Source organism: Pseudomonas sp. MWU13-3659, from assembly GCF_023757525.1.
Lineage (GTDB): Bacteria > Pseudomonadota > Gammaproteobacteria > Pseudomonadales > Pseudomonadaceae > Aquipseudomonas > Aquipseudomonas entomophila_E.
In genome coordinates, this window is record NZ_JAMSHW010000017.1 from 1 (window position 1) to 57054 (window position 57054).

A 57054-nucleotide genomic window follows, 5' to 3' on the forward strand; every position below is an offset into this window, starting at 1 on the left:
CGCTGACCGTGCGGCTAACCTCTTGATCGCCAAAGCCAAAGCCAAAGCCAAAGCCAAAGCCAAAGCCAAAGCCAAAGCCAAAGCCAAAGCCAAAGCCAAAGCCAAAGCCAAAGCCATTTTGCGCGTTCGTCGGCGCTTCGACGCAGTCGAGCGCTTTTTCACTGTCACGCAACTGTATTGTTGACTATTCTCCGATCTGTCCCAGTACACTTCTCAACTGTTACGGTATTCTGGCTCCGCAGTGAGTCGCACAAGAACAACGATCCCGTCCGCGCTTCGAGAACACGCCATGACCAATCTGCTGCTGTACCAGCGCATTGCCCAGCAACTGGCCGATGATATCCGGCGTGGTGTCTACCAGCCCGGCGAGCGCGTGCCTTCGGTGCGCAAGATGAGCGCGCAGCTCAATGTCAGCCATGCCACCGTGCTGCAGGCCTATGCCAACCTCGAGGATCAGGGCCTGATTCGGGCGCGGCCGCAGTCGGGCTACTACGTGCACCAGACCCCGGCATTGACCGCCCAGACTCCGGACATCGCCCGGGTCGAACGCCCAGGGCTGGTCACGCGCGCCAGCATCATCCAGCAGGTCCTGGTCGAGGCGCGTCGTGATGGCGTGTTCCCCTTCGGTGCGGCGGTTCCCCATGTGGACTACCTGCCGGTGCGCGCCCTGCACCAGCAACTGGCCAAGGTCACCCGGTTCCATAGTCCGCGGGCCTTCAGCTACATGTTCAGCCCAGGTTTCGAACCCTTGCGTCGGCAGATTGCGATACGCATGCGCGACGCAGGCGTGCTGGTCGACCCGCGTGAGGTGGTGGTCACTCACGGCTGTGTCGATGCCTTGCAGATGTCGTTGCGAGTGCTGACCCGGCCAGGTGACCTGATCGCTGCGGAATCACCCACCTACTATGGGCTGTTGCAGCTTGCCGACCTGCTGGGATTGAAGGTCATCGAGATCCCAAGCGACCCTTCCACGGGTATCAGCCTCGAAGCTTTGCAACTGGCGGCCAACCAATGGTCGATCAAGGCATTGGTCCTGACCGCTCGCCTCAGTAATCCTCTGGGCGGCACCATTCCGGAAGAGCGTCAGAAGCAACTGCTGCGCCTGGCGTCAGACTTCGATATCCAGATCGTCGAAGACGATATCTATGGCGAGTTGATGTTCGAGCAAGGCCGGACCAAGGCACTCAAGGCGTTCGATCGCCTGGACCGGGTGATCTACTGTTCGAGTTTTTCCAAGACCCTTTCACCGGGTGTGCGGGTTGGCTGGATGATTGCTGGGCGATACCAGGATGAAATTCAGCGCTTGCAGACCTTCACCACGCATTCGGCCTGCAGCGTGACCCAGATGGGTGTGGCGGCGTATCTGGAGAACGGTGGCTATGATCGCCATCTGCGCTTCATCCGCCAGGAATACCGTAAGAACCTGAGTGCCTATCAGTTGGCCGTGCAGCAGCACTTCCCGGAAGGTACGCAGATGACTCGACCAACGGGGGGGTTCATTCTCTGGGTCAGTCTGCCTGGGCGGGTCAACACGCAAGAACTGCATGTCCGAGCGCTGGAGCAGGGAATCAGCATTGCGCCGGGTCTGATCTTCAGCAACACCGAGCAGTTCAACCACTGTATTCGCCTCAATTGCGGCTTCCCTTGGAATAAAGAGGCCGAGCGTGCGGTGGTTGCATTGGGGTTGCTGGCCAGTCAATTGTGCAGGGAATCGACGGCCTCACTTTTGTAGGCTTGTCAGGCGCGCGTGGAACAGGGAGCATACGCGCTTTTCCAGCCTGTTCCCGATACCTATGAAAGCGCTTCGACCGTTTGCCCTCATCCTGTGCTGTGTAGTGCCCTGGTTGTCAGTGGGTATGGCCCAGGCTGCGGAGCCTGCGGCCAAGGCGCAGGCTGCAACAGGCAAGGCCGCCAAGCCGGCAAAACCTGCTGCGAAGCCCAAGTCCAAGCCCAAAATGAAGGCGAAGCCAGTCAGCAAGGCCGTCGCCAAGCCTCTAGCTGCACCCAAGCTGGACCTGAGCCTGCCGGCCGACATGGTTCGGCATCTCAAGCCGGATGTCGGCGATGTGCCACCGCCGCGCAAGGCGTTGCTGCCGTCCATGTTTCCGGCCAAGCCCAAGGCCGAGTCTGACGACAGCCCGTTCCAGCTCAATGGCCGGTTGATCAGCAACGAAATGCAATTGCAGCTTCGCAACGATGCGCGCCATGACGTGGAGGGTGCCGCAATCGATTTCGAATTTCGCAACTGACTGCCGGGTCACGGGTGAATTCATCCGTTCGGCAATTTCAAACGTATGTTTGAGCGGTTAGTATCCAGGGACGTTCGTCCCGCTTTGCTCCTGGGAGTCCTGTTGTCATGAAATGCCGCGAGGGCTGCGGTGCCTGCTGCATCGCCCCGTCCATCAGTTCGCCGATCCCCGGTATGCCAGAAGGCAAGCCGGCGGGCGAGCGCTGCCTGCACTTGAATGTCGAAAACCTCTGCGAGCTGTTCGGCAGGCCCGAGCGGCCCAAGGTGTGTGGCGGTTTCAAGGCGGAAGTGGATGTCTGTGGCAATGATCGTGACGATGCCATCCGCATCATCGGGTGGCTGGAGCAGATGACGGCGGCGTGACAGGTTGGATCTTCGACAACAAGGAACAAGATGATGAGATCGATCAAGCGTATTGCTCTGCTGTGTGGCATGGGTGTCCTGCTGGCGCCGACGGCCTGGGCCGAGAACTGGCAGGTGGCCAAGGACGAGGAGGGCATCAAGGTGTCGCTGAGCGAAGTGCCGGGCTCCAATTACAAGGCTTACCGTGGCGTGACCGTGATCAAGGCGCCGTTGGCCAAGGTCAGGGCGTTGCAGGAGGATGTGGCGGGGGCCTGTGCCTGGATTCACGAGTGCAAGTCGCAGAAGCTGCTCAAGCAGGAAGGCGACCAGAGCTGGACCTACACCCAGTTCAACACGCCATGGCCGGTGACGCCGCGTGACTCGATCCTGCACGTGACCACGGTCCAGGAAGCTGACGGCAGCCTCACGCGCAAGCTCGAGGAACAGCCTAAATACCTGCCCGAGACCGATGGTTTCGTGCGGGTGGCCCAGGTGCAGGGCTTCTGGAAGCTGGTGCCCAAGGGTGACAGTACCGAGGTGACCTACCAGGTGCACACCGAACCGGGCGGGAGCGTGCCGGCGATGGTGGCCAACAAGTTCGTGGTGGATGCGCCGTTCAATACCCTCAAAGCGTTGCGCGCTAAAGCCGAGAGGCCGTGATGGCTCCGCAGCTCGTGCCAGGCCTGTAGGAGCCGGCCTTGCCGGCGAACAGCGGCATGGCCGGTGCCATTCACCGCGTCGCCTGGTTCGCCGGCCGGGCCGGCTCCTACGGCGGTCGTATTACCTACTTGAATCTGCGTTCCACGCCTTTCTCCACGAGGATCTTCGCCGAAATCTCCTCCACCGAAAAATGCGTGGAGTTGATGTTGGGAATGTTCTCCTTGCGGAACAGGCTTTCCACCTCGCGCACCTCGAACTCGCACTGGGCAAAGCTCGAATAGCGGCTGTTGGGCTTGCGCTCGTGGCGGATGGCGGTCAGGCGGTCGGGGTCGATGGTCAGGCCAAACAGCTTGCTGTGGTGCTTCTTCAGCACCGCCGGCAGTTGCAGGCGCTCCATGTCGTCCTCGGTCAGCGGGTAGTTGGCGGCGCGGATGCCGAACTGCATGGCCATGTACAGGCAGGTCGGGGTCTTGCCGCAGCGCGACACGCCCACCAGGATCAGGTCGGCCTTGTCGTAGTAGTGGGTGCGCGCGCCGTCGTCGTTGTCGAGGGCGAAGTTGACCGCCTCGATGCGCTCCATGTAGTTCGAGTTGCCGCCGATCGAGTGGGATTTACCCACGGAATAAGACGAATGGGCGGTCAATTCCTGCTCGAGCGGGGATAAAAACGTCGAGAAGATGTCGATCATGAAGCCATTGGACGTGGCCATGACCTCACGGATGTCCTGGTTGACGATGGTGTCGAAGATGATTGGGCGCACCCCGTCGCGCTCGGCCGCGGCGTTGATCTGCTGGACCATGGCGCGAGCCTTGTCCAGCGTATCGATGTAGGGGCGCGTGAATTTGTTGAACGGAATGCTCTCGAATTGTGCGAGCAGGCTCTGGCCCAGCGTTTCTGCGGTGATGCCGGTACCGTCGGAGATGAAGAACGCAGTTCGTTTCATTTGCACCTGGGGCCTTAAGCTGCCGAATATTTCTGGATATGATAGGTTCGGTTTGCCGAACAGGGTCGTTTGGCATTCTCACTTATTTTCCAGGTCCAGGCCACAAGCGTCCCGGCCCAGTCGCACAACCGGCAGGCGGGCGCCCTTGAGCTTTTCCAATACAGTTAGTGGAGAGATCACCTTGGTAGAGTACGTAGTTTCCCTCGATAAGCTCGGCGTCCATGATGTGGAGCATGTGGGGGGCAAGAACGCATCCCTCGGCGAGATGATCAGCAACCTCGCCGGTGCCGGCGTGTCGGTGCCGGGCGGCTTTGCCACTACGGCCCAGGCGTACCGCGACTTTCTCGAGCAGAGTGGCCTGAACGACCGCATCCATGCGGCGCTCGACGCCCTGGATGTGGACGACATCAACGCCCTGGCCAAGACCGGCGCACAGATCCGCCAGTGGGTGATGGAAGCCGAATTCCCGGCGCGCCTGGATTCGGAAATCCGTACGGCCTTCGCTGAAATGGCCGCTGGCAATGACAACATGGCCGTGGCCGTGCGTTCCTCGGCCACCGCCGAAGACCTGCCGGACGCCTCCTTCGCCGGCCAGCAGGAGACCTTCCTCAACATCCGCGGCGTCGACAACGTCATCCGCGCCGCCAAGGAAGTCTTCGCCTCGCTGTTCAACGACCGCGCCATCGCCTACCGCGTGCACCAGGGCTTCGACCACAAGCTGGTCGCCCTGTCCGCTGGCGTGCAGCGCATGGTCCGCTCCGAAACCGGCACCGCCGGCGTGATGTTCACCCTCGATACCGAATCGGGCTTCCGCGACGTGGTCTTCATCACCGGTGCCTACGGCCTGGGTGAAACCGTCGTGCAGGGCGCGGTCAACCCTGACGAATTCTATGTCCACAAGCAGACGCTGCAGGCCGGTCGCCCGGCGATTCTGCGCCGCAACCTGGGCAGCAAGGCGATCAAGATGGTCTACGGCGACGAAGCCAAGGCCGGCCGTTCGGTCAAGACCGTCGAAGTCGACCGTGCTGATCGCGCGCGCTTCTGCCTGAGCGACGCCGAAGTCAACGAACTGGCCAAGCAGGCCATGATCATCGAGCAGCACTATCAGCGCCCGATGGACATCGAGTGGGCCAAGGACGGTGACGACGGCAAACTGTACATCGTCCAGGCCCGCCCCGAGACCGTGAAGAGCCGCTCCAGCGCCAATGTCATGGAGCGCTACCTGCTTAAGGAAAAGGGCACCGTGCTGGTCGAAGGCCGGGCCATCGGCCAACGCATCGGCGCCGGCAAGGTCCGCGTGATCCACGACGTCTCGGAAATGGACAAGGTCCAGCCGGGCGACGTGCTGGTCTCGGACATGACCGACCCGGACTGGGAGCCGGTGATGAAACGCGCCAGCGCCATCGTCACCAACCGCGGCGGCCGTACCTGCCACGCGGCGATCATCGCGCGTGAACTGGGCATCCCGGCAGTCGTCGGTTGCGGCAACGCCACCCAGGTGCTGAAGGACGGCCAGGGCGTCACCGTCTCCTGCGCCGAAGGCGACACCGGCTTCATCTTCGAAGGCGAGCTGGGCTTCGACATCAAGCAGAACTCCGTGGACGCCATGCCCGAACTGTCGTTCAAGATCATGATGAACGTCGGCAACCCGGACCGCGCCTTTGACTTCGCCCAGCTGCCCAACGCCGGTGTCGGCCTGGCACGCCTGGAGTTCATCATCAACCGCATGATCGGCGTGCACCCCAAGGCGCTGCTCAACTACGCCGGCCTGCCGCCTGAGCTGAAAGACAGCGTCGACAAGCGCATCGCTGGCTACGACGATCCGGTTGGCTTCTATGTCGAGAAACTGGTCGAGGGCATCAGCACCCTGGCCGCGGCCTTCTACCCGAAAAAGGTCATCGTGCGCCTGTCGGACTTCAAGTCCAACGAGTACGCCAACCTGATCGGCGGCAAGCTGTACGAACCGGAAGAAGAAAACCCGATGCTGGGCTTCCGTGGTGCTTCGCGCTACATCAGCGAGTCGTTCCGTGACTGCTTCGAGCTCGAGTGCCGCGCCCTGAAACGCGTGCGCAACGACATGGGCCTGACCAACGTCGAGATCATGGTGCCGTTCGTGCGCACCCTGGGCGAGGCCAGCCAGGTCGTCGACCTGCTCGCCGAGAACGGCCTGGCCCGCGGCGACAACGGCCTGCGCGTGATCATGATGTGCGAACTGCCGTCCAACGCCATTCTGGCCGAGGAGTTCCTCGAGTACTTCGACGGCTTCTCCATCGGTTCCAACGACCTGACCCAGCTGACCCTGGGCCTGGACCGCGACTCGGGGATCATCGCGCACCTGTTCGACGAACGTAACCCGGCCGTGAAGAAGCTGCTGGCCAACGCCATCCAGGCGTGCAACAAGGCCGGCAAGTACATCGGCATCTGCGGCCAGGGCCCGTCGGATCACCCGGACCTCGCCAAGTGGCTGATGGAGCAGGGTATCGAGAGCGTGTCGTTGAACCCGGACTCGGTGCTCGAAACCTGGTTCTTCCTGGCCGAAGGCCAGGGCGCGGCCTGATGTGATCGGCGGGAGCGCTGCTGCGTTCCCGCTTCGGACCTTGTAGGAGCGGGCTTGCCCCGCGATAGCGCCAGTGCGGACGCCTCGGTCGTCTGGTCTGGCCCGATCGCGGGTCAAGCCCGCTCCTGCATTTCGTTTCCCTTGTATGTTTGTGAGCCCATGCAAAGCAGCAGCACCCTTTTCCCCGTCGCGTTGCTCAGTGCCGAGCGCCGTGGCGACCTCAGCGAAGACGTCTATCGGATCAAGGCCGGCAACAGCCCGGATCCGAGCGTCGAGCTGGCAGTCACCCGTCTGGGGCTGGCTGATCAACGGCGCGCCCAGGGCGTGCCGGTCATTCTGCTACACGGCAGTTTTTCCAACCGACGGTTCTGGTTCTCGCCCAAGGGCATCGGCCTGGGCGCCTTCCTCGCGCGCGCCGGATTCGACGTGTGGGTCCCGGAAATGCGCGGTCACGGCCTGTCGCCACGCAACCGTGACTGGCGGCACAACCGGGTAGCGGACTACGCCCGCTACGACTTGCCGGTGATCGGTGCGTTCGTTCGCGAGCAGACCGGGCAGGCGCCGCACTGGGTCGGGCACTCGTTGGGCGGCATCACGCTGGCTGCGGCTCTGGGCAGCGGATACCTGGAGGCCGGGTTGGTGGCCAGCGCGGCGCTCTTCGGCACCCAGGTCAGCCGAGTCTACTGGCCGCTGAAGGTGCCACCGGTGGAGTGGGGGGCGCGCCTGTTGCTCAAGCGTTTTGCGCAGATTTCCGGCTCGCGCCTCAAGCGTGGCCCGGAAGACGAGCCTATCGGCCTGGCCTTGGAAAGCCTGCGCTGGAATGGCCTGTTCGGTCGCTTCGGTGACAAGGAGCAGGACTGGTGGGCGGGGCTGACGGACGTCGAGGTGCCGCTGCTGGCGGTGGCCGGCGCGGCGGACTTCCAGGACCCGGTGTGGGCCTGCCGCAAGCTGTTCGAGCAGTTCGGCGGCGACAGCAAGCAGTTCCTGCGCCTGGGGCGCGAGGAGGGCTTCGAGGCCTTCGGGCATGTCGACATGCTGGTCAGCAAGGCGGCGCAGGCGCAGGTGTGGCCGCTGGTGGAACGCTGGTTGAGGGATCCGCAGGTCGCGGTGCATGCCTCGACGGTGGCGGCGGAGCCGGTACCGGTCAGCTAACCGTTTGCGCCTGTGCTGAACGTTGCGCCGTGCCTGTAGGAGCCGGCCTTGCCGGCGAATGGGCCAGAGCAGTCAGCACAAGACAGTTGCTCCCATGCCTGGCCCGGCTTTGCCGGGCATCGCCAGCAAGGCTGGCTCCTACAGGTTGCGGTGCTGCTGTGGGTGCGGGGTCACCCGCGAAGAGGTCGGAACAGGCACTGACAAACTGACTGAGCGGTCTCGGATGACTGCCATGCCGTCCAAGGTGTAGCCTTGATGCCACTTTCGCTTTCGTTGTGACTGACAGGAGTTTCCCATGCAGCATTACGTAACGCCCGATCTGTGCGACGCCTACCCGGACCTGGTCCAGGTGCTCGAACCCATGTTCAGCAACTTCGGTGGCCGCGACTCCTTCGGCGGCCAGATCGTCACCATCAAGTGCTTCGAGGACAACTCGCTGGTCAAGGAGCAAGTCGATCTCGATGGCAAGGGCAAGGTCCTGGTGGTCGATGGCGGCGGTTCGCTGCGCCGCGCGCTGCTGGGCGACATGCTTGCAGAGAAAGCCGCGAAGAACGGCTGGGAAGGCCTGGTGATCTACGGCTGCGTGCGTGACGTCGATGTGCTGGTGCAGACCGATGTCGGCGTGCAGGCCCTGGCCAGCCACCCGATGAAGACCGACAAGCGCGGCATCGGCGACCTCAACGTCGTGGTCACGTTTGCCGGCGTGACGTTCCGCCCAGGCGAGTACGTGTACGCCGACAACAATGGTGTGATCGTCTCGCCAAGCCCGCTGAAAATGCCGGAGTGACGCGCCGCGGGCGCTGATGGAGCTTTGATGTTCGAGGAAGACAACGCGCAGTGGGGCCTGGTGCATGCCCTGGTGCTCGATGGCAAGGGTGGTGCGCGCTCGATCGCCCGGACCGAGCTGGACGATCTGCAGTTGGATGCTCATGAGAGCCTGTGGCTGCATTGGGATCGCAGCCACCCCCAGACCCGCACCTGGCTGCTGCAGGACAGTGGCCTGAGCGAGTTCGCCTGCGACCTGCTGCTGGAAGAAAACACCCGTCCGCGCTTGCTGCAGTTGGCCAACGAGCAGATGTTGTTGTTCCTGCGCGGGGTCAACCTCAACCCGGGCGCGGAGCCTGAAGACATGGTGTCGGTGCGCATCTTCGCCGAGGCGCGCCGGGTCATCTCGCTGCGCCTGCGCCCTTTGCGCGCCAGTGACGAAATACTGCAACAGCTGGACGAGGGCAGGGGGCCGAAATCGGCCTCCGAGCTGCTCCTGCTGATGGGTGAGCTGCTCACGGAAAAGGTCCAGGCACTGGTCAGCGAGCTGTCGGAAGCCGTCGATCTCGAGGAAGAGAAGGTGGAATCCGACGAACGGTATACGCCGGAACAGGGCAGCCTTCAGCAGATACGTCGTCGCGCCGCCGGCCTGCGCCGTTTCCTCGCCCCGCAACGGGATATCTACGCCCAGTTGTCGCGCAACAAGTGCAGCTGGTTCGCCGACCCCGACGCGGACTACTGGAACGAGCTGAACAACAGCCTGATCCGCTACCTGGAAGAGCTGGAACTGGCCCGCGAGCGCGCCGCCCTGGTGCTGGAGAGTGAGGATCGGCGGCGCAGCGAGCGGATGAACCGGACCATGTACCGCTTCGGCATCATCACCTGCATCTTCCTGCCGATGAGCTTCGTCACCGGGCTGCTGGGCATCAATGTTGGCGGTATTCCGGGCTCCAGCAGCCCCTACGGCTTCCTGTTCGCCAGCCTGATCGTGCTGGGGTTGGCGGTGGGGCAGTGGCTGTTGTTCCGAAGGCTGAGGTGGGTGTGATGCGTTTCATCACAGGGCAAGCCGGGTGTAAATCTCATTTTGAAACATTCGTCCCACATTCATGTGTGACCCATCGCGCGGCGCCCTCGTCTTTGACTCACATTGCGCGAGGTGCCCATGCACGATCCGTTTGAAGAATCCCTGCGCGACCTGCTCAAGGGGTCGCCGTCCGGCCAGGACCGTGACGACGCCGCCTGCCTGGGTCGCGTGCTCAAGACCGCCAACCGCCAGGTCGGCGCGGGTGATCTGTTCAGCCTGCTTGGCCGTTGGAGCCAGGCGCTGCTGATCGCCGTGAACAATGGCTCGGCGCATGTCGCGCCGGTCCGTCGCAACTCTACCCGCAACGCTGCCGCTGGCAGGCACGCAGATAAGGCCGATTGAATATGGAACTCGATCTCTGGACCCAGAGCCTGGTCACCGCCATGACCGCCCTTTGGACCAAGGTGGCGAACTTCATCCCCAACCTGTTCGGCGCGCTGGTCGTGGTGCTGCTCGGCTTCGTAGTGGCCAAGCTGCTCGACACCCTGCTGTCCAAGGTACTCGCCAAATTCGGCCTCGACCGCCTGATGAGCGGTACCGGGCTGACCAAGATGCTGGCCCGGGTCGGCATCCAGGTGCCGATCTCGACGCTGATCGGCAAGATCGTCTATTGGTTCGTGCTGCTGATCTTCCTGGTTTCGGCCGCTGAATCGCTGGGCCTCGAGCGGGTCTCGGCGACGCTGGACATGCTTGCCCTGTACCTGCCGAAGGTGTTCGGCGCGGCGCTGGTGCTGCTGGCCGGCGTGCTGCTGGCTCAGTTGGCCAATGGCCTGGTGCGCGGTGCGGCCGAGGGTATCGGCCTGGAGTACGCCGCGGGTGTCGGGCGTATCGTCCAGGGCCTGGTGATCATCATCAGCATTTCGGTGGCTATCAGTCAGCTTGAGGTCAAGACCGACCTGCTGAACCATGTAATCGTCATCGGCCTCATTACCGTTGGTCTGGCCGTTGCGTTGGCGATGGGCCTGGGCAGCCGGGAAATTGCCGGGCAGATCCTGGCCGGAATCTATGTGCGTGAACTGTATCAAGTAGGCCAGCAGGTGCGTATTGGCGAGGTCGAAGGGCACATCGAGGAAATCGGCACGGTCAAGACGACCCTGCTCACCGATGATGGCGAATTAGTGTCGTTTTCCAATCGCGTGCTGCTTGAACAGCGCGTGAATAGCCGCTAACCGCACAAAAGCTGTTAATGTATGCCGCCGCGAAATCGGCCCAAGGGGGCCGAGCGGCGACATTGACCTGACTGTCGGCCAGATCCGTTTTGAATAAAGTTCATTCGCCGCCCATGCGTTACGACCCCCGGGAGCTCACCGACGAGGAGTTGGTGGCGCGTTCGCATGAGGAGCTGTTTCACGTTACCCGCGCCTATGAGGAACTCATGCGGCGCTACCAGCGGACGCTGTTCAATGTCTGCGCGCGCTACCTGGGGAACGATCGGGATGCCGACGATGTCTGTCAGGAGGTGATGTTGAAGGTGCTGTACGGGCTGAAGAACTTCGAGGGCAAATCGAAGTTCAAGACCTGGCTCTACAGCATCACCTACAACGAATGCATCACCCAGTACCGCAAGGAGCGTCGCAAGCGAAGGTTGATGGATGCCCTGAGCCTGGACCCTGTCGAAGAGGCGTCCGAGGACACGGCACCGAAGCCTGAAGAAAAGGGCGGGCTGGATAAATGGCTGGTGCATGTGAACCCGATCGACCGGGAAATCCTGGTGCTGCGATTTGTCGCAGAGCTGGAATTCCAGGAGATCGCAGACATCATGCACATGGGCCTGAGCGCCACGAAAATGCGCTACAAGCGCGCGCTCGACAAGCTTAGAGAGAAATTTGCAGGCCTGGCTGAAACTTAGTCGGCTGCAAATACCTCTAACCAACCGGCAAGTTCTGCTAGACTAGCCGTCGAGTTGTCCCCCGGATGTTGGTGGGACTGCTTAACTATCACCAGATGGGGATTTAACGGATGAAATTGAAAAACACCTTGGGCTTGGCCATTGGTACTCTCGTAGCCGCTACTTCGCTCGGTGCTCTGGCACAGGGCCAAGGCGCGGTCGAAATCGAAGGCAACGTCACCAAGCAGTTCTACGATAGCGAGCGCAACTTCAAGAACGACGGCACCAACCCTGGTGTTCGCCTCGGTTACTTCCTGACCGACGACGTCTCCCTTGACCTGGGCTACAACGAGACTCACAACGCTCGTGGCGAAGTCTTCAACAAAGACATCAAAGGCTCGAAAACCAAGCTGGACGCCACCTACCACTTCGGTACCGTCGGCGATGCACTGCGTCCGTACGTTTCCGCTGGTTTCGCTCACGAGAGCCTGGGCCAGGCCACTCGTAGCGGCCGTGACCACTCCACCTTCGCCAACGTTGGCGCTGGCGCCAAGTGGTACATCACCGACATGTTCTTCGCCCGTGCCGGCGTCGAAGCCATGTACAACATCGACAACGGCAACACCGAGTGGGGTCCGACCGTTGGTCTGGGTCTGAACTTCGGTGGCAGCGGTGGCCAGAAAGCCGCTCCTGCGCCGGCTCCAGTTGCCGAAGTCTGCTCCGACAGCGACAACGACGGCGTCTGCGACAACGTCGACAAGTGCCCTGACACCCCAGCCAACGTTACCGTTGACGCTGATGGCTGCCCGGCTGTCGCCGAAGTCGTTCGCGTTGAGCTGGACGTCAAGTTCGACTTCGACAAGTCGGTCGTCAAGCCAAACAGCTACGGCGACATCAAGAACCTGGCTGACTTCATGAAGCAGTACCCACAGACCACCACCACCGTGGAAGGTCACACTGACTCCGTCGGCCCAGACGCTTACAACCAGAAGCTGTCCGAGCGTCGTGCCAACGCTGTCAAGCAGGTCCTGACCCAGCAGTACGGCGTAGAATCGAGCCGTGTTAGCTCGGTTGGCTACGGTGAGACCCGTCCGGTCGCCGACAACGCCACCGAAGCTGGCCGCGCCGTCAACCGTCGCGTAGAAGCTCAGGTAGAAGCCCAGGCCAAGTAATTGGTTTGACGCTTCACGAAAAACCCGGCCTCGGCCGGGTTTTTCTTTGCCTGGCGTTCAAGGGCGCCTCCTTCTGCGCTGTCGCACGGGAAACAGGGTTGTCTGTAGGAGCGGCTTAAGCCGCGAAGCAGGCAGCGCGGTGCCTGGTACCCGCTTCGCGGGTGATCGCGGCTAAAGCCGCTCCTACAGGTTTTGCGCCAAATCAATTTCATCCCTTGAGCAGGGCGAGCAGCAGCACCAGGTTGAATAGCAGGGACAGTAGCGCCACCGTTCGCCACACCTTCAGCGGCTCGCGCTCCAGCAGCGGGCGCGGTCGGTCGGGCAGTTCCTGTCGATCCCCGCGCTCAAGCAGCAACAACCACTGTTCAGCCGTCTCGAAGCGGTGCGCTGGATTGGCGGCCACCGCCTGCTCCAGATTGCGCTGCAACCACTCAGGCAAGTCGGGGCGATAGCGGGCGGCATTGACTGGAGCGCCGAAACGCGGCCGCTGGAAGGCTTCGATTTCACCGTAGGGGTAATGCCCTGTCAGCAGGTGGTAGAGCGTCACGCCCACCGCGTAGAGATCCTGGCGCGGGCCAGGTGGCTGGCCATCGAAGGCTTCCGGGGCGATGTACGACGGCGTACCGGGCAGGGTGTGGGGCAAGTCCTCGGACAAGCCTGGGCAATAGGCCAGGCCGAAGTCCAGCACACGCAACTGACCGTCGCTGCCCAGATGCAGATTTTCCGGCTTGATGTCGCGATGCAGCAGATTGCGCCGATGCAGTATGCCGACCGCCTGCAACAGCTGGCGAGCAACCTCCAGCCACTGTGGCAGGGGCAAAGGGCCGTGGTTGGCGAGCAGGGTGGCGAGGGTAGAACCTGGATACTCGCGCATCAGGTAGTACAGGTGTTGGCGCTGGCTGGCCGGGTGCGTCTCGGGGAAGTGCCGGCCGGCGACCCGGCGCAGGAACCACTCTTCCAGCAGCAGGCTCTGGGTCGCCTTGAGTGCCACCTCGCGGGTCTCGGGCAACGTCTTGAGCAACCAGGCCTGGCCGTGGTCATCCCGCACCCGGTAGAGCAGTGACTGACGACTTTGGCTGAGTATTCCTTCGACCGTCCAGCCATCGACCATTTGCCCGCTGCGCAAGGCGCCGGGCAGAGGCCATTGTTGCGATTGTGCCAGTGTATCGGCGAGGTTGGCCGAGCCCAGCGCATCGACACGGACCAGCAAGGCGCTGGCGTTGTCCTGGCTACCGCAAAGATGAGCGCAGGCCACCAGTGTATCGACGGCTTCCTGCAGGTCTGGCTGTTCACGCAGGATCGCCTGGATATGCGTGTCTCCCAGGCTGGCCCAGACGCCATCGCTGAGCAGCAGGAAGCACTCGCCCTCATGCAGGTCACCCTCCAGGTAGTCCACCAGCAACTGCTGGTCCAGCCCCAGGGCGCGCTTGAGCACGTGCTGCATGCCCGGCTGGTCCCAGACATGGTCCTCGCTCAGGCATTGCAGGCTGTCCCCATGCCAGCGGTACAGGCGGCAATCGCCGACATGGGCGAGGGTGAAGCGTCGCCCCCGCAAAACCAGGGCGCTGAGGGTGGTCAGCAGGGGTTGGCCATTGCCCTGGGCGCGCAGCCAGCGGTTCTGCGCCAGCAGCAGGCGATCCAGGGCCTGGGTCACGCTACAGGTGGCGGGTGTGGCGTAGTAGTCCAGCGCCAGCGCCTGGAGGCTGGCCCGCGCCGCCAGGCCGCCGTCGGCGCACTGGCTGACGCCGTCGGCGAGGGCAAACAGGTAGCCCTTGCTGACGGCCAGCTCCGGCGCGGGGGTGACCAGGCGCAGGGCGTCCTGGTTTTCCGCCCGCGGCCCGGTGGCGCTAGCCTGGGCGAAACTCAGGCGCAGGCTCATACCCGTGCCGCGGTGACCGCCGCCGAGCCCCAGGTGGTGCGCCAGCGCAGCTTGACGCCATGCAGGCCGAACCAGGCCAGCAAGCCGAGACTGGCGAACAGCCACAAGCCCAGCTGGTAGTCGCCGGTATGTTGCTTGATGGCGCCCAATCCGGCCGCGAGGAGGAAGCCGCCGATACCACCGGCCATGCCGATCAGCCCGGTCATCACCCCGATCTCCTGGCGGAAGCGTTGCGGCACCAGCTGGAACACCGCGCCATTGCCGGCGCCCAAGCCCAGCATGGCGCTGACGAACAGTGCCAGCGCGGCGGCCGCGCTGGGCAGGTTGAAGCCTACCGCGGCGATGCACACGGCTGCCACGCCGTACATGGCCAGCAAGGTGCGGATGCCGCCAAAGCGATCGGCCAGGGCCCCGCCCAGCGGGCGCATCAGGCTGCCGGCGAACACGCAGGCAGCGGTGTAGTAGCCGGCGGTGACCGGGCTCAGGGCGTACTGGTCGCTGAAGTAGCCGGGCAGGGCGCTGGCCAGGCCGATGAAGCCGCCGAAGGTGACGCTGTAGAAGAACATGAACCACCAGCTGTCGCGGTCGCCCAGGGCCTTGAGGTAGTCAGCCATGGCTTTCGGTTTGGGGCGCTCTGGGGCATTGCGCGCCAGCAGGGCGAACAGCGCCAGGGTCAGCAGCAGCAGCAACAGTGCAAAACCGAATACATTGTTCCAGCCAAAGCCGGCCGCCAGGGCGGGCGCCAACAGGGCAGCGAATACCGTGCCGGAGTTACCGGCACCGGCGATGCCCATGGCCTTGCCCTGGTGCTGCGGTGGATACCACTGCGAAGCCAGCGGCAAGGAGACGGCGAATGAGGCCCCTGCGAAGCCGAGGAACACGCCGAGCAACAGCGCTTGTTCATAGCTGTGCACGCCCAGGTGCCAGGCACAGGCCAGGGCGACGATCACCACCACCTGGCCGATGAGGCCTGCGGTCTTGGGTGACAGGCGGTCGACCAGCAGGCCCATGGCGAAGCGCAGCAGCGCGCCGGCCAGGATCGGCGTGGCCACCATCAGGCCCCGTTGCTGGGCACTGAGTTGCAGGTCGGCGGCGATCTGCACCGCCAGGGGGCCGAGCAGGTACCAGACCATGAAGCTCAGGTCGAAGTAGAGGAAGGCGGCGAACAGGGTGGGCAGATGCCCGGATTTCCAGAAGCTCGTATTCATCGAACACCTCATTGGGCGCACAACACAGGGGCGTAAACGCAAAGACGCCGCTGCCCGGTCCACGGTTGTGGAGAGGGGAGCGACGTCTTTGTCGGGGTTTGGGGGCAACCGCCGTTGGCTACCTGGCCTGTAGTTCAGCAAGAGCCGGGCCAAGTTCTCGTAGGAACCAGCCTTGCTGGCGAATGGGGCATGCTTCGCCAGCAAGGCTGGCTCCTACAGAGGTGGTGGTGTTCAGCTGAGCATTTCGGACAGGGCGATGATCTGTTCCGCCACCTGGATCAGCTTCTGCTGGCGACTCATGGCCTGGCGGCGCATCAGGGTGTAGGCCTGTTCCTCGTTACAGTCCTTCATCTTCATCAGCAGGCCCTTGGCCTGCTCGATGCGCTTGCGCTCGGCCAGTTGTTGGTCGCGAGCCGTTAGTTGGGCGCGCAGTGCCTGATCGCTCTCGAAGCGCGCCATGGCCACGTCGAGGATGGGTTGCAGGCGCGCTGCGTGGATGCCTTCGACGATATAGGCGCTGACCCCGGCCTGGATCGCCTGGCGCATCACCCCGGGATCATGCTCGTCAGTGAACAGCACGATGGGCCGTGGGTGGTCGCGGCTGACCAGCACCATCTGCTCCAGCACATCCCGGCCGGGTGACTCGGTATCGATCAGCACCACGTCCGGGCGCACCGTTTCGACGCAGCCGGGCAGGTCGACGGTCAGGCCGCCGGCCTCGATCACTTCGAAGCCTGCCTCGCTCAATGCGGCCTTGAGGCGGCCAACCTTCTTTTCGGTGTCGTCGATCAGCAGGATGCGCAACATGATCGTCCCTCAGCGTCCGACGCGCGCGCCGGGCGCCACGTCCAGGGCGTGCAGGCTGAAGCTGCGCGCGTAACCATGGGGGTCGCTGCCGTCCCAGCGGCTGCCGTCGATCAGCAGGCTGCTGCGCATCGGCAGGTCGGCGCAGGGTACGTGCAAGGCTTCGGCGGCCTCACGGTACAGGGCCAGTTGCTGGACCTGGCGTGCCACATCGAGGTAATCCGGGTCTTCGCGCAGGATGCCCCAACGGCGGAACTGGGTCATGAACCACATGCCGTCGGAGAGGTAGGGCAGGTTGGCGCGCCCCTGGTCGAACAGGCGCAGTGCGTGGCGGTCCTGCCAGCGGTTGCCCTGGCCATCCTGATAATCGCCAAGCAGGCGCGGTTCGATGCTGCTCACCGGGATGCCCAGGTAGCTGTCGCCACTGAGCAACTGCGCGGCGCCCCGGCGGTTCTCGAGGTTCTGTTCGATGAACCGGCTGGCGGCGAGGACCGCTTTGATCAACGCCCGGGCGCTGTTGGGGTACTGCTCGACGAAGCCGCGGCCGCAGGCCAGCACCTTTTCCGGATGATCCGGCCATACCGCCTGGCTGGTGGCCAAGGTGAAGCCCTGGCCCTTGGCGATGGCGTCGGCCGACCAGGGCTCGCCGGCACAGAAGCCGTCGATGCGCCCGGCCTGCAGGTGGGCGACCATCTGTGCGGGTGGCACCACCACGCTGTCGACGTCACGCAATGGGTGAATGCCCTGGCTGGCCAGCCAGTAGTACAGCCACATGGCGTGGGTGCCGGTGGGGAAGGTTTGGGCGAAGGTCAGCCGTGCGCCATGCTGGTGCACCAGCCGGGCCAGTGCCTCGGGGCTGGTCACGCCCTTGCGCTGCAGTGCCGAGGAGAGGTTGATGGCCTGGGCGTTCTGGTTCAGGCCCATGAGCACCGCCATGTCCCTGGCCGGGCCGCCACCCACGCCCAGCTGCACGGCATAGACCAGCCCGTACAGGCAGTGGGCGGCGTCCAGCTCGCCCCGGGCCAGCTTGTCGCGCAGGCCGGCCCAGGAGGCCTGGCGGTGCAGGTTGAGGGTCAGGCCCTGCTGCTGGGCGAAGCCCTGGGTGGCAGCCACGATCACCGAAGCGCAGTCGGTCAGGGCCATGAAACCGATGTCCAGGCAGGTCTTCTCGGGGGCATCGCTGCCGCTGACCCAGGCCAGGGGCATTGTCGGGGGGGCTGTATTCACGGGGATCCTCGGGGGTTTCAGCGCAACTGCATGGGGCAGAAGAAGCAACCCATGTGCCAGGGCCCTGTCGCCACGACGGCGCGCTGGCTATAATCGCCCCCTCACACACCGCGAGTCCGCCCGCCCATGTATACCCTGGCCCGCCAGCTGCTGTTCAAGCTTTCCCCGGAAACCTCCCACGACCTCTCGCTGGACCTGATCGGCGCCGGTGGCCGCCTCGGGCTCAATGGCCTGCTGTGCAAGCAGCCCGCGGCGTTGCCGGTTAGCGTCATGGGCTTGAACTTCGCCAACCCGGTCGGCCTGGCCGCGGGCCTGGACAAGAACGGCGCGGCCATCGATGGCTTCGCCCAGCTGGGTTTCGGTTTCGTCGAGATCGGCACCGTGACGCCGCGCCCGCAGCCGGGCAACCCCAAGCCGCGCCTGTTCCGTATTCCCGAGGCCACTGCGATCATCAACCGCATGGGCTTCAACAACCTGGGTGTCGACAACCTGCTGACGCGGGTGCGGGCCTCGAAGTACAGCGGCGTGCTGGGTATCAACATCGGCAAGAACTTCGACACCCCGGTCGAGCGCGCCCAGGATGACTACCTGATCTGCCTGGAGAAGGTCTACAACGACGCCAGCTACATCACCGTCAACGTCAGCTCGCCCAATACGCCAGGCCTGCGCAGCCTGCAGTTCGGCGATTCGCTCAAGCAACTGCTCGATGCCCTGGCCGAGCGCCGTGAGCAACTGGCGGTGAGCAACGGCAAGCGCGTGCCGCTGGCGATCAAGATCGCTCCGGACATGAACGACGAGGAAACCGCCCTGGTGGCGGCGGCGCTGATGGAATCGGGAATGGACGCGGTGATCGCCACCAACACCACCCTCGGCCGTGAAGGTGTCGAGGGGCTGCCGTTCGGTGGCGAGGCGGGTGGCCTGTCGGGGGCGCCGGTGCTGGAGAAGAGCACCCACACGGTGAAGGTATTGGCGGGCGAGTTGGGTGGCAAGCTGCCGATCATCGCGGCGGGCGGTATCACCGAGGGTCGCCATGCGGCTGAGAAAATCGCTGCAGGGGCGAGCCTGGTGCAGATTTATTCGGGCTTCATCTATAAGGGGCCCGCGTTGATTCGCGAGGCGGTGGACGCGATTGCCGCGATGCCGAGGTGAGCCCATCGCGGATGAATCCGCAAATACAGGGGCGTGGGTCGCTCCTGGTAGGAGCGGATTCATCCGCGATGCAGCCGACACCGATTCAAGGCCATAAAAAAGGGCCCCTCAAAAGGGGCCCCTGGGCCGCAGCCCGCCGCCCGGATAGGGCGCGCATGGTAACTCGAATTCAGTGTCCTCGTTCAGCCAACGGCGTGATTTTCGTTGAGTCTATGAATGCCAGCGGTACCGGTCATGCCGTCCCAATTGTCGCCGCGACCTTCGCGCCAGCCGTTGATCCAGGCCTGGCGAACGGATGGCAGGTTGAAGGGGCAAAGCTCGCGGGATTTGCCGGTGACCCCATACTGGTAGCCACGTGAATATGCTCTTTCCAACGGATCACGCTTAAGTCTTCTCATAGGGTGTTGCCCTCACTTGTTGACTGTAATGTCCCGTCGGCCTCTCCGAGGCCGGGCAGAATCGTTCTGCCGGTGTGCGCCCGCTGCCGGCGTGGCGGGCTGAAAGTGCCGTCCCGTTGCGAGACGACCTAAGGCCAGTTCTAACGAATGCAGGTCACAGTGTGAATGATCGATTTGTCATAAGGACGTAACCTTTTCGAGGGTGAGGGGATAAGTAAATAAATGCGACTGAACCTTGTTTGCCGTTGAGCCCGCTATGATCAGGGTTTAACCAACATTGACGTCAATTGGCCAGCGTTGCTGGATGATGCTTGTCATACTGGCTGATGCGACGAAGGGTCGCCCCTTGCACCCACCGTCCTGGAATTTTCAATACTGCCTGACGATCAAAGCTGCTTTCGCCAACGGCGTGGCGGCGATGCGTCGGGCGGCCCGGTCTTGCGGTTGGTCCGCAAGGCCACCCGGGCGCCTGTTGGAAGGCGTGCGGGCAAACAGCGGCAGGTCGCGCGTCGGCCTGTCATCTACCTAGCCAAAGGCTCTGGAATACTCATGTCGGACCGTTTCGAACTCTACCTCACCTGCCCCAAAGGCCTCGAAGGCCTGCTCGCCGAAGAGGCGAACCAGCTGGGCCTGACCGAAGTGCGTGAACACACTTCGGCCATCCGCGGCTCGGCCGACATGGAAACCGCCTATCGCCTGTGCCTCTGGTCGCGCCTGGCCAACCGAGTGCTGCTGGTGCTCAAGCGCTTCTCGATGAAGAATGCCGACGACCTTTACGATGGCGTGCATGCCGTCGACTGGGCCGAACACCTGGAGGCCGATGGCACCCTGGCGGTGGAATTCAGCGGCCATGGCTCGGGCATCGACAACACCCACTTCGGCGCCCTGAAAGTCAAGGACGCCATCGTCGACAAGCTGCGCAACCGCGAGGGCCTGCGCCCGTCGGTGGACAAGCTCGACCCCGACCTGCGCGTGCACCTGCGCCTGGACCGTGGCGAGGCGATCCTGTCCCTCGACCTGTCCGGCCACAGCCTGCACCAGCGCGGCTACCGCTTGCAGCAAGGCGCCGCGCCGCTGAAGGAAAACCTGGCGGCGGCGGTGCTGATCCGTGCCGGCTGGCCACGTATCGCCGCCGAAGGCGGCGCCTTGGCCGACCCGATGTGCGGCGTGGGCACCTTCCTGGTCGAGGCGGCGATGATCGCCGCCGACATCGCGCCCAACCTCAAGCGCGAGCGCTGGGGCTTCAGCGCCTGGCTCGGCCATGTGCCGGCGCTGTGGCGCAAGCTGCACGACGAGGCCCAGGCCCGTGCCCAGGCGGGCCTTGCCAAGCCACCGCTGTGGATTCGCGGCTACGAGGCCGACCCTCGCCTGATCCAGCCGGGGCGCAACAACGTCGAGCGCGCAGGCCTGGGTGACTGGGTGAAGATCTACCAGGGCGAAGTGGCCAGCTTCGAGCCGCGTCCTGACCAGAACCAGAAGGGCCTGGTGATCAGCAACCCGCCCTACGGCGAGCGTCTGGGTGACGAAGCCAGCCTGTTGTACCTCTACCAGAACCTGGGCGAGCGTTTGCGCCAGGCGTGCATGGGCTGGGAGGCGGCGGTGTTCACTGGCGCGCCCGAGCTGGGCAAGCGCATGGGCATCCGCAGCCACAAGCAGTACGCATTCTGGAACGGTGCGTTGCCGTGCAAGCTGCTGCTGTTCAAGGTCCAGCCCGACCAGTTCGTCACGGGTGAACGTCGCCCGGCCGCCGTCGAAGAGGGCGAGCCTCGCCGCCAGGCCCCGGTGGCCAGCGAACCGGCACGCTTGTCCGAGGGCGCGCAGATGTTCGCCAACCGCCTGCAGAAGAACTTCAAGCAGTTGGGCAAGTGGGCCCGTCGCGAGCAGGTCGATTGCTATCGCGTCTACGATGCCGACATGCCCGAGTACGCCCTGGCGGTGGATCTGTACCAGGACTGGGTGCACGTCCAGGAATACGCCGCGCCTCGTTCGGTCGATCCGGACAAGGCCCAGGTGCGTCTGCTCGATGCCCTGGCGGCAATCCCCCAGGCGCTGGGCATCGACCCGCAGCGCGTGGTGCTCAAGCGCCGCGAACGCCAGAGCGGCACCCGCCAGTACGAGCGCCAGGCTACCGAAGGCCGCTTCCAGGAAGTAACCGAGGGCGGCGTCAAGCTGCTGGTCAACCTCACCGACTACCTGGACACCGGCCTGTTCCTCGATCATCGCCCGATGCGCATGCGCATCCAGCGCGAAGCCGCCGGCAAGCGCTTCCTCAACCTGTTCTGCTACACCGCCACGGCCACCGTGCATGCGGCCAAGGGCGGCGCGCGCAGCACCACCAGCGTCGACCTGTCCAAGACCTACCTGGACTGGGCCCGTCGCAACCTGTCGCTCAATGGCTTCTCCGAGCGCAACCGCCTGGAGCAAAGTGACGTGATGGCCTGGCTGCAGAACAGCCAGGAAAGCTTCGACCTGATCTTCATCGACCCGCCGACCTTCTCCAACTCCAAGCGCATGGAAGGCGTGTTCGATGTGCAGCGCGATCACGTGGAACTGCTCGACCTGGCCATGGCGCGCCTGGCCCCCGGCGGGGTGCTGTATTTCTCCAACAACTTCCGCAAGTTCCAGCTCGACGAGCACCTGAGCGCGCGGTATGCCGTGGAGGAAATCAGTGCCCAGACCCTGGACCCGGACTTCACCCGCAACAACCGCATCCACCGGGCCTGGCAACTGCGCCTGCGCTGAGTCGAGGGACTGCTGGCATGGCTTCTTGCTATTAGCTATAAAGTAGTAGGAGTGGAACCCTTCGCAGGACGCTGACGTTGACGAGAGTTATCCATGTCGAACCCAGGCGTACCTGCGAAGCTGCCCGGCCGGCTCGGCGACGAGCTGTCCGCCTGGGGCATGGCCCTGGCGGCGCTGCTCGTCGGGTGCCTGCTCACGGCCGCGCTGGCCACCGCCACCCATGCCTTCTACAAGCAGCAGTTGCGCCAGCGCTTCGAGCTGCTGGCCAGCGAGCGCCATAGCCGCATCGCCGAACGTTTCGAGGAGCAGGAGCGGCGCCTGGACGGGCTGCGCCGTTTCGTCGGCTACTCCCGCGAAATCACCCCCCGCGAATTTGACGGCTATGCCCGGCCACTGCTGCACCGCACCCAGGCCTACTCCTGGGCACCACGGGTGGCGGCCGACCAGCGTGAAGCATTCGAGCAGCATGCCGGCGCCTTGCTGGCGCAGCCCTATCGCATCCGTGACCGGGATGCCCAGGGGGGCTGGCAGGACGCGCCGCCCCGCGCGTTCTACTACCCCGTGCTGTATACCCAGGCCGCGAGCCAGCAGGATCAGCCCTATGGCTTCGACCTGCGCGGCCAGCCCCAGCGCGAGGCCACCCTGGCCCGCGCCTCCCGCCCGGGGAGCATGGCGGTGTCCGAGCCGCTGGACATGCTGAACGTGGAGCCTGCCTACACCCGTGGCCTGTTGATGGTCGCGCCGGTGTTCAGCGATGCGGCGCCGCTGGATGGCCCGCCCGGTGGCTATGTCATGGCCTTGCTGAGCCTGCACCAGTTGATCGCCGAAAGCCTGCCGACGGCCGTCGATGACAGCCTGGTGGTACGCATCCTCGACCTGTCGACCGAAGACAGTCATGAAGTGCTGTTCGACTCGGGCAACAGGCCTGCGCAGATCGGGCTGGCCAGCAGCTTCCTGTTGCGCCTGGCCGATCATCAGTACCAGCTCGATATCCGGCCGAGCCTGGGCTTTCTGGTTGCCAACCGTTCCTCTGCCGTCCTGGTGGTCAGCCTGTTGGGTGGCTTGCTCAGCGTGTTGCTGGCGACGTTGCTGTTCAGCCTGTTCAACCAGCGTCAACGTGCCCTCGGGTTGGTCGCCCGGCGCACCGCCGAGCTGCGGGTCAGCGAACAGTCGCTCAGGGAAACCCACAACCAGCTACGCAGTGTGCTGGATGCCGCGACCCAGGTCGCGATCATCGCTACCAGCCTGCGCGGGGTGATCGGCACCTTCAATGCCGGTGCCGAGCGCATGTTGGGTTATTCGGCCGATGAGGCGCTGGGGCACCTCACCCTCGAGGACCTGGTCCAGCCTGAGGAGCTGCACCGCCGTGCCCACGCCTTGAGCGTGCGCTATGGCCGCGAGGTCGGCGCGGGCCAGGCGATGTTCGCCGAAACCGTGCAGGAGGCGGGGGGCGAGCCGGTGGAATGGACGCTGGTGCGCAAGGATGGCAGTCATTTGCTGGCCAACATGCTGGTGACGGCGGTGCTTGATGAGCAGGGGCTTTGGGTCGGTTACCTGGCGATCTGCATCGATGTCACCGAGCGGCGGCGGGTCCATGAGGCGTTGGCGGCCCGTGACCGGCTGCTGGAAAAACTCAGCGCCGAGGTGCCGGGAGGGATCTATCAATATCGCCTGGATGCTGACGGCCACTCGTGTTTCCCCTACGCCAGCGCGGGGTTGCAGGACATCTACGAGGTCGACCTGGCCGAGTTGCGCCGGGACGCCAGCGCCGTGTTCGAGCGCATCCACCCCGACGACTTGGAGCAGGTGCGGCGCTCGGTACTGTATTCGGCCGAGCACCTCACACCCTGGCGCGAAGAGTACCGGGTGTGCTTGCCGCGGGCGGGGTTGCGCTGGGTCCGGGGGGAAGCGACGCCGGAGATCGGTGACCATGGTTGTACGTTGTGGCATGGCTACCTGACGGATATTTCCGACCTCAAGCGGGTGGAAGAAGAGCTGCGCGCGTTGTCGATCACTGATTCGCTGACGGGGATCCACAACCGGCGCTATTTCCAGGAGCGCCTGCGCATCGAACTGGACCGTGCCCAGCGGGACGGGCAGGGGCTGGCGGTGATCATGCTCGACATCGACCACTTCAAGCGGATCAACGATCAGTTCGGGCATGCGGTGGGGGATCGGGTGTTGCGTAGCCTGTGCCAGCGGATCGGCCAGCGGTTGCGGCGTACCGATGTGTTCTGCCGACTGGGTGGCGAGGAGTTCATGGTGCTGTGCCCGGGGAACAACGCCGAACAGGCGCGGTTGCTGGCGCTGGAGTTGTGGCAGGGGGGGCGAAGCGTGCCGATAGAGGGGGTGGGGCGGGTGACGGCGAGTTTTGGCGTGGCCGGGTGGCGGGCGGGAGAGGGTGCGGATGCGTTGTTGTTGCGGGCGGATGCGGGGGTGTATGCGGCGAAGCAGGGGGGCAGGGATCGGGTGGAGGCAGAGTTGGGGTGAGATAGGTTCCGGCGGCCGGGCTATCGCGGATGAATCCGCTCCTACAGGCCGGCGCCGGACGCTGTAGGAGCGGATTCATCCGCGATGCGCCGCGCAGGCGGCGCTCGATCTCACAGGCGCTGCTGCAGTCCGGGCCTCACCTCAAAGAAACACGAACTTGGCAATGAAGATCACGCACAGCACCCACAGGCTCGCGGAAATCTCCTTGAACTTGCCGGTCCCCGCCTTCAGCGCCACATAGCTGATGAACCCCAGGGCAATCCCGTCCGCCACGGAGAACGTCAGCGGCATCATGATCACCGTGACGATCGCCGGAATGCTGTCGGTGGCCTCGTCCCAGTTGATATGCGCCATGCTCCCCATCATCAGCATCGCCACGTAGATCAGCGCGCCGGCCGTCGCATAAGCCGGGATCATCCCCGCCAGTGGTGCGAAGAACATCGCGGCGACGAACAGCAGGCCGACCACCACGGCGGTGAGCCCGGTGCGGCCGCCCGCTGCCACGCCTGCGGCACTTTCCACGTAGCTGGTCACCGGGGGCACGCCGACCGCCGCGCCAAACACGCTGGAGGCACTGTCGGCCTTCAATGCCCGCGACAGGTTCTCGATACGCCCGTCAGGCGCCACCAGCCCGGCCCGCTGGGCCACGCCCATCAGCGTGCCGGCGGTATCGAACATGTGCACGAACAGGAACGCCAGCACCACGCTGATCATGCTGACGTTGAACACCCCCGCGACGTCCATGGCCATCCAGGTCGGCGCCAGGCTCGGCGGCAGCGAGAACACCCCGCCATACTGCACCAGGCCCAGGCCCCAGCCGGCCAGGGTGACGCTGATGATGCTGATGAGGATGGCGCCGAACACCCGGTGGTAGCTGAGCACGGCGATCATCAGGAAGCAGATCGCCGCCAGCAGCGGGCCAGGCTCATGCAGCGAACCGAGCTTGATCAAGGTGGCCGGGCTGTCGACCACGATACCGGCGGTCTTCAGGCCGATCAGCCCGAGGAACAGGCCCACGCCGGCGCCCATCGCGTGGCGCAGGCTCACCGGAATGCTGTTGAGCAGCCATTCGCGCACCCGCGACAAGGTCAGGAACATGAACAGCACGCCCGAGATGAACACCGCGCCCAGCGCGGCCTGCCAGGTGTAGCCCATGGTTCCGACCACGGTGTAGGTGAAGAACGCGTTGAGCCCCATGCCCGGCGCCAGGCCGACCGGCCAGTTGGCGTACAGGCCCATCAGCAGGCAGCCCAGCGCGGCGGCGATGCAGGTGGCGACGAAGGCCGCGCCATGATCGATGCCGGCGTCGGCCATGATGTTGGGGTTGACGAAGATGATGTAGGCCATGGTGATGAAGGTCGTCACCCCGGCGATCAGCTCGGTCCTGACGGTGGTGCCATGTCGCTTGAGTTTGAAAATCCGCTCCAGCCAGCTCGTTTCGAGCGGTGGAGCGAGATCCAGCGTAGGGGCTTCGGATTTGCGGCTTTCCACAGCGAGTACTCCTCAAGTCTTTCTTGTTGTTCGAAGCCTGGTCCTGAGCCAACGCACTTGGGGGCTTCGCGAGGGAGGGTGTGGCAGACGTCCGACCATTTTGTTGACTTCTGGGTCAGGAAGTTGCTCGCAGGATTATGCTTTTGTGTACAAAGAATGCAAATAATGTTTTATTTTTTGTGCGCACAAACGGTCGTACAACGGCTATATAGGGAGTAGGCCACCTGCAGAAACGGGTCAGCCTGTGTACAATGGCGCCATACCTTGGTCCTTCATCTTTTTCCCGGACTCGCCCCACCCGCTGACAAGTACTACAGTCACGGTCCTACAGGCAGATCCTTCGTGCTCGAGAGCCCATGAACGAACAGCTGCAACCTCTGAAAAAACCTGCGCGCACTGGCAAGGCCGGCCGCAGTGGTACCCAGGACGACATCGTCTACGCGCACATCTTCGAGGCGATCCTCGAGCAACGCCTTGCGCCGGGCACCAAGTTGAGCGAGGAAGCACTGGGCGAAATCTTCGGTGTCAGCCGCACTATCATCCGTCGCGCCTTGTCGCGCCTGGCCCACGAGAGCGTGGTGCTGCTGCGGCCCAACCGCGGCGCGGTGGTGGCCAGCCCGACGGTCGAAGAGGCGCGCCAGGTGTTCTTCTCCCGGCGCATGGTCGAGCGCGCCATCACCGAGCTGGCGGTGCAGCACGCCACCGTCGAGCAGCTCAACGAACTGCGCCAGATGGTCCGCGAGGAGCGTGACAGCTTCTCCCGTGGCGACCGTGGCGCGGGCATCCGCCTCTCTGGCGAGTTCCACCTCAAGCTGGCCGAGGCAGCTGGCAACGCGCCGCTGGTGAGTTTCCAGCGCAGCCTGGTATCGCAGACCTCGCTGATCATCGCCCAGTACGAAAGCGGCAACCGCTCGCACTGCTCCTACGACGAGCACATGCAGTTGATCGACGCCATCGAGGCGCGTGATACGCAACAGGCGGTGAGCCTGATGATGCATCACATGGACCACATCGACAGCAAGCTCAACCTCGACGAGGAAAGCGCCTCGGACGACCTCCACGCGGTGTTCTCGCACCTGCTGCAGAAAAAGCCCAAGGTTTCCGCCAAGGGTTGATCGTTTGCCTGGGTAGGCGAGCCATTGGGGCCGCTTCGCAGCCCATCGCCGGCAAGCCGGCTCCTACAAGGAGCAGGTTGCTGGCGATGGGGCGCGCAGCGGCCCTTGTCATGACTGGCCTTCGGCCAGATACCTGATAAATTTACTAGTTGCAGACCCCTGAAAAATGTAGTTGGGCTTGCGCAGCTGTTGCGTTCAACTACGTGAGGAAGGGTTCATGACTACGTCCCTCGGTGTGCGCATGGGTGCCGAACTGGTCGGCACTTTCTGGCTGGTGCTGGGTGGTTGCGGCAGCGCGGTGCTGGCCGCCAGCTCACCTGTCGGCATCGGTGTCCTCGGTGTCGCCTTCGCTTTCGGCCTGACTGTCCTGACCATGGCCTTCGCCATCGGCCATATCTCCGGTTGCCACCTCAACCCCGCCGTGTCGTTCGGGCTGGTGGTGGGCGGGCGTTTTCCCGCCAAGGAGCTGCTGCCCTACGTGATTGCCCAGGTGATCGGCGCGATCATCGCGGCGGCGGTGATCTACTTCATCGCCAGCGGCAAGGCGGGCTTCGAGCTGTCGAACGGGCTGGCGTCCAATGGCTACGCCGAGCATTCGCCAGGCGGATATACGCTGGCGGCTGGTTTCGTCAGTGAAGTGGTGATGACGGCGATGTTCCTGGTGGTGATCATGGGGGCTACCGATGCCCGTGCGCCGGCCGGTTTCGCACCGATCGCCATCGGCCTGGCGCTGACCTTGATCCACCTGATCTCGATCCCGGTGACCAACACCTCGGTGAACCCCGCGCGGAGCACGGGGCCGGCGTTGTTCGTCGGTGGTTGGGCCCTGCAACAGCTGTGGCTGTTCTGGGTGGCGCCACTGATCGGGGCGGCGATCGGCGGCGCGCTATACCGGGGCCTGGCCAAGCAGCCTTAACGCTGGTGCACACGCCGCCCGGCGGCGTAGGTTTCACGCACGGTGCGATCATCACCCAGGGTGGTGAGCACGAACAGGGTTTCCTCGATGCTGTTGGACTGCTGGATGCGGTAGTCCAGCAGCGGCGTGGCCTTGTAGTCGAGCACCACGAAGTCGGCATCGTTGCCCGGGCGCAGGCTGCCGATGCGGTCGTCCAGGCGCAGGGCGCGGGCGCCGCCGAGGGTGGCCAGGTACAGCGACTTGAACGGGTGCAGGCGAGCGCCTTGCAGCTGCATCACCTTGTAGGCCTCGTTCAGGGTGCTGAGCAGCGAGAAACTGGTGCCGGCACCGACGTCGGTGCCCAGGCCCACGTTGACCTTGAAACGCTCGGCCTGGGGCAGGTTGAACAAGCCGCTGCCGAGGAACAGGTTGGAGGTCGGGCAGAAGGCGATGGCCGAGCCGGTTTCGGCCAGGCGCTTGCACTCGTCGTCGCACAGGTGCACGCCATGGGCGAACACCGAGCGCTCGCCGAGCAGCTCGAAGTGGTCGTAGACATCCAGGTAGCCGTTCTGCTCGGGGAACAGCGCCTTGACCCACTCGATCTCCTTGAGGTTCTCGGACAGGTGGGTGTGCATGTACACGCCCGGGTGCTCCTTGAGCAACTGGCCGGCCAGGGCCAGTTGTTCCGGGGTGCTGGTGGGGGCGAAGCGTGGCGTGACCGCGTAGTGCAGGCGGCCCTTGCCGTGCCAGCGCTCGATCAGCGCCTTGCTCTCGGTGTAGCCGGATTCGGCCGTGTCGGTCAGGTAGTCGGGGGCGTTGCGGTCCATCATCACCTTGCCGGCGATCAGGCGCAGGTCCAGGCGTTCGGCTTCCTCGAACAGGGCGTTGACCGACTCGGGGTGCACGCTGCCGAACACCAGGGCGGTGGTGGTGCCGTTGCGCAGCAGCTCCTTGAGGAAGATCTTCGCCACCTTGTCGGCGTGGGCCTTGTCGGCGAACTGCTTTTCGCAGGGGAAGGTGTAGGTGTTCAGCCAATCCAGCAGCTGCTCGCCGTAGGAACCGATCATGCCGGTCTGCGGGAAGTGGATGTGGGTGTCGATGAAGCCCGGGGTGATCAGGGTGTCCGGGTAGTGCACCACCTCGATGGCGTCATCCAGGGTCGGCAGCAGGTCGCAGGCGTGGCCGAGGGCCTTGATGCGGCCGTTGTCGACCACCAGCAGGCCGTCCTCGAAGTACTCCTGGGAGGCTTCCAGGCCGACTTCGGCCGGGTCGGCGATGCTGTGCAGGATGGCGGCGCGGTAGGCTTTGCGTGTTGCGGTCATGGGTACGCTCGTCAGTGGGTCTGGCTGCGCCGGGAGGGCGGCAGCAATTGGGCGATCGGGCCTGCGTTCACGGCAGCGTCGTGCTGGCCGAAGCAGGCGTTGTAGGTGGCAATGATTTCGGCGGCGATGGACACGGCGATCTCGATCGGCAACTTGCCTTTCACTTCAGCCAGGCCCATCGGGCAGCGCATCCGCGCCAGCAGCGCGTCGTCGAAGCCGCGTTCGCGCAGGCGGTGTTCGAACTTGACCCGCTTGGTCTTCGAACCGATCAGGCCGAACCAGGTGAAATCATTGCGTTTGAGAATGGCGGCGGTCAGTTCCAGGTCAAGCTGGTGGTTGTGGGTCATGACGATGCAGTAGCTGCCGGCGGGCAGGTCGGCGACTTCGTCGACCGGGTCCTCGCTGACCAGCTTGCTCACCCCATTGGGGATCTGCTCGGGGAACTCCTGCTCGCGCGAATCGATCCAGCGCACCCGGCAGGGCAGCGCGGCGAGCAAGGGTACCAGAGCCCGGCCGACATGGCCCGCGCCGAACACCGCGATCTGCGCCTGCACGCCGGTCATGGGTTCGAACAGCAGCACAGTGGCGCCGCCGCAGCACTGGCCGAGGCTGGCGCCCAGGCTGAAGCGCTCCAGGTGCGGCGTGCTGCGGTGTTCCTCGAGCATCTGCCGGGCGATGTGCAGGGCCTTGAACTCCAGGTGGCCACCGCCGATGGTGTCGTACAGGTTGCTGGCGCTGACCACCATCTTCGAGCCGGCGTTGCGTGGGGTGGAGCCGCGCTCTTCGATGATGGTGACCAGGACGCAGGGTTCGCCGCGGGCTTGATGGTCGGCGAGGGCGTTGATCCATTGGTGCATGATTCAGATCCTCGTTTCTGGGTCGCCTGTTCGGGCCTCTTCGCCAGCAAGCTGGCTCCTACAGGGCTTTCGTAGGAGCCGGCTTGCCGGCGAAAGGGCCCGAAAGGCCCCCTCCGAACCTCAGTGAGTAACGCTTTCAAGTTCCTGCTCGGCAGGCTGCGCGGCGGCCACTGCCTTGCGCATCTGCTCGCAGCCCCACAGCACCCGCTCCGGCGTCGACGGTGCGTCGATGTCCGGCTGTACGCGGTAGTCGGCGATGCTCGCCACGGCGTCCTTGATCGCGCACCAGGCAGCGATGCCCAGCATGAACGGCGGCTCGCCCACGGCCTTGGAGTGGAACACGGTGTCCTCGGGGTTCTTGCGGTTCTCCACCAGCTTCACGCGCATGTCCACCGGCATGTCGGCGATGGCCGGGATCTTGTAGCTGGCCGGGCCGTTGGTCATCAGCTTGCCCTTGTTGTTCCACACCAGCTCTTCGGTGGTCAGCCAACCCATGCCCTGGACGAAGCCGCCTTCCACCTGGCCAATGTCGATGGCCGGGTTCAGCGAATCACCGACATCGTGCAGGATGTCGGCGCGCAGCATCTTGTACTCGCCGGTCAGGGTGTCGACGATCACCTCCACGCAAGCGGCGCCGAAGGCGAAGTAATAGAACGGCCGGCCACGGGCCTGGGAGCGGTCGTAGAAGATCTTCGGCGTGCGGTAGAAGCCGGTGGTCGACAGCGATACCTGGGCGAAGTACGCCTGCTGCACCAGTTGCTCGAAGCTGACGATCTGGTCGCGCATGCGCACATGGCCATTGCGGAACTCGACGTCTTCCTCGGTCACGTTGTAGTGCCGCGCGGCGAACTCGGTCAGGCGCTTCTTCAGGATCTCGGCGGCATTCTGCGCGGCCTTGCCGTTCAGGTCGGCACCGCTGGAAGCAGCGGTCGGCGAGGTGTTGGGCACCTTGTCGGTATTGGTGGCGGTGATCTGGATACGGTTGAAATCGACCTGGAACACCTGCGCCACCACCTGCGCGACCTTGGTGTTCAGGCCCTGGCCCATCTCGGTGCCGCCGTGGTTGAGGTGGATGCTGCCGTCGGTATAGATGTGGATCAGCGCACCGGCCTGGTTGAGGAAGGTGGCGGTGAACGAGATGCCGAACTTTACCGGGGTCAGCGCCAGGCCTTTTTTCAGTACCGGGCTGTTGGCGTTGAAGCGGCGGATCGATTCGCGGCGCTCGTGGTAGTCGCTGCTGGCCTCGATCTCGGCGGTCATCTCTTCGAGCATGTTGTGCTCGACGGTCTGGTAGTAATGGGTGACGTTGCGTTCGGTCTTGCCGTAGTAGTTGGCCTTGCGCACGGCCAGCGGGTCGAGCGCCAGGTGGCGGGCGATATGGTCCATCACCTGTTCGATGGCGACCATGCCCTGCGGGCCGCCGAAACCGCGGTAGGCGGTGTTGGAGGCGGTGTTGGTCTTGCAGCGGTGGCCATGCACCGTGGCGTCGCCCAGGTAATAGGCGTTGTCGGAGTGGAACATGGCGCGGTCGACGATCGAGCCGGACAGGTCGGGCGAGTAGCCGCAGTTGCCAGCCAGGTCGAAGTTGATCCCGTGCAGGCGGCCGTTGTCGTCGAAGCCGACGTCGTATTCCACGTAGAACGGGTGGCGCTTGCCGGTCATCATCATGTCTTCGACGCGGGGCAAGCGCATCTTGGTCGGCTGGCCGGTCAGACGCGCGATCACCGCGCACAGGCAGGCGGGGCTGGCGGCCTGGGTTTCCTTGCCGCCGAAGCCGCCGCCCATGCGGCGCATGTCGACGACGATCTTGTGCATGGGCACGTCGAGCACCTCGGCGACCAGCTTCTGTACCTCGGTGGGGTTCTGCGTGGAGCAGTAGACGATCATGCCGCCGTCTTCGCTGGGCATCACCGAACTAATCTGGGTTTCCAGGTAGAAGTGTTCCTGGCCGCCGATGTGCAGGCTGCCCTGGATACGGTGCGGTGCACTGGCCAGGGCCGCAGCCGAATCGCCGCGCTGGTGGGTGTGGCTGTCGAGCACGAAATGCTTCTTGCGCAGTGCCTCGACCACGTCCAGCACCGGTTCCAGGTCTTCGTACTCGACGATCGCCGCCATCGCCGCGCGGCGGGCGGTGTCCAGGTCGCGGGCGGCCACGGCGAGCACCGGCTGGCCGAAGAACTCGACCTTGTCGATGGCCAGCAGCGGATCACCTGCGACCACCGGGCCGATATCCTTCAGCCCCGGGATGTCCTCGTGGGTGATGGCGATGCGCACACCCTCGAACTGGTAGCAGGGCGTGGTGTCGATGCGCAGGATGCGCGCATGGGCACGGTCCGCGGTGCGCGCGTAGACGTGCAACTGGTTGGGGAATTCCAGGCGGTCGTCGATGTACACCGCCTCGCCCGCCACGTGCTTGTCGGCGCTGTCGTGCTTGAGGCTGCGGCCGACCCCGGTGGTCAGGTCCTGGCTGAACAGTGCGGCCATCTCGGCCTGGCTCTTGACGGCGTGATGGTTAGACATAGGCGGTCACCCGGGTTTCGATGTGCGGCGATTGCAGTTCGATGAAGTATTTGCGCAGCAGGTTCTGCGCGGTCAGCAGGCGGTACTCGCGGCTGGCGCGGAAGTCGCTGAGCGGGGTGAAGTCCTCGGCCAGGGCCTGGCAGGCGCGCTCGACGCTGGCCTGGCTCCAGGGTTTGCCGCGCAGGGCGGCTTCGCAGGCGCGGGCGCGCTTGGGGATCGCCGCCATGCCGCCGAAGGCGATGCGCACACCGCTGACCACACCGTTCTCGATGCTCAGGTTGAACGCCGCGCAGACTGCGGAAATATCGTCGTCCAGGCGCTTGGACACTTTGTAGGCGCGGAACGTCCAGTCGTTGCTGGCGCGCGGCACGATGATCTTCTCGATGAACTCGCTGTCCTGGCGCGCGGTGATGCGGTAGTCGATGAAGTAGTCTTCCAGGGCCAGGGTGCGCTGGCGCTCGCCCTGGCGCAGGACGATCTGCGCGTCCAGGGCGATCAGCAGGGGCGGCGAGTCGCCGATCGGCGAGGCGTTGCCGATGTTGCCGCCCAGGGTGCCCTGGTTGCGGATCTGCAGCGAGGCGAAGCGGTGCAACAGGTCGCCGAAGTCGGGGTATTCCTCGTTGAGCGCGGTGTAGCAGTCGGTCAGCGGGGTGGCGGCGCCGATCTCCAGGTGGGTGGCGGTCTTGTCGATGCGCTTGAGCTCGGCGACATGGCCGACATAGATCATCACTGGCAAGGTGCGGTGGAACTGGGTGACCTCCAGCGCCAGGTCGGTGCCGCCGGCCAGCAGGCGCGCCTCGGGGTGCGAGCTGTAGAGGTCGGCCAGGTCGGCCACGGTCAGCGGTACCAGGCAGCGTTTGTCGCCGCTGTTGAGTTCGCCGGTGTGTTGCGGGGCGATGGCCTTGAGGCGGGCGATGGTCTGCGCCTGTTGCGCGTCGAACTGATCGCGGCAGGGCTGGGCGCAGCTCTGCTCGGCGGCGGCGAGGATCGGCCGGTAGCCGGTGCAGCGGCACAGGTTGCCGGCCAGGGCTTCCTGGGCCTGGTGCAAGTCGTGCCCTTCACTGTTCTTTTGCAGGGCGAACAGCGACATGACGAAACCGGGGGTGCAGAAGCCGCACTGCGAGCCATGGCAATCGGCCATGGCTTTCTGCACGCTGTGCAGCTCGCCCTGGTGCTTGAGGCCTTCGACGCTGATCAGTTGCTTGCCATGCAGGGAGGAGACGAACGTCAGGCACGAGTTGAGGCTGCGGTAGCGGATGCTGTCGCCGCCCTGCGGGGCCTGGACGAGTTCGCCCACGACCACGGTGCAGGCGCCGCAGTCGCCGCTGGCGCAGCCTTCCTTGGTGCCGGGTTTGCCCAGGTGCTCGCGCAGGTATTGCAGCACCGTCATGTTCGGGTCCAGGGCATGCTCGCTGTGCAGCTCCTGGTTGACGAGAAACTGGATCACGGGGGAGGGCCTCGCAGTGATTTTATTGTTGTTCGGGCGGACTCTAAGCAACCCCTGACCTTGTGGTCAATAATTTTCTGACCTTTGGGTCAAGATTTTGCCCAGGCAACGCCGAACGACCTCGATGAGCCTTTCCCCAAGCATAGTTCGCGCCGGCCATGGCGGCTGACCGACAAGTCGCACAAAGCCCCATGTTCCGCTGCGCGCAGGCCCGGCAAGTGCGCTACAATCGCGCCCTTGTGCACAGCTATCCAGATTGCGAAGGAAAACCATGACGTTCAAGGCGCCGGACAGCCTCTCCGAGCAAATTGCCCACTACCTGGCCGAGCGGATCATCCGCGGCGAACTTGCGCCCGGCGAGCGCATCCAGGAGCTGAAGGTCACCCAGGCGTTGAATGTCAGCCGTGGCTCGGTACGCGAGGCGTTGCTCATTCTCGAGCGCCGCCACCTGGTGGCGATCCTGCCGCGCCGTGGCGCCCATGTGACCGAACTGGACGAGAACAGCGTACGCAGCCTGTGCGAGCTGATGGGCGAGTTCTATATCCTGCTGGGCAACGCCGTTGCCCAGCATTGGCGCACCGAAAGCGACCTGCGCCCGTTCCTGGACATCCAGCAGCGCCTGCAGCAGGCCCATGCCGGTCGCGACATCAAAACGTTCGTCGCCGACAGCTTCGCGGTGATGCGCGCCGCCTACCCGTTCGCCAACAACCCCTACCTGCAGGAGACCGTCGAGAACCTGCAGCCGGCCATGAGCCGCGCCTACTATCTCGCCCTCGACCAGCGCCAGGCCAACATGGTCGACTACCTCGACCTGTTCGCCAGCCTGCTCGGTGCCGTGGTCGCCCGTGATCTGCCGCGCATCCGCGAGGTGCTCACCGCGTATTGCCAGCGCAGTTGCGAGCTGGTGCTGGCGGCGCTGGCGCGGACCTGACCGATGCGCCTGAAGTGCATTCGCCTGGCCGGGTTCAAGTCGTTCGTCGACCCGACCACGGTCAACTTCCCCAGCAACATGGCGGCGGTGGTCGGCCCCAACGGTTGCGGCAAATCGAACATCATCGACGCGGTGCGCTGGGTGATGGGCGAGAGTTCGGCGAAGAACCTGCGTGGTGAGTCGATGACTGACGTCATCTTCAACGGCTCCACCAGCCGCAAGCCAGTCAGCCAGGCCAGCATCGAGCTGGTGTTCGACAACAGCGACAATACGCTGGTGGGCGAATACGCCGCCTACGCCGAGATTTCCATCCGCCGCAAGGTCACCCGCGACGGGCAGAACACCTACTTCCTCAACGGCGCCAAATGCCGGCGCCGCGACATCACCGACATCTTCCTCGGCACCGGCCTGGGGCCGCGCAGCTACTCGATCATCGAGCAGGGCATGATCAGCAAGCTGATCGAAGCCAAGCCCGAGGAGTTGCGCAATTTCATCGAGGAGGCAGCGGGCATCTCCAAGTACAAGGAGCGCCGCCGCGAAACCGAAAACCGCATCCGCCGCACACAAGAGAACCTGGCGCGGCTGACCGACCTGCGCGAAGAGCTCGAACGCCAGCTCGAACGCCTGCACCGCCAGGCCCAGGCCGCCGAAAAGTACCGCGAGTACAAGGCCCAGGAGCGCCAGCTCAAGGCCTGCCTGTCAGCGCTGCGCTGGCGTGACCTGGATGAGCGCGTGCGCCAGCGCGAGACGGTCATCGGCGACCAGGAGATTGCCTTCGAGGCGCTGGTGGCCGAGCAGCGCAACGCCGATGCCAGCATCGAGCGCCTGCGCGACGGTCACCATGAGCTGTCCGAGCGTTTCAACCAGGTGCAGGGGCGCTTCTATTCGGTGGCCGGCGATATCGCCCGGGTCGAGCAGAGCATCCAGCACGGGCAGCAACGCCTGCGCCAACTGCAGGACGACCTGAAGGAAGCCGAACGCACCCGCCTGGAGACCGAATCGCACCTGGGCCATGACCGCACGCTGCTGGCCACCCTTGGCGAGGAGCTGGCGATGCTCGCGCCGGAGCAGGAACTCACCCTGGCCGCGGCTGAAGAGGCCGCCGCGACACTCGAGGAAGCCGAGCTGGGCATGCACGGCTGGCAGGAGCAGTGGGACAGCTTCAACACTCGCTCCGCCGAGCCGCGCCGCCAGGCTGAAGTGCAGCAGGCGCGTCTGGCGCAGCTCGAATCCAGCCTGGAGCGCCTGGCCGAACGCCAGCGCAAGCTGGGCGAGGAACGCGACCAGTTGGGCGCCGACCCGCAGGATGTCGAGATGGCCGACCTCAGCGAGCAGGTGGCCAGCAGTGAATTGCTGCTCGAGGAATTGCAGCTTCAGGAGCGCCAGGTGGTCGAGCAGCTCGACACGGTGCGTGAACAGTTGCAGCAGGCCGGCCAGGCCCAGCAACAGCAGCAGGGCGATCTGCAACGTCTGGGTGGCCGTCTGGCTTCGTTGGAAGCCTTGCAGCAGGCCGCGTTGGAGCCTGGCGCCGATGCTGCCGACTGGTTGCGCGGGCAAGGGCTGGAACTGCGCCCCCGGTTGGCGGAAGGCTTGCGGGTCGAGCCGGGCTGGGAGCTGGCGGTGGAAACGGTGCTGGGCGCCGACCTGCAGGCCGTGCTGCTCGACGATTTCGACAGCCTCGACTTCACCACGCTGGAGCAGGGTGAGCTGCGCCTGTTGCTGGGGGCGGGCGATGGCGCGCGGATCCCGGGCAGCCTGCTGGACAAGGTCGAGGGTCGCACCGACCTGTCGCCCTGGCTCGGCCAGGTCAGGCCGGTGGAAAACCTGGAACAGGCGTTGGCCTTGCGGGGCTCGCTGGGCGATGGCCAGAGCCTGGTCAGCCGCGATGGCTACTGGGTCGGGCGCCATTTCCTGCGTATCAGTCGCGGTGGCGAGGCGCAGGGCGGCGTGCTGGCCCGAGGCCAGGAAATCGAACGCCTTGGCCAGGAACAACTGGAGCAGGAGGCGCTGCTCGAACAGCTGGACGAGCAGTTGCAGCGCCTGCGTGAACAGCAACTCGACCACGAAGACCAGCGCGAGCAATTGCGCCGTCGCAGTCAGGACGAAAGCCGCCAGCATGGCGAGCTCAAGGCCCGGCTGTCTGCCGGCCGGGCCCGTGCCGAACAGCTGGAGCTGCGCCTGCGCAGGCTGCAGGAAGAGCTGTTGGAGGTGCAGGAACAGCGCGCCCTGGAGCATGAGCAGTTGGGTGAGGCGCGGTTGCTGCTGCAAGAATCCCTGGACCTGATGGCCCAGGACACCGAACTGCGCGAACAGTTGATGGCACGCCGAGACACTCTGCGTGAGGGCCTCGACCGCGTTCGCCAGGAGGCCCGTCAGCACAAGGACCATGCCCACCAGCTGGCTGTGCGCATGGGCTCCCTGCGTGCCCAGCACGATTCCACGCGCCAGGCGCTGGAACGCCTGGAACAACAGGCCGCGCGCCTGAGCGAGCGCCAGGAGCAGTTGAACCTGAACCTGGAGGAAGGCGAGGCGCCGCAGGAAGAGCTGCGCCTGAAACTCGAGGAACTGCTCGAGCGGCGCATGAGTGTCGACGAGGAAATGCGCCAGGCCCGCCTGCACATGGACGAAGCCGACCGCGAGCTGCGCGATGCCGAGCGGCGCCGCACCCAGGCCGAACAACAGGCCCAGCTGCTGCGCGGCCAGCTGGAACAGCAACGCCTGGAGTCGCAAGGGCTGGATGTACGCCGCAAGACCTTGCAGGAACAATTGCTGAGCGACGGCTACGATCTTCAGGGCGTGCTCGCGACGCTTGATGCGCAGGCCAGCGAGCAGGGCACCGAACAGGAACTCGAGCAGGTCGAGGCGCGCATCCAGCGTCTCGGGGCGATCAACCTGGCGGCCATCGAGGAGTACGAACAGCAGTCCGAACGCAAGCGTTACCTGGACGCCCAGGACGCCGACCTGGTCGAGGCGCTGGAAACCCTGGAAAACGTCATCCGCAAGATCGACAAGGAAACCCGCAACCGCTTCAAGGATACCTTTGATCAGATAAATGCCGGATTGCAGGCACTTTTCCCAAAAGTTTTCGGTGGCGGCAGCGCTTATCTGGAACTGACGGGCGAAGATCTACTCGATACAGGGGTGACGATCATGGCGCGCCCGCCGGGCAAGAAGAACAGCACCATCCATCTGCTGTCCGGTGGCGAGAAAGCGTTGACCGCCCTCGCGCTGGTGTTCGCCATCTTCAAGTTGAACCCGGCACCGTTCTGCATGCTCGACGAGGTCGATGCGCCGCTGGACGATGCCAACGTGGGGCGCTATGCGCGCCTGGTGAAGGAAATGAGCGAAAGCGTGCAGTTCATCTACATCACCCATAACAAGATCGCCATGGAAATGGCCGATCAATTGATGGGGGTGACCATGCACGAACCAGGCTGTTCACGCCTGGTCGCCGTCGATGTGGAGGAGGCGATGGCCATGGTCGACGCCTGATGAGCGACGATGGGGTGCGAACCTGTAGGCAAAAGCCCCAGCAGGTGCGACAGACGGTGTAAAGTTGCCTTTGGTCGTGCTAGCTTAATGTCACTTGTTTTTTGCGTGGGTAAAACGCCTGTCAGAACATAGAGTTGGCGCCACGTGTTAAAGGCCTTTGAAGCCTTTGTTTTCAAGCATATTTTTTATAGAGGCACGGGATTACATGGAAATCGGTCTGCGCGAGTGGCTGATCCTCATCGGCATCATTGTCATCGCCGGTATTCTTTTCGACGGCTGGCGGCGCATGCGCGGCGGCAAGGGCAAGCTGAAATTCCGTCTGGACCGTAGCTACGCGAACGCGCCGGACGACGAAGGCGGCGCCGAGGTGCTTGGCCCTTCGCGGGTGCTGGAGACGCACAAGGAACCTGAGCTGGACGAGTCCGACCTGCCGTCGGTCAGCGCGCCTGTGCGTGAGCGTGAGCGCGAACCCAAGCCGGCCAAGGCCGCCAAGCGCGGCAAGCGCAACCACAGCGAGCCGCAGCAGGGCGACCTGAACCTGGCTGCGCAAGCCCGTGAGCCGGACCTGTTCGCCGACGACAAGGACGATTTTGTCGCCGACAACAATCGTCATGGCGCCGCGGCATCGGCCAGCACGCCGGTCAAAGAGTTGCCACCGGCCGAGGAAGTACTGGTGATCAGCGTCATCTCCCGCGATGAAGGCGGCTTCAAGGGCCCGGCGCTGCTGCAGAACATTCTGGAAAGCGGCCTGCGTTTCGGCGAGATGGACATCTTCCACCGTCACGAGAGCATGGCTGGCCACGGCGAAGTACTGTTCTCCATGGCCAACGCGGTCAAGCCGGGCGTGTTCGACCTGGACGACATCGACCACTTCAGCACCCGTGCGGTGAGCTTCTTCCTGGGCTTGCCCGGCCCGCGTCACCCGAAGCAGGCCTTCGATGTGATGGTCGCCGCCGCCCGCAAACTTGCCCACGAGCTCGACGGTGAGCTCAAGGACGACCAGCGCAGCGTGCTGACCGCCCAGACCATCGAGCACTATCGCCAGCGTATCGTCGAGTTCGAGCGCCGCGCGCTCACGCAGAAACGCTGATGTAACCGAGCGGGTGGGCCTTGCCTCGGCCCACGCCGCGATGATTCAAGCAAAAGAGCAGCCTGGGGCTGCTCTTTTGCTTTGCAAGAGAAGACGAAGAATGAACGCCGAATCCCGAATCCATGCATTGCGCGCCGAACTCGACCAGCACAACTATCGCTACTACGTACTCGACGAGCCGAGTGTGCCCGACGCCGAGTACGATCGCCTGTTCAGCGAGCTCAAGGCGTTGGAGGCCGAGCACCCGCACCTGGTGACCGCCGATTCGCCGACCCAGCGGGTCGGTGGTGCGGCGCTGGCGGCATTCAGCCAGGTGCGCCACGAAATTCCGATGCTTAGCCTGGGTAACGCCTTCGAGGAGGACGACCTGCGCGATTTCGATCGTCGCGTGGTCGAGGGCCTGGACCTGCCGGGCGGTGACCTGTTCGCTGCGCAGGCCGCGGTGGACTACAGCTGCGAACCCAAGCTCGACGGCCTGGCAGTCAGCTTGCTGTACCGCGATGGCCAGCTGGTGCAGGGCGCCACGCGGGGCGATGGAACCACCGGTGAAGACATCAGCACCAATGTGCGCACCGTACGCAACATTCCGCTCAAGTTGCAGGGCGAGGGCTGGCCGGCGGTGCTGGAAGTACGTGGCGAGGTGTACATGAGCAAGGCCGGTTTCGACCGGCTCAACGCGGCCCAGGCCGAAGCCGGCGGCAAGACCTTCGCCAACCCGCGCAACGCCGCGGCCGGCAGCCTGCGCCAGCTGGACTCGAAGATCACCGCCAGCCGTCCTCTGGAGTTCTGCTGCTATGGCGTGGGCCAGGTGTCCGAGCCGTTCGGTGATAGCCATATCGGCATCCTTGAAAAGCTCAAGGCCTGGGGCCTGCCGATCAGCCGCGAGCTCAGGCACGCTGCCGGTATCGAAGAATGCCTGGCTTACTACCGTGACATCGGCGCGCGCCGCAACGACCTGCCCTATGAGATCGACGGCGTGGTGTTCAAGGTCAACAGCCTGGCGTCGCAGCGTGAACTGGGCTTCCGTGCCCGCGAGCCACGCTGGGCGATCGCCCACAAGTTCCCGGCCATGGAAGAGCTCACCGAGGTGCTCGACGTCGAGTTCCAGGTCGGCCGCACTGGCGCGGTCACGCCCGTAGCGCGTCTCAAACCGGTCAAAGTGGCGGGTGTGATGGTCTCCAACGCCACCTTGCACAACATGGATGAGATCGCACGTCTGGGTTTGCGCATCGGTGATACGGTGATCATCCGCCGCGCCGGCGATGTGATTCCGCAGGTGATGCAGGTGGTGCTCGACCGCCGTCCGGAAAATGCCCGCCCGGTAGAAGTGCCCAGCGAATGCCCGGTATGTGGCTCGCAGGTCGAGCGCACGCAGTTGGTCAAGCGTAGCAAGGGCAAGGAAACCATCAGCGAGGGTGCTGTGTATCGCTGTGTCGGTCGCCTGAGCTGCGCCGCTCAGCTCAAGCAGGCGATCATTCATTATGTGTCGCGTCGCGCCATGGACATCGACGGGCTGGGCGAGAAGAGTGTCGAGCAGTTGGTCGATGAAGGCCTGATCCGTTCGCCCGCTGATCTTTACAAGCTTGAATTCGAACAGGTGGTCGCGCTCGAAGGTTTCGCCGAGGTGTCCAGCCGCAAGCTGCTGGAGGCCATCGAGGCCAGCAAGCGCCCGAGCCTGGCCCGCTTCATCTACGCCCTGGGCATCCCCGATGTGGGCGAGGAAACCGCCAAGGTGCTGGCCCGCTCGCTGGGCAGCCTGGCGCGGGTGCAGGTGGCGCTGCCGCAGGTGCTCACCTACCTGCCGGACATAGGCCTGGAGGTCGCCCACGAGATCCACAACTTCTTCGAGGACGCGCACAACTGCGACGTCATCGCGCAACTGCTGGCCAGTGGCATGCAGTTGCAGGAGGAGGGCGAACTGGGCGCCGAGTTCGCCGCCAGCACCACGCTCGCCGGCATGCTGGCCAAGCTCGACATTCCCTCGGTCGGCCCCACCGGCGCGGAAAAGCTGGTGGACAAGCTGGGTACCCTGGACAAGATCATCGCCGCCGACGGCATCGACCTGCGTCAGGCCCTGAACACCAAGCAGGCAGAAGGCGTGCGCGAGTTCTTCAGGGACGAGGCCAACCAGCTGCTGGCCCGTGCCATCGAGGCCCAGTTGCTGGACTTCGGCATGCACTGGTCCTGCGAGAAGAAGTCCGCCGAGGGCCTGCCCCTGGCCGGCCAGACCTGGGTGTTGACCGGAACCCTGGAACGCATGAGCCGCGATGTCGCCAAGGAGAAGCTGGAAAGCCTGGGCGCCAAGGTGGCCGGGTCGGTGTCCGGCAAGACCCACTGCGTGGTCGCCGGGCCCGGCGCCGGTTCCAAGCTGGCCAAGGCCAACGAGCTGGGGGTCAAGGTGCTGGATGAGGAGCAGTTCGTGGTCTTCATGGCAGACCAAGGCATCGCGCTTTGATCAATCCGTAGGAGCCGGCTTTGCCGGCGAAAGGGCCGGTGCAGGCGCCACAAGGCAACCCTGCGTTGAGCCGTTCGCCGGCAAGGCCGGCTCCTACGGGCGTTGCGCCGTTCCTCACGCCATCACAAGTCCTTGAGAAATGATGGTTTTTTCTCGCTCAAAGGTTGTAACTTCTTCCCGGCGCTGTACAATGGCGCGGCTCGTCACATGGCGAGCCGTCGTGGTGGCCCCATCGGTCCCCCCGCATTGATTACCCGTTAACCTGGTCAGGCCCGGAAGGGAGCAGCCATAGCGGGAACATCGAGTGCCGGGGTGTGGCTGGTGGGGCCGCCTCCATTTTGGGCGCAGGATTTTTCTTCTTCGTCCTCGTTTCATCCCCGCCTTCACATCCGTACACGCCTTTACGCCTGCACAATCCTGCGCGGCGCCTTATCATGCACCCATCGTGTCAGTCCGTTCGGCCAGGAGAGAGCGACCGTGGAACATGTCGACGAGATCACCCGTCACAAGATCCGGGAATGGCAGCTACGCCGCCTGGAGATCAAGGACCAGATGATCGCCCAGCCCGAGCGGGTGTTGGAGCTGTCGCAGGTGCTCGACCAGATGGAAGAGGAGCATGAGCGTATCCTGGGCGAGGCTGCACCGCCTCCCACCGAAGCAAAGCCGGCGCTGGAGCTGCAGGTGAACGTATCGGCGGGCAACGCACGTGATCTTCGCAAGTTGCTGGAACTGGCGCTGCACGAACTCGACAGTGCCCTGGACGAGCAAGCGCCTGGCACCACCTATCCGGGTGAGATGTCGGGCTCGCTGGGTGCCTACCGCTTCGAGCTGGTGATCGGGCAGGGGCCCGATGCCGGCAAGCCCTGAATGATCCTCCGCACCTGGACCGCGAACGACGATGCAACCTGAACACTTCGACTTTTCCCGCCCGGTGTTCCTGCCGATCACCGCTGAGTGCTGCCAGGGTTTGTTGCAGGCCGAGGGGGTACCGGTGCTCGAGGGTTTGAGCGACCCTGAGCTGGCGGCGCTGCTGGTGATCCAGAACCTGGCCCAGGCTTCGGGCAGGGTCGATGCGCTGGCGGCGGAAAAAATCCTCGGCAAGTTGTTGGCGTGGGCTATCGACGGCTCCCACGGCGAAGGTGTCGGGTTGTTGTCGGAGGCGTATCGGTTGTTCGATGCGCGCAAGTTGTACTTCGGGCTCGAGGTGATCAAGGGTTCGAAACTTCACCTGCTCGACGCGCAAGACGTGAAAAGCCGGGAATACCTGCTGGCCGATGGCAAGTGGGACTTCGACTACCGCATTCGCCGGCACCTTCAGGACAACCCGTTCAGCCAGCAAGTGGTCACCGGCTTCGACAAGGAGCGCTGGCTGACCGTAGAACAAGACAAGCTGCTCAAGGTCGTACGCGCCAACCTCGACGAAGACCTGCACGTTCAGGGCTATGCCGGCATCGGCAAGAGTTACCTGCTGGGCGCGCTCATGGACTGCCTGCCGCGTGGCCGGGTGCTGCCCCTGGCGCGCACCCCGGCCAAGCTGGCCACGCTGCGCCAGCGCATGGGCCTGGACGCGCAGGCGAAGGTCGGCATGACCTTTGCCCAGTTTGCCCAGGCGCTGCTCAGGGATCGCGGGCCGGCATCTGCCAGGGCGACCGCGCGAGGGCCGGGCAAGCGCAAGCTGGCCGAGGAGCTGGGGATCCTCGGTGTGCGCCAGTACGACGCCGAGCATGCCTTCGAGATCTGCCTGGAAGTGCTGCACAACTACTGCGAATCACGGGATTACAGCCTGTCGAGCCGGCATCTGCCGTTCTTCCGCCAGGCGCTGTCGAACCTGGATGCCCAGGTGTTGCTCGAGTACGCCAGCCGCCTGTGGCGCTATGTCGAAGCGCATCCGGCGTGGGCGGCGCAGACCGGGTTCGAGGCGTTGTTGCTGATCAAGCGCGCCAGCCTTGCCGGTTGCAGCGTGCCCGGGCGCTTCAGCCACGTCATCATCGATGAAAGCCAGGATCTGCCGGCCGCGCTGTTGCAGGTCATCGAGCGCGGTCGCCAGGTGCTGATCACCCTGGGCGACGAGTATCAAAAGGCTTCGGGGGCGGTGGTCCGGCGCGAGCGCCAGGTACGCCAGAAAGACATCGCTTTCGCCGTGCGTTCCGGGCCCAAGGTCGAGCGCCTGATCAACCCATTGATCGGCATGCATTCGCAGAAGTCTAAGGTAGCTTTCGAGGCGGCGCGCAGTGTGGATGTGGGCATCGAACATTACCCCGAGGGCTTTGTCCCGCCCGAGGGGTGTGTGGTGCTGACCGCCTCACCCTGGGACAGCATGCGTTGGGCGATGGAGATGGCCGAATCGAACTGCCTGCTGAGGTTTCCCGACTGGGCCGACATGCGCCGCTTCATGACCACGGCGGTAGGCCTGTTCCGGGCGGGGTTCTATGCCCCAGGGCAGGATGCCGAGGGCGCGCACCCGTACTTCGCCCATCTGCTCGACTGGCAGCAAGTGCGTGAGGCAGAGCGCTTCGATGCCTCCTTCCGCTGGGTCGAGGCGCGGCTTGAAGCCGGTTACAAGCTGGCCGACCTGACCGTGCTCGCGGCGCGGGTGGCCGATCATCACGCCAGCCTCACCTTGATGATGGCGGAGCAGGCCGGTGGGCTCGAATTCGACCGTGTGCTGCTCACGCCGGAGTTGATGACGACTGATCGCTTCAAGGATGCCTACGCCTTCGATGCGCGGATCTGCGCCGTGTACATCGCGTTGTCGCGGGCGCGCCGGCAGTTGTACCTGCCGTTCGATGTGGAAGAGTGGGTCAATTACCACAAAGGCCAGCCGTTCCGCGAGCTGCACGGCCATTGATGTAGGCGTCGGCTTGCCGGCGAACGGGGCATCACCGGTTTATGGCACCGGCTTTGCCGGTGTTCGCCGGCAAGGCCGGCTCCTACAGGTGTTGGCGTCGTTTGCCCTGGCTGGCCGACACCTTCATCAAGCGCTGGAATGTCGGGCACTGCAAATGGTTCTCCTCCGGGCATGCCGCCGCGTGTCGCAAGCCCTTGCTCATTGCCTGCAGGCGCCTCACTCGCCGGTCGATTTCGGCGGCCTTGGCCAGCAACATCTGCCGGTCGACTTGCTGCTCCACCAGCATCGCCGCCACCTCATCCAGCGAAAACCCGGCCGCCTGGCCCAGGGCGATCAATGCCAGGCGTTCCGGTGTATCGGCCGGGAACTGCCGGCGCTGGCCACGAACCGACAGTGACCTGAGCAAGCCTTTGTTGGCGTAGTAGCGCAGCGTGGACGCCGGCACTCCCGTGCGCCTGGCGACATCGGCGATGTCCATCCCTGACTCCTTGACTTGAAGTTGACTTCAACTTGCATGCTGCGCGGCATGGACTTTTCCGTCAATCCGCCAAGGGTATTCGCCATGACCACCATTCCCCTGACTCTCTCCATCCTGTCGATCGGCATAGGTGCCACGCTGATCATGGACCTGTGGACGTTTGTGCTTCGGCGCCTGGGTATCACCACCTTGAACTACGCCATGATCGGACGCTGGGCGGGGCATCTGTTCGAGGGCCGCTGGCGGCACCCGGCAATCGTCAAGGCGGCCCCGGTCAGCGGTGAGCTGATGTGGGGTTGGCTGATCCACTATGCCACCGGTCTGTTGTTCGCCGGACTGTTGATCGGGATGGCTGGGCAGGGTTGGCTGCTAGATCCGACACTCTGGCCAGCGCTGCTGTTCGGGATCGTTTCGGTGCTGGTGCCGCTGTGCGTGGTCCAGCCGGCACTGGGGGCGGGTTGCTTCGCGGCGAAAACGCCCGCGCCGGTGAAGAGCTGCCTGCGCAGCCTGGCGACGCACAGTGTGTTTGGCCTTGGTCTGTACATGGCGGCGCTCAGCGTGGCCCGGGTGACAGGCTAGTTTCCGTCGCCCTCGGCCAGGTGCCGTTGGGTGCGCTCATCGGTATAGCGCTCGATGATCCGCTCGATCTCCCCGGACTGCTTCAACCGCACCAGGGCCCTGAGCAGCGCCTGGGTTGGCAGTGCCGGGTCGTTGCGCACCATGCAGCCCAGCGCCTGCTCCTGCAGCACGGCCAGACCATGCAGGCGCTGCGCCGCCGGCAACTGGCGATTGAACCACTGCAGCGACAGCTGATTGCTCACGGCATGCCGATAGCGCCCGGCCTGGAGTTTCTGCAGGGCCAGCAGTTGGCTGCGGCTGTCCTCGCGTTGCAAGCGGCCACTGCTGAACAGCGGTTCGAGGGTAGGGTAGGTGTAGCCGAGCACGGTGCCGATGGCCTGGGGCGGCAGGCTTTCCGGGGTGGCCGGGCCACTGTCGCCGGCACGGCCGACCAGCAGGTCGCGTTGTTCGATCAGTGGGACGCTCCACAGGTAGTCGCCTGGGGGCTCGCTCAGCCACTGCGGGGAAACATAGCAACGCACGTCGATATCGCCATTGTGCATGGCCTCTTGCAGGCGCAGGCGGGCCATTACGTGGTACTGCGGGCGCGCGCCGGCTTCCCGGGCCAGGGCCTGGGTCAGGTCGAAGATGATGCCCTCCACCGGTTGCTCCTGCTCGGTGCGCATCAGTGGCATGCTCCAGCTTTCGGCGATGGAAAAGCGCAGCACTGGCTGCTCGGCCAGGCTCTGGGTGGTCCACAACAACAGCAAGGCCAGGACTCGGCGCACGTCGCATCCTCCCTGATCTGTCCGCTCGTGTGCCCGTCACTGAGCTTAGACGAGATCGGCAGGGTGCAATTTCGGCCCCGCTCCGCTAGCATTAGCGCTCTTTCCGCCCGCTCCGGTCACGATGGTTTTTTGATGAGTTATCAGGTTCTTGCACGTAAATGGCGTCCGCGCTCGTTCCGCGAAATGGTCGGCCAGACCCATGTGCTCAAGGCTTTGATCAACGCCCTGGACAACCAGCGCCTGCACCACGCCTACCTGTTCACCGGCACCCGCGGGGTGGGCAAGACCACCATCGCGCGGATCATCGCCAAGTGCCTGAACTGCGAGACCGGTATCACCTCGACACCCTGCGGCACCTGCTCGGTGTGCCGGGAGATCGACGAGGGGCGCTTCGTCGACCTGATCGAGATCGACGCCGCCAGCCGCACCAAGGTCGAAGACACCCGCGAGCTGCTCGACAACGTGCAGTACGCACCAAGCCGCGGGCGTTTCAAGGTCTACCTGATCGACGAAGTGCACATGCTTTCCACGCACTCGTTCAATGCCTTGCTGAAGACGCTGGAAGAGCCGCCGCCCTACGTCAAGTTCATCCTCGCCACCACCGACCCGCAGAAGCTGCCGGCGACCATCCTGTCGCGCTGCCTGCAGTTCTCGCTGAAGAACATGAGCCCGGAGCGGGTGGTCGAGCACCTCAGCCACGTGCTGGGCGCCGAGAACGTGCCGTTCGAGGACGACGCCCTGTGGCTGCTCGGGCGCGCCGCCGATGGCTCCATGCGCGACGCGATGAGCCTGACCGACCAGGCCATCGCCTTCGGCGAGGGCAAGGTGCTGGCCGCCGATGTGCGGGCGATGCTCGGTACGCTCGACCACGGGCAGGTCTATGGCGTGCTCCAGGCGCTGCTGGAGGGCGATGCCCGGGCGCTCCTGGAAGCTGTTCGCGATCTTGCCGAGCAAGGGCCGGACTGGAACGGCGTGCTCTCGGAAATGCTCAACGTGCTGCACCGCGTGGCCATCGCCCAGGCGCTGCCCGAGGCCGTCGACAACGGCCAGGGCGACCGCGATCGCGTGCTGGCCCTGGCCCAGGCGTTGCCGGCTGAGGACGTGCAGTTCTATTACCAGATGGGCCTGATCGGCCGTCGCGACCTGCCGCTGGCGCCAGACCCGCGTGGCGGCTTCGAGATGGTGCTGCTGCGCATGCTGGCGTTCCGCCCGGCCGACAGCGACGATGCGCCGAAACCGGTACTAAAGCCGGTGGGGATCAGCCAGGCCACAGCTGATCCGGCCCAACCGGTGGCAGTGGCGGCCGTTGCTATCGAGGAGCCCGTTGCCAGCCCTGTCGCCCAAATCGTCGAGCAAGCCCCTGCGCCAGTCGAGCGCCAGCCCGAGCCGGTCGTTGAGCCTGTAGTGCAGGCTGCCCCCGCGGTAGCGCCTGAGCCGGTGCCCGAGCCGCAGCCGGTCGAGGAGGTGGTCGACCTGCCTTGGGAAGAGCCTTCCGCGCCTCCGGCCGTCGCGCCAAAACCCGAAGTCATCCAGGCGCCAGCCGCCGAGCCCATCGCCAGCCCGCCAGGCTACGACGAGCCACCGTTCGATCCGGCTGCTTATGGCGCGGTCGGCATGGATCGTGACGACGAGCCGCCGATGGACGAGGAATACTACGTTGCGGACAGCGACCCGGCAGGCTTCAGCTACCTGGACGAGCTGGCCGAACATGTGCAGGAAGAAAAGCCGGTCACCGCCCCGGAACCCCTGCCCGCATCCAAGCCGGCCACTGGTCTGGCCCTGCAATGGCTGGAATTATTCCCACAGTTGCCTGTCTCCGGTATGACAGGCAACATCGCCGCGAACTGTACGCTGATTGCCGCCGACGGTGACGATTGGCTGCTGCACCTGGACCCAGGGCAAGGCGCGCTGTTCAACAGCACGCAACAGCGCCGCCTCAACGACGCGCTCAACCAGCAGCTCGGGCGTGAGATCCGCCTGAAGATCGAGCTGATCCGCCCGGAGCAGGAGACTCCGGCCCAGGCCGCCGCGCGCAAGCGCTCGGAGCGCCAGCACGAGGCCGTGGTGTCGATCGAGCAGGACCCGCTCATCCAGCAGATGATCCGGCAGTTCGGTGCGACGGTAAGGCAGGATACTATTGAGCCTGTGGACGCCCTGGCCAGCCCGGGGCAGTGAACGAATAACCATGCGGCCCGCCCCGTGCCGGGCCGCATCACATGACCCAATCGAGGTATACCCCCATGATGAAAGGTGGCATGGCCGGCCTGATGAAGCAGGCCCAGCAGATGCAGGAAAAGATGCAGAAGATGCAGGAAGAGCTGGCCAACGCCGAAGTCACCGGCCAGTCCGGTGGCGGCCTGGTGAGTGTGGTGATGACCGGTCGCCATGACGTCAAGCGCGTCAGCATCGACCAGAGCCTGATGTCGACTGACGCCGACGACAAGGAAGTGCTCGAGGACCTGATCGCCGCTGCGCTCAACGACGCGGTGCGCAAGATCGAGCAGAGCAGCCAGGAAAAGATGGGCGGCATGACCGCTGGCATGCAACTGCCGCCTGGTTTCAAGATGCCGTTCTGATCGGCCTTTTGCTTCAAATGGGGAGCAACGACCTGTCGGTCGTTGCTCCCTTGTTCATTCTGATTCCTGAATTGGCAGGCCTGCACACATGAGCTTCAGCCCCCTGATCCGCCAACTGATCGACGCCCTGCGCATCCTGCCCGGCGTCGGCCAGAAAACCGCCCAGCGCATGGCCCTGCAACTGCTGGAGCGTGACCGCAGTGGCGGTACGCGCCTGGCCCAGGCCCTGAGCCAGGCCATGGAAGGTGTCGGCCACTGCCGCCAATGCCGCACGCTGACCGAGCAGGAACTGTGCCCGCAGTGCGCCGACCCGCGCCGTGACGACACGCAGCTGTGCGTGGTCGAGGGGCCGGTGGATGTGTATGCGGTGGAACAGACTGGCTATCGTGGCCGTTATTTCGTGCTCAAGGGGCACCTGTCGCCGCTGGATGGCCTGGGGCCGGAGGCTATCGGTATTCCGCAACTGATGTCGCGGATCGAAGAGCAAGGCACCTTCAGCGAGGTGATCCTGGCCACCAACCCGACGGTGGAAGGGGAGGCGACCGCCCACTACATCGCCCAGCTGCTGGTCGAGAAGGGCCTGACCGCTACGCGCATCGCCCATGGCGTGCCGTTGGGTGGGGAACTCGAGCTGGTGGATGGCGGGACGCTGGCCCACGCCTTTGCCGGGCGCAGGCCGATATCGCTTTGAAGCTGCAAGCTTCAAGCGGCAAGTGAAATAGGTCTGCATCGACTTGCTTTTACTTGCAGCTTGCAGCTTGCCGCTGCTTTCAATATTCGCTGAGGGAGAACTCGGTCAGGCAGAAGGTCGGTACCCCGGCCGCCTGCAGTCGGCGCGAGCCCTCCAGCTCCGGCAGGTCAATGATCGCCGCCGCCTCGAATACCTTCGCCCCGGTGCGGCGCACCAGGTTCGCCGCGGCCAGCAGGGTGCCGCCGGTGGCGATCAGGTCATCGAAGATCAGCACCGAATCGCCGTCGCAGAGGCTGTCGGCGTGCACTTCCAGGAAGGCTTCGCCGTACTCGGTCTGGTAACCCTCCGACAATACGTCAGCCGGCAGCTTGCCCTGCTTGCGGAACAGGATCAGCGGCTTGTTCAGCTGGTGGGCGATGATCGAGCCGATCAGGAAGCCTCGCGCGTCCATGGCGCCGATGTGGCTGAAGTCGGCTTCGACATAGCGCTCGATGAACTGGTCGGCGACATAGCGCAGCCCGCGCGGCGACTGGAACAGCGGGGTGATGTCGCGGAAGATCACGCCCGGCTTGGGGAAGTCCACTACCGGGCGGATCAAGGCTTTGAGGTCGAAGGTGTCGCTGTGCATGGGCGGGTATCCTGGAAAAACTCGGCGCCAGTATACCCTGTTCACCGGGCGGTCAGGCTTCGAGTGCGCCACCGGCCAGCGCACACAGCTGGATCGGGTCGAGGATGTGCACTTCCTTGCCCTCGGCCTTGAGCAGGCCGTTCTGCTGGAAGCGGGTGAACACGCGGGACACGGTTTCCACGGCCAGCCCCAGGTAGTTGCCGATCTCGTTGCGCGACATGCTCAGCCGGAACTGGTTGGCCGAGTAGCCACGGGCGCGGAAGCGCGCGGACAGGTTGACCAGGAAGGTGGCGATGCGTTCGTCGGCGGTCTTTTTCGACAGCAGCAGCATCATCTGCTGGTCGTCGCGGATTTCCCGGCTCATCACGCGCATCAGCTGGCGACGCAGCTGCGGTAGCTGGACCGAGAGTTCGTCAAGGCGCTCGAAGGGGATTTCGCACACCGAAGTGGTTTCCTGGGCCTGGGCCGACACTGGATAGGCCTCGGTGTCCATGCCGGACAGGCCGACCAGTTCGCTGGGCAGGTGGAAACCGGTGATCTGCTCTTCGCCCGCATCGCTGAGGCTGAAGGTTTTTAGGGCGCCGGAGCGGACCGCATAGACCGAGCCGAAATTGTCACCCTGGCGGAACAGGAACTCGCCCTTCTTCAGCGGGCGGCCGCGTTTGACGATTTCATCCAGTGCGTCCATGTCTTCCAGGTTCAGGGACAGGGGCAGGCACAGGGGGGCCAGGCTGCAATCCTTGCAGTGGGCCTGGTTGTGTGGGCGCAGTTTTACTGGCTCGGACATTTCTTTCGATCCTTGTGGGAAAGCACACATAAGCCGTAAGGATAACCTGCGGCATGGGCTGTAGGCCAGTGTGCGCATTTTTGGTGCACGCTAGCGACGGACCGGAAGGGGTGTTCCGGCACCGTTCAACTGTCCATAGTGTGCCTCGAAAGGCGGGCTGTCCATGCGGTGAAACGACTCAATACCCTCAGATCACCCGCGAAAAACGCTGGCGATTGTGCAGGGCCAGGTAGCCATCGAATACCATGCACACCGAGCGTACCAGCAGGCGTCCCGCCGGCAGGACGCGGATGCCCTTGGCGTCCAGGCTGATCAGCCCGTCGCGCTGAAGGGTCAGCAGTTCGGGCCACTGATCATTGAAGTAGCCGCGAAAATCGATGGTGAAGGCCTGTTCGATCGGTTCGAAGTCCAGTTCGAAGTGGCAGATCAACTGCTGGATCACCGCCCGGCGCAGGCGGTCGTCCTGGTTGCACAGCAGGCCGCGCTGGGTGGCCAGCTGGGCGCTGGAAAGGGTGTCCTGGTAGGTGTTCAGGTCGCTGCTGTTCTGGCAGTACAGGTCGCCGATCTGGCTGATTGCCGAGACGCCCAGGCCGATCAGGTCGCAATGGCCGTGGGTGGTGTAGCCCTGGAAGTTGCGTTGCAGGGTGCCTTCTTCCTGGGCGATGGCCAGTTCGTCGTCGGGCAGGGCGAAGTGGTCCATGCCGATGTAGCGGTAGCCGGCAGCGGTGAGCTGGTCGATGGTGGCGTGGAGCATTTCCAGCTTGGCGGCCGGTGCCGGCAGGTCGTTGCCGTCGATGCGCCGCTGGGGCATGAAGCGTTCGGGCAGGTGGGCGTAATTGAAAACCGACAGGCGGTCGGGTTGCAGGCGGATCACTTCCTCGACGGTGCGGGCGAAGCCTTCCGGGGTCTGCTTGGGCAGGCCGTAGATCAGGTCCAGGTTGATCGAGCGGAACTGCAGGGTCCGTGCGGCCTCGATCAGGGTGCGGGTCTGCTCCAGGCTCTGCAGGCGGTTGACCGCGCGCTGCACGGCCGGGTCGAGGTCCTGCACCCCAAGGCTGACACGGTTGAAGCCCAGCTCGCGGAGCAGGCCCATGGTCGACCAGTCGGCCTCGCGTGGGTCGATCTCGATGCCATAGTCGCCCGAGTCGTCGTCCAGCAGGTTGAAGTGCTGGCGCAGGGTCGCCATCAGCTGGCGCAGTTCCACGTGGCTGAGGAAGGTCGGGGTGCCGCCGCCGAAGTGCAACTGCTCGACCTGCTGCCTGGGGTCGAGGTGGCAGGCGATCAGCTGGATTTCCTGCTCCAGGCGCTGCAGGTAGGGGGCGGCGCGGGCGCGGTCCTTGGTGATGACCTTGTTGCAGGCGCAGTAGTAGCAGATGTTGGCGCAGAATGGCACGTGCACATACAGCGACAAGGGGCGGGTGGCGCGGCGGCTTTCACGCAGGGCGTGGAGCAGGTCGAACGAGCCCACTTCGCCGTGCAGCTGCACGGCGGTCGGATAGGAGGTGTAGCGTGGCCCGGCCAGATCGTAGCGACGAATCAGGTCGGCGTCCCAGCGTAGGTCGTCGAGCATGTGGGTGGTCCCCGGATAGAGCTGCAGTGTCCGGAGTCTAGGGGCGCAAGCGCTGGGGCGTGTTGATTTGCATCAAGGGCGTTCGCCGGCAAGGCCGGCTCCTCCAAGGGCTGGCGCGGAGCCTGTAGGAGCCGGCCTTGCCGGCGAACCGCTTTGCTCAGTGCCCCATCAGCCAATGCTGGTGAGGCCCAGGCAACGTCCACACACCAAACAGGATCACCAGCACACCGCCAGCCATCCGTACCCCACGCTTGCGCAACAGCGCGCCGACCCGTTCGGCTGCCAGCCCCGTGGCCAGCAGCACCGGCCAGGTGCCCACGCCGAAGGCCAGCATCAGCGCCGCGCTGTGCAGCGCATCGCCCTGGCTCGCCGCCCACAGCAGGGTGCTGTACACCAGCCCGCAGGGCAGCCAGCCCCACAGGGCGCCGAGCAGCAGGGCGCGAGGCAGGCTGGACACCGGCAGCAGCCGTGTGGCCAGCGGCTGCACATGCCGCCACAGGCCACGACCGAGGGCTTCGATACGGGTCAGGCCGCTCCACCAGCCCGCCAGGTACAGGCCCATGCTGATCAGCAACAGCGCCGCGACGACCCGCAGGCCGATGGCCAGCGGGCTGCTGGCCAGGGCCACGCCGGCCAGGCCCAGCAGCAGGCCGGCGCAGGCGTAGCTGAGCACGCGTCCGAGGTTGTAGGCCAGCAGCAGGCGCAGGCGACGGCCGCGTTGTTCAGGCGGGATGGCGAGGGTCAGGGCGCCCATCAGGCCGCCGCACATGCCCAGGCAGTGGCCACCACCCAGCAAGCCCAGGACCAGCGCCGAACCGAGCAGGGGAAGCAGTTCAGGCACGCGGGGTCGAGTCCTTGTCTTCGGGCGGTACTGGTTCCGGCTTGGCGGCCGCCTGGTGTCGCGGGTCCTGGTCGTCGAACAGGATGCTGTGGGCCGGGCCTTCGAGGTCGTCGTACTGGCCGCTGTCCACCGCCCAGAAGAAGATGTACACGGCGACGCCGACCAGCAGCAGGGCGGCGGGGATCATCACATAGAGGGCGGGCATAGGTTGGTCCTTCCAGGCTGGGGCGCCTCGTTCGCGGGCTTGCCCGCGCCTGCGGGCAGGCGGGTCAGGCGCAAGGCATTGAGCACGACGATCAGCGAACTGACCGACATGCCGACCGCCGCCCAGACCGGGGTGATCCAGCCCAACGCGGCGAATGGCAGCATGAGGCCATTGTACAGCGTCGCCCAGAGCAGGTTCTCGACAATGTTGCGGCGGGTGCGGCGGGCCAAGTCGAAGGCCTGCGCCAGCGCCTGCAGGCGGTTGGACAGCAGCACTGCGTCGGCGCAGGTCTTGGCCAGGTCCGTGGCGCTGCCCATGGCAATGCTGATGTCGGCGGCGGCCAGCACCGGCACGTCGTTGACCCCGTCACCCAGCATCAGCACCTTGCGGCCTTCGGCCTGCAGGGCTTTGAGGCGGGCCAGCTTGTCGTCCGGACGCAGGCCGCCGACGGCCGTGTCGATGCCCAGTTGGGTGGCGACTTCGTTGACCATTGGCGAGCTGTCGCCGGACAGCAGCAGGGTCTGCCAGCCACGCGCCTTGCAGGCCGCAACCAGGTCCGGGGCGTCGTCGCGCAGGCGGTCGTCGAGGCCGAACCAGGCCAGCGGGCCGTGACGATCACCCAGCAGCAGCCATTGCCCGCGCGGCTCGGGCACGGCGGGCACCTCGGCACCGCTCAGGGCGCAGACAAAGGTGGCCTGGCCGATGCGCAGGCGCTGGCCGTCCGTCTCGCCCTCCAGGCCCAGGCCGGGGACGGCATTGACCTCTTCGGCGGGCCGGGCAGCGCGGCCAAAGGCACGGGCGATGGGGTGTTCGGAACGGTTTTCCAGGGCGGCCGCCAGCGCCAGGCACTGGTCGCCGTCCAGCCGCCCCAGTGGGCGGATGCTGCGCAGGGCCAGACGGCCTTCGGTGAGGGTGCCGGTCTTGTCGAAGATCACCGTGTCGATCTGGTTCAGACCCTCCAGCACATGACCGCGGGTAATCAGCAAGCCGAGCTTGTGCAGGGTGCCGGTGGCGGCGGTGAGCGCGGTGGGGGTGGCCAGCGACAGGGCGCAGGGGCAGGTGGCAACCAGCATCGCCAGGACGATCCAGAATGCCCGCGGGGCATCCAGCTGCCACCAGGCCAGGCCAATGATAGCCGCGGCCACCAGGCTGAACAGCAGGAACCACTGCGAGGCGCGGTCGGCGATTTCGGCCAGGCGCGGCTTCTCCAGTTGCGCCCGTTCCAGCAGGCGGACGATGGCCGACAGGCGCGAGTCCTGGCCCAGGGCCTGGACTTCAACGGTCAGGGTGCTCTCGACGTTGAGCGTGCCGCCGGTAACCGTGTCGCCACTGCGGCGGGGCAGGGGCAGGTATTCGCCGGTGAGCAGCGATTCGTCGACACTGGAACGGCCCTCGAGGATGCGGCCATCGGCCGGGATCACCGCGCCGGGCAGTACCTGGACGCGGTCGCCACAGCGAAGCTCGCCCAGCAGGATGCGCTCGGCCTGGCCGTTTGAATCCAGGCGCAGGCACGAGGCGGGCAGCAGGTTGACCAGTTGCGCGGTGGCCGCCGCCGTGCGTTCGCGGGCGCGGCGCTCAAGGTAGCGCCCGGTGAGCAGGAACAGCGCGAACATGCCCACGGTGTCGAAGTACAGCTCGCCGCTACCGGTGATCGCGGTCCAGATTCCGGCGCAGAAGGCCAGGCCGATGGCCAGCGACACCGAGACGTCCATGGTCAGGTGGCGCGTGCGCAGGTCGCGGGCGGCGCCCTTGAAGAATGGCGCGCAGCTGTAGAAAACGATGGGAATGGTGAGAAACAGCGCGACCCAGCGCAGGATGGTGTGCAGCTCGGGCGACAGGTCGATGTTGAATTCCGGCCAGGTGGCCATGGTCGCCATCATCGCCTGGAACCACAGCAGCCCGGCCACGCCGAGACGGCGCAGGGCGCTACGGTTTTCCTGGGCCAGTAGCTCGGCGGCCTGGTCGGGCTGGTAGGGGTGGGCGGCGTAGCCGATCTGGCGCAGTTCGGCCAGCAGCGTCGACAGCGGCAACTGGCTGTCGGCCCAGGTAATCAGCAGGCGGTGGTTGGACAGGTTCAGGCGCGCCTCGGCGACGCCGGGCAGGTTGCGCAGGTGCTTCTCGATCAGCCAACCGCAGGCGGCGCAGCTGATGCCTTCGACCATCAGAGTGGTTTCGGCCAGTTCGCCCTCATGGCGCACGAATGACTGCTGCACATCGCTGCGGTCGTACAGGGCCAGTTCGTCTTGCAATTGGCGGGGCAGGGCTTCGGGGTTGGCGCTGGTGTCGCTGCGATGCTGGTAATAGTGCTCCAGGCCCCCGGCGACAATGGACTCGGCCACCGCCTGGCAGCCGGGGCAACAGAACAGCCGGGGCTCGCCGAGGACCACGGCGGTGAAGCGGCTGCCGGCGGGGACGGGCAGGGCGCAGTGGTAGCAGGGGGTGGGTTGGGTCATCGACATCTCTTCTGGCTGGCGCGGACCTTGTAGGAGCGGCTTGGGCCGCGATCACCCGCTTGGCGGGTGCCACGCACCGCGTCGCCTGCATCGCGGCTGAAGCCGCTCCCACAGAAGGTTCAATGCTGGCGAGGTAGCCCCGCCAACAGGGTGTTACTGACGCTCGGCACCTTGCAGCGCTTCATCCCCCAGTTGCAAGGTTACGCCATGCTCGACCTTCTCCTCCTCGAACAGCCGCCACACGTGATCGTCCTGGCTGCCCAGCAGTTCGACGAAACGCCGCCCCTCGACCTTGTCGACCAGTTGGCCGACATAGCGGCCAGGCTCGCTGCGCGCCAGCTGGACCTTGCGGTCCTTGTCCGGCTGGG

48 protein-coding genes and 1 other RNA gene (1 of these 49 only partly in view) are annotated in these 57054 nt (G+C 64.8%); 29 read left to right on the plus strand and 20 right to left on the minus strand.

Annotation, left to right across the window (positions count from 1 at the left end; all coding sequences use genetic code 11):
• The 5 genes from NGM28_RS28705 to NGM28_RS19625 form a co-directional block, all read left to right on the plus strand.
• Positions 1 to 184, plus strand: a 184-nt coding sequence (locus NGM28_RS28705; RefSeq protein WP_286089037.1) for a hypothetical protein, incomplete at its 5' end; no start/stop codon positions are given.
• 105 nt (positions 185 to 289) lie between these two features.
• Positions 290 to 1732, plus strand: a complete 1443-nt coding sequence (locus tag NGM28_RS19610; RefSeq protein ID WP_213657603.1) for an aminotransferase-like domain-containing protein — start codon at positions 290 to 292, stop codon at positions 1730 to 1732.
• A gap of 61 nt (positions 1733 to 1793) precedes the next feature.
• Positions 1794 to 2249, plus strand: coding sequence for a hypothetical protein (locus NGM28_RS19615; RefSeq protein ID WP_240065645.1), 456 nt, complete (start codon positions 1794 to 1796; stop codon positions 2247 to 2249).
• Positions 2250 to 2356: 107 nt separating this feature from the next.
• On the plus strand, positions 2357 to 2611 hold the full coding sequence (locus tag NGM28_RS19620; RefSeq protein ID WP_240065646.1) for a YkgJ family cysteine cluster protein: 255 nt from the start codon (positions 2357 to 2359) through the stop codon (positions 2609 to 2611).
• A 33-nt stretch (positions 2612 to 2644) separates the two neighbouring features.
• Positions 2645 to 3250 carry an START domain-containing protein gene (locus NGM28_RS19625; protein WP_240065647.1) on the plus strand — a complete coding sequence of 202 codons (606 nt, stop codon included), beginning with the start codon at positions 2645 to 2647 and terminating at the stop codon, positions 3248 to 3250.
• A gap of 124 nt (positions 3251 to 3374) precedes the next feature.
• Here the strand turns inward: NGM28_RS19625 and ppsR are convergent, their stop codons facing one another.
• Positions 3375 to 4193, minus strand: coding sequence for a posphoenolpyruvate synthetase regulatory kinase/phosphorylase PpsR (gene ppsR, locus NGM28_RS19630; RefSeq protein ID WP_240065648.1), 819 nt, complete (start codon positions 4191 to 4193; stop codon positions 3375 to 3377).
• A gap of 181 nt (positions 4194 to 4374) precedes the next feature.
• Here ppsR and ppsA point away from each other — a divergent pair, with 181 nt between their 5' ends.
• The 8 genes from ppsA (at position 4375) to NGM28_RS19670 (ending at position 12751) form a co-directional block, all read left to right on the plus strand.
• Positions 4375 to 6750 carry a phosphoenolpyruvate synthase gene (gene ppsA, locus NGM28_RS19635; RefSeq protein ID WP_252091166.1) on the plus strand — a complete coding sequence of 792 codons (2376 nt, stop codon included), beginning with the start codon at positions 4375 to 4377 and terminating at the stop codon, positions 6748 to 6750.
• A gap of 159 nt (positions 6751 to 6909) precedes the next feature.
• Positions 6910 to 7902, plus strand: a complete 993-nt coding sequence (locus tag NGM28_RS19640) for an alpha/beta fold hydrolase (protein ID WP_240065650.1) — start codon at positions 6910 to 6912, stop codon at positions 7900 to 7902.
• Positions 7903 to 8197: 295 nt separating this feature from the next.
• The gene (rraA, locus tag NGM28_RS19645; protein WP_240065651.1) at positions 8198 to 8689 is read left to right on the plus strand and encodes a ribonuclease E activity regulator RraA; all 492 of its coding nucleotides are present in this window, start codon (positions 8198 to 8200) and stop codon (positions 8687 to 8689) included.
• A 27-nt stretch (positions 8690 to 8716) separates the two neighbouring features.
• Positions 8717 to 9712 (plus strand): divalent cation transporter CmaX, encoded by a 996-nt coding sequence (gene cmaX, locus NGM28_RS19650; RefSeq protein ID WP_252091167.1) that lies wholly within the window; start codon positions 8717 to 8719, stop codon positions 9710 to 9712.
• A 117-nt stretch (positions 9713 to 9829) separates the two neighbouring features.
• A complete protein-coding gene (locus NGM28_RS19655; protein ID WP_252091168.1) occupies positions 9830 to 10093 on the plus strand; it encodes a CrfX protein in 264 nt (87 codons plus the stop codon).
• Between the two features lie 2 nt (positions 10094 to 10095).
• Positions 10096 to 10920 (plus strand): mechanosensitive ion channel family protein, encoded by an 825-nt coding sequence (locus NGM28_RS19660; protein ID WP_240065653.1) that lies wholly within the window; start codon positions 10096 to 10098, stop codon positions 10918 to 10920.
• 113 nt (positions 10921 to 11033) lie between these two features.
• Entirely contained in the window at positions 11034 to 11600 is a 567-nt protein-coding gene (gene sigX, locus NGM28_RS19665) for an RNA polymerase sigma factor SigX (protein WP_044487874.1), read from the plus strand.
• A 110-nt stretch (positions 11601 to 11710) separates the two neighbouring features.
• Positions 11711 to 12751: an OmpA family protein gene (locus NGM28_RS19670; RefSeq protein WP_213660267.1), complete on the plus strand. Its 1041-nt coding sequence runs from the start codon at positions 11711 to 11713 to the stop codon at positions 12749 to 12751.
• A 208-nt stretch (positions 12752 to 12959) separates the two neighbouring features.
• Here the strand turns inward: NGM28_RS19670 and NGM28_RS19675 are convergent, their stop codons facing one another.
• The 4 genes from NGM28_RS19675 to NGM28_RS19690 all read right to left on the minus strand — a co-directional run bounded on the left by NGM28_RS19675 (position 12960) and on the right by NGM28_RS19690 (position 17869).
• Complete coding sequence (locus tag NGM28_RS19675; RefSeq protein WP_252091169.1) at positions 12960 to 14630, minus strand: bifunctional protein-serine/threonine kinase/phosphatase; 1671 nt, start codon at positions 14628 to 14630, stop codon at positions 12960 to 12962.
• Positions 14627 to 15838 (minus strand): nitrate/nitrite transporter, encoded by a 1212-nt coding sequence (locus NGM28_RS19680; protein ID WP_252091170.1) that lies wholly within the window; start codon positions 15836 to 15838, stop codon positions 14627 to 14629. Before NGM28_RS19680 ends, NGM28_RS19675 begins: the two co-directional genes overlap by 4 nt.
• Positions 15839 to 16069: 231 nt before the next feature.
• Positions 16070 to 16645 carry an ANTAR domain-containing response regulator gene (locus NGM28_RS19685; protein ID WP_252091171.1) on the minus strand — a complete coding sequence of 192 codons (576 nt, stop codon included), beginning with the start codon at positions 16643 to 16645 and terminating at the stop codon, positions 16070 to 16072.
• Between the two features lie 9 nt (positions 16646 to 16654).
• Positions 16655 to 17869 carry a CmpA/NrtA family ABC transporter substrate-binding protein gene (locus NGM28_RS19690; protein WP_252091172.1) on the minus strand — a complete coding sequence of 405 codons (1215 nt, stop codon included), beginning with the start codon at positions 17867 to 17869 and terminating at the stop codon, positions 16655 to 16657.
• A 126-nt stretch (positions 17870 to 17995) separates the two neighbouring features.
• Between NGM28_RS19690 and NGM28_RS19695 the strand changes: the two genes are divergently transcribed.
• Positions 17996 to 19018 carry a quinone-dependent dihydroorotate dehydrogenase gene (locus NGM28_RS19695; protein WP_252091173.1) on the plus strand — a complete coding sequence of 341 codons (1023 nt, stop codon included), beginning with the start codon at positions 17996 to 17998 and terminating at the stop codon, positions 19016 to 19018.
• Between the two features lie 182 nt (positions 19019 to 19200).
• On the opposite strand, the gene rmf is transcribed toward NGM28_RS19695, so the two are convergent.
• Positions 19201 to 19416, minus strand: coding sequence for a ribosome modulation factor (rmf, locus tag NGM28_RS19700; protein ID WP_003248687.1), 216 nt, complete (start codon positions 19414 to 19416; stop codon positions 19201 to 19203).
• Positions 19417 to 19965: 549 nt separating this feature from the next.
• Here rmf and rlmKL point away from each other — a divergent pair.
• Positions 19966 to 22158, plus strand: a complete 2193-nt coding sequence (gene rlmKL, locus NGM28_RS19705) for a bifunctional 23S rRNA (guanine(2069)-N(7))-methyltransferase RlmK/23S rRNA (guanine(2445)-N(2))-methyltransferase RlmL (protein WP_252091174.1) — start codon at positions 19966 to 19968, stop codon at positions 22156 to 22158.
• A gap of 93 nt (positions 22159 to 22251) precedes the next feature.
• Positions 22252 to 24648, plus strand: coding sequence for a sensor domain-containing diguanylate cyclase (locus NGM28_RS19710; RefSeq protein ID WP_252091175.1), 2397 nt, complete (start codon positions 22252 to 22254; stop codon positions 24646 to 24648).
• Positions 24649 to 24789: 141 nt separating this feature from the next.
• On the opposite strand, the gene NGM28_RS19715 is transcribed toward NGM28_RS19710, so the two are convergent.
• Positions 24790 to 26139 carry an NCS2 family permease gene (locus NGM28_RS19715; RefSeq protein ID WP_011533012.1) on the minus strand — a complete coding sequence of 450 codons (1350 nt, stop codon included), beginning with the start codon at positions 26137 to 26139 and terminating at the stop codon, positions 24790 to 24792.
• Positions 26140 to 26495: 356 nt separating this feature from the next.
• Between NGM28_RS19715 and NGM28_RS19720 the strand changes: the two genes are divergently transcribed.
• Together NGM28_RS19720 and aqpZ are read left to right on the plus strand one after the other, a co-directional pair.
• Positions 26496 to 27254, plus strand: coding sequence for a GntR family transcriptional regulator (locus tag NGM28_RS19720; RefSeq protein WP_252091176.1), 759 nt, complete (start codon positions 26496 to 26498; stop codon positions 27252 to 27254).
• A gap of 217 nt (positions 27255 to 27471) precedes the next feature.
• The gene (gene aqpZ, locus NGM28_RS19725) at positions 27472 to 28170 is read left to right on the plus strand and encodes an aquaporin Z (protein ID WP_011533014.1); all 699 of its coding nucleotides are present in this window, start codon (positions 27472 to 27474) and stop codon (positions 28168 to 28170) included.
• On the opposite strand, the gene guaD is transcribed toward aqpZ, so the two are convergent.
• From guaD to xdhA, 4 genes are all read right to left on the minus strand, one after another.
• On the minus strand, positions 28167 to 29471 hold the full coding sequence (gene guaD / locus NGM28_RS19730) for a guanine deaminase (protein WP_252091177.1): 1305 nt from the start codon (positions 29469 to 29471) through the stop codon (positions 28167 to 28169). The two genes, aqpZ and guaD, sit on opposite strands and share 4 nt — an antisense overlap.
• 11 nt (positions 29472 to 29482) lie before the next feature.
• Positions 29483 to 30328: a xanthine dehydrogenase accessory protein XdhC gene (xdhC, locus tag NGM28_RS19735; RefSeq protein ID WP_240065663.1), complete on the minus strand. Its 846-nt coding sequence runs from the start codon at positions 30326 to 30328 to the stop codon at positions 29483 to 29485.
• Positions 30329 to 30448: 120 nt separating this feature from the next.
• Positions 30449 to 32848, minus strand: a complete 2400-nt coding sequence (gene xdhB, locus NGM28_RS19740) for a xanthine dehydrogenase molybdopterin binding subunit (protein ID WP_252091178.1) — start codon at positions 32846 to 32848, stop codon at positions 30449 to 30451.
• On the minus strand, positions 32841 to 34295 hold the full coding sequence (gene xdhA / locus NGM28_RS19745) for a xanthine dehydrogenase small subunit (RefSeq protein ID WP_252091179.1): 1455 nt from the start codon (positions 34293 to 34295) through the stop codon (positions 32841 to 32843). The genes xdhB and xdhA overlap by 8 nt, the downstream gene beginning before the upstream one ends.
• Before the next feature lie 271 nt (positions 34296 to 34566).
• Here xdhA and NGM28_RS19750 point away from each other — a divergent pair, with 271 nt between their 5' ends.
• From NGM28_RS19750 to NGM28_RS19780, 7 genes are all read left to right on the plus strand, one after another.
• On the plus strand, positions 34567 to 35226 hold the full coding sequence (locus tag NGM28_RS19750; protein WP_252091180.1) for a GntR family transcriptional regulator: 660 nt from the start codon (positions 34567 to 34569) through the stop codon (positions 35224 to 35226).
• A gap of 3 nt (positions 35227 to 35229) precedes the next feature.
• Entirely contained in the window at positions 35230 to 38718 is a 3489-nt protein-coding gene (smc, locus tag NGM28_RS19755; RefSeq protein ID WP_252091181.1) for a chromosome segregation protein SMC, read from the plus strand.
• Between the two features lie 205 nt (positions 38719 to 38923).
• Positions 38924 to 39808 carry a cell division protein ZipA gene (gene zipA / locus NGM28_RS19760; RefSeq protein WP_240065668.1) on the plus strand — a complete coding sequence of 295 codons (885 nt, stop codon included), beginning with the start codon at positions 38924 to 38926 and terminating at the stop codon, positions 39806 to 39808.
• A 100-nt stretch (positions 39809 to 39908) separates the two neighbouring features.
• Positions 39909 to 42263, plus strand: coding sequence for an NAD-dependent DNA ligase LigA (gene ligA, locus NGM28_RS19765; protein WP_252091182.1), 2355 nt, complete (start codon positions 39909 to 39911; stop codon positions 42261 to 42263).
• 230 nt (positions 42264 to 42493) lie between these two features.
• An RNA gene (gene ffs, locus NGM28_RS19770) (signal recognition particle sRNA small type) lies at positions 42494 to 42590 on the plus strand.
• Between the two features lie 150 nt (positions 42591 to 42740).
• Positions 42741 to 43130, plus strand: a complete 390-nt coding sequence (locus tag NGM28_RS19775) for a hypothetical protein (RefSeq protein ID WP_240065670.1) — start codon at positions 42741 to 42743, stop codon at positions 43128 to 43130.
• A gap of 31 nt (positions 43131 to 43161) precedes the next feature.
• Positions 43162 to 45111 carry a DEAD/DEAH box helicase gene (locus NGM28_RS19780; RefSeq protein WP_252091183.1) on the plus strand — a complete coding sequence of 650 codons (1950 nt, stop codon included), beginning with the start codon at positions 43162 to 43164 and terminating at the stop codon, positions 45109 to 45111.
• Positions 45112 to 45193: 82 nt separating this feature from the next.
• Here NGM28_RS19780 and NGM28_RS19785 read toward each other — a convergent pair whose 3' ends face one another.
• A complete protein-coding gene (locus NGM28_RS19785) occupies positions 45194 to 45589 on the minus strand; it encodes a helix-turn-helix domain-containing protein (protein WP_252091184.1) in 396 nt (131 codons plus the stop codon).
• Positions 45590 to 45673: 84 nt separating this feature from the next.
• Here NGM28_RS19785 and NGM28_RS19790 point away from each other — a divergent pair, with 84 nt between their 5' ends.
• On the plus strand, positions 45674 to 46168 hold the full coding sequence (locus NGM28_RS19790) for a DUF2938 domain-containing protein (protein ID WP_252091185.1): 495 nt from the start codon (positions 45674 to 45676) through the stop codon (positions 46166 to 46168).
• On the opposite strand, the gene NGM28_RS19795 is transcribed toward NGM28_RS19790, so the two are convergent.
• On the minus strand, positions 46165 to 46935 hold the full coding sequence (locus NGM28_RS19795; RefSeq protein WP_240065674.1) for a substrate-binding periplasmic protein: 771 nt from the start codon (positions 46933 to 46935) through the stop codon (positions 46165 to 46167). The genes NGM28_RS19790 and NGM28_RS19795 overlap by 4 nt on opposite strands.
• Before the next feature lie 132 nt (positions 46936 to 47067).
• On the opposite strand from NGM28_RS19795, the gene dnaX reads away from it, so the two are divergent.
• The 3 genes from dnaX (at position 47068) to recR (ending at position 50202) form a co-directional block, all read left to right on the plus strand.
• Complete coding sequence (gene dnaX / locus NGM28_RS19800; RefSeq protein ID WP_240065675.1) at positions 47068 to 49110, plus strand: DNA polymerase III subunit gamma/tau; 2043 nt, start codon at positions 47068 to 47070, stop codon at positions 49108 to 49110.
• Positions 49111 to 49175: 65 nt separating this feature from the next.
• A complete protein-coding gene (locus NGM28_RS19805; RefSeq protein ID WP_023632783.1) occupies positions 49176 to 49511 on the plus strand; it encodes a YbaB/EbfC family nucleoid-associated protein in 336 nt (111 codons plus the stop codon).
• An 88-nt stretch (positions 49512 to 49599) separates the two neighbouring features.
• Positions 49600 to 50202, plus strand: coding sequence for a recombination mediator RecR (gene recR, locus NGM28_RS19810; RefSeq protein ID WP_252091186.1), 603 nt, complete (start codon positions 49600 to 49602; stop codon positions 50200 to 50202).
• Positions 50203 to 50281: 79 nt separating this feature from the next.
• Here recR and NGM28_RS19815 read toward each other — a convergent pair whose 3' ends face one another.
• From NGM28_RS19815 to NGM28_RS19845, 7 genes are all read right to left on the minus strand, one after another.
• On the minus strand, positions 50282 to 50830 hold the full coding sequence (locus NGM28_RS19815) for an adenine phosphoribosyltransferase (protein WP_240065677.1): 549 nt from the start codon (positions 50828 to 50830) through the stop codon (positions 50282 to 50284).
• A gap of 52 nt (positions 50831 to 50882) precedes the next feature.
• Entirely contained in the window at positions 50883 to 51617 is a 735-nt protein-coding gene (gene fnrA, locus NGM28_RS19820) for a Crp/Fnr family transcriptional regulator FnrA (protein WP_011533044.1), read from the minus strand.
• 187 nt (positions 51618 to 51804) lie between these two features.
• Positions 51805 to 53187: an oxygen-independent coproporphyrinogen III oxidase gene (gene hemN / locus NGM28_RS19825; RefSeq protein ID WP_240065678.1), complete on the minus strand. Its 1383-nt coding sequence runs from the start codon at positions 53185 to 53187 to the stop codon at positions 51805 to 51807.
• A gap of 157 nt (positions 53188 to 53344) precedes the next feature.
• A complete protein-coding gene (locus tag NGM28_RS19830; RefSeq protein ID WP_252091187.1) occupies positions 53345 to 54028 on the minus strand; it encodes a sulfite exporter TauE/SafE family protein in 684 nt (227 codons plus the stop codon).
• The gene (ccoS, locus tag NGM28_RS19835) at positions 54021 to 54233 is read right to left on the minus strand and encodes a cbb3-type cytochrome oxidase assembly protein CcoS (RefSeq protein WP_240065680.1); all 213 of its coding nucleotides are present in this window, start codon (positions 54231 to 54233) and stop codon (positions 54021 to 54023) included. The genes NGM28_RS19830 and ccoS overlap by 8 nt, the downstream gene beginning before the upstream one ends.
• Complete coding sequence (locus tag NGM28_RS19840) at positions 54215 to 56686, minus strand: heavy metal translocating P-type ATPase (protein ID WP_252091188.1); 2472 nt, start codon at positions 56684 to 56686, stop codon at positions 54215 to 54217. The genes ccoS and NGM28_RS19840 overlap by 19 nt, the downstream gene beginning before the upstream one ends.
• Positions 56687 to 56839: 153 nt before the next feature.
• On the minus strand, positions 56840 to 57054 hold the 3' end of the coding sequence (locus tag NGM28_RS19845) for a FixH family protein (RefSeq protein ID WP_252091189.1). Its footprint extends 313 nt past the window's final position; the window shows 215 of its 528 coding nt (coding positions 314-528); the start codon falls outside the window, past its right edge; its stop codon occupies positions 56840 to 56842.

What these genes read in the sequence shown, in the direction of transcription:
- NGM28_RS19610 (WP_213657603.1), top strand. Translation starts at nt 290, where the DNA reads ATGACCAATCTGCTGCTGTACCAGCGCATTGCCCAGCAACTGGCCGAT.
- NGM28_RS19615 (WP_240065645.1), top strand. Translation starts at nt 1,794, where the DNA reads ATGAAAGCGCTTCGACCGTTTGCCCTCATCCTGTGCTGTGTAGTGCCC.
- NGM28_RS19620 (WP_240065646.1), top strand. Translation starts at nt 2,357, where the DNA reads ATGAAATGCCGCGAGGGCTGCGGTGCCTGCTGCATCGCCCCGTCCATC.
- NGM28_RS19625 (WP_240065647.1), top strand. Translation starts at nt 2,645, where the DNA reads ATGAGATCGATCAAGCGTATTGCTCTGCTGTGTGGCATGGGTGTCCTG.
- ppsR (WP_240065648.1), bottom strand. Translation starts at nt 4,193, where the DNA reads ATGAAACGAACTGCGTTCTTCATCTCCGACGGTACCGGCATCACCGCA.
- NGM28_RS19640 (WP_240065650.1), top strand. Translation starts at nt 6,910, where the DNA reads ATGCAAAGCAGCAGCACCCTTTTCCCCGTCGCGTTGCTCAGTGCCGAG.
- rraA (WP_240065651.1), top strand. Translation starts at nt 8,198, where the DNA reads ATGCAGCATTACGTAACGCCCGATCTGTGCGACGCCTACCCGGACCTG.
- cmaX (WP_252091167.1), top strand. Translation starts at nt 8,717, where the DNA reads ATGTTCGAGGAAGACAACGCGCAGTGGGGCCTGGTGCATGCCCTGGTG.
- NGM28_RS19655 (WP_252091168.1), top strand. Translation starts at nt 9,830, where the DNA reads ATGCACGATCCGTTTGAAGAATCCCTGCGCGACCTGCTCAAGGGGTCG.
- NGM28_RS19660 (WP_240065653.1), top strand. Translation starts at nt 10,096, where the DNA reads ATGGAACTCGATCTCTGGACCCAGAGCCTGGTCACCGCCATGACCGCC.
- sigX (WP_044487874.1), top strand. Translation starts at nt 11,034, where the DNA reads ATGCGTTACGACCCCCGGGAGCTCACCGACGAGGAGTTGGTGGCGCGT.
- NGM28_RS19670 (WP_213660267.1), top strand. Translation starts at nt 11,711, where the DNA reads ATGAAATTGAAAAACACCTTGGGCTTGGCCATTGGTACTCTCGTAGCC.
- NGM28_RS19675 (WP_252091169.1), bottom strand. Translation starts at nt 14,630, where the DNA reads ATGAGCCTGCGCCTGAGTTTCGCCCAGGCTAGCGCCACCGGGCCGCGG.
- NGM28_RS19680 (WP_252091170.1), bottom strand. Translation starts at nt 15,838, where the DNA reads ATGAATACGAGCTTCTGGAAATCCGGGCATCTGCCCACCCTGTTCGCC.
- NGM28_RS19685 (WP_252091171.1), bottom strand. Translation starts at nt 16,645, where the DNA reads ATGTTGCGCATCCTGCTGATCGACGACACCGAAAAGAAGGTTGGCCGC.
- NGM28_RS19695 (WP_252091173.1), top strand. Translation starts at nt 17,996, where the DNA reads ATGTATACCCTGGCCCGCCAGCTGCTGTTCAAGCTTTCCCCGGAAACC.
- rmf (WP_003248687.1), bottom strand. Translation starts at nt 19,416, where the DNA reads ATGAGAAGACTTAAGCGTGATCCGTTGGAAAGAGCATATTCACGTGGC.
- rlmKL (WP_252091174.1), top strand. Translation starts at nt 19,966, where the DNA reads ATGTCGGACCGTTTCGAACTCTACCTCACCTGCCCCAAAGGCCTCGAA.
- NGM28_RS19710 (WP_252091175.1), top strand. Translation starts at nt 22,252, where the DNA reads ATGTCGAACCCAGGCGTACCTGCGAAGCTGCCCGGCCGGCTCGGCGAC.
- NGM28_RS19720 (WP_252091176.1), top strand. Translation starts at nt 26,496, where the DNA reads ATGAACGAACAGCTGCAACCTCTGAAAAAACCTGCGCGCACTGGCAAG.
- aqpZ (WP_011533014.1), top strand. Translation starts at nt 27,472, where the DNA reads ATGACTACGTCCCTCGGTGTGCGCATGGGTGCCGAACTGGTCGGCACT.
- guaD (WP_252091177.1), bottom strand. Translation starts at nt 29,471, where the DNA reads ATGACCGCAACACGCAAAGCCTACCGCGCCGCCATCCTGCACAGCATC.
- xdhC (WP_240065663.1), bottom strand. Translation starts at nt 30,328, where the DNA reads ATGCACCAATGGATCAACGCCCTCGCCGACCATCAAGCCCGCGGCGAA.
- xdhB (WP_252091178.1), bottom strand. Translation starts at nt 32,848, where the DNA reads ATGTCTAACCATCACGCCGTCAAGAGCCAGGCCGAGATGGCCGCACTG.
- NGM28_RS19750 (WP_252091180.1), top strand. Translation starts at nt 34,567, where the DNA reads ATGACGTTCAAGGCGCCGGACAGCCTCTCCGAGCAAATTGCCCACTAC.
- smc (WP_252091181.1), top strand. Translation starts at nt 35,230, where the DNA reads ATGCGCCTGAAGTGCATTCGCCTGGCCGGGTTCAAGTCGTTCGTCGAC.
- zipA (WP_240065668.1), top strand. Translation starts at nt 38,924, where the DNA reads ATGGAAATCGGTCTGCGCGAGTGGCTGATCCTCATCGGCATCATTGTC.
- ligA (WP_252091182.1), top strand. Translation starts at nt 39,909, where the DNA reads ATGAACGCCGAATCCCGAATCCATGCATTGCGCGCCGAACTCGACCAG.
- NGM28_RS19780 (WP_252091183.1), top strand. Translation starts at nt 43,162, where the DNA reads ATGCAACCTGAACACTTCGACTTTTCCCGCCCGGTGTTCCTGCCGATC.
- NGM28_RS19785 (WP_252091184.1), bottom strand. Translation starts at nt 45,589, where the DNA reads ATGGACATCGCCGATGTCGCCAGGCGCACGGGAGTGCCGGCGTCCACG.
- NGM28_RS19790 (WP_252091185.1), top strand. Translation starts at nt 45,674, where the DNA reads ATGACCACCATTCCCCTGACTCTCTCCATCCTGTCGATCGGCATAGGT.
- dnaX (WP_240065675.1), top strand. Translation starts at nt 47,068, where the DNA reads ATGAGTTATCAGGTTCTTGCACGTAAATGGCGTCCGCGCTCGTTCCGC.
- NGM28_RS19805 (WP_023632783.1), top strand. Translation starts at nt 49,176, where the DNA reads ATGATGAAAGGTGGCATGGCCGGCCTGATGAAGCAGGCCCAGCAGATG.
- recR (WP_252091186.1), top strand. Translation starts at nt 49,600, where the DNA reads ATGAGCTTCAGCCCCCTGATCCGCCAACTGATCGACGCCCTGCGCATC.
- NGM28_RS19815 (WP_240065677.1), bottom strand. Translation starts at nt 50,830, where the DNA reads ATGCACAGCGACACCTTCGACCTCAAAGCCTTGATCCGCCCGGTAGTG.
- fnrA (WP_011533044.1), bottom strand. Translation starts at nt 51,617, where the DNA reads ATGTCCGAGCCAGTAAAACTGCGCCCACACAACCAGGCCCACTGCAAG.
- hemN (WP_240065678.1), bottom strand. Translation starts at nt 53,187, where the DNA reads ATGCTCGACGACCTACGCTGGGACGCCGACCTGATTCGTCGCTACGAT.
- ccoS (WP_240065680.1), bottom strand. Translation starts at nt 54,233, where the DNA reads ATGCCCGCCCTCTATGTGATGATCCCCGCCGCCCTGCTGCTGGTCGGC.
- NGM28_RS19840 (WP_252091188.1), bottom strand. Translation starts at nt 56,686, where the DNA reads ATGACCCAACCCACCCCCTGCTACCACTGCGCCCTGCCCGTCCCCGCC.